The organism is Faecalibacterium sp. An121 (assembly GCF_002160915.1).
GTDB classification, from domain to species: domain Bacteria; phylum Bacillota; class Clostridia; order Oscillospirales; family Ruminococcaceae; genus Faecalibacterium; species Faecalibacterium avium.
The window spans coordinates 53,906-111,267 of record NZ_NFLM01000007.1 but is presented as its reverse complement, the minus strand read 5'-3'; the positions used below and the strand labels follow the sequence as shown (position 1 = coordinate 111,267).

Here is a 57,362-nt window from a genome sequence, read left to right as displayed (position 1 = left end):
ATGGGCCATGGCTCGGCCCACCGGGCCAATGTGGTCTACCCGGCCCTGCAGGGGATCTTTGAGCTGCAAAGCCGCCCCGATATCCGCGTGGGCACGGTGGAAGGCTGGCCCGGGCTGGCGGAGGTGTGCGCCGCGCTGGCCCGCAGCCGGGCCTCCAGGGTGCTGCTGGTCCCTCTGATGCTGGTGGCCGGCGACCACGCTCAAAACGACATGGCCGGCCCCGGCCCCCACAGCTGGCGCAGCGTGCTGGCCGGGCAGGGCTACCGGGTGGACTGGGTGCGGCATGGCCTGGGCAGCGAAAAGGCTGTCCAGGACCTGTACGCCGCCCATCTGCGCGGCGTGCTGCAGGAGGACGGGGCCCATGGCCTTTGAACACTATATCCGCAGCGGCCAGAAGATGCTGCGCTGCGGCTACACCACCGGCACCTGCGCGGCCCTGGCTGCCGCAGGGGCGGCGAGGCTGCTGCTCACCGGGCAGGCGCCGTCCTGCCTCTCGCTGCGCACCCCCAAGGGGTGGGTGGTGGAGGTGGCCCCGGTTTTCTGCCGTCTGCTGGAGGAGGGCGGCGCCCTGTGCGCCGTGCGCAAAGACGGCGGAGATGACGCCGACGTCACCCACGGGATGCTGGTGCAGGCCGCAGTGGTCCTCACGCCCGGGCCCGGCGTCTCCATCCAGGGGGGCGAAGGGGTGGGCCGGGTCACCCGGCCGGGGCTGGACCAGCCTGTGGGGGCTGCCGCCATCAACCGGGTGCCCCGGCAGATGATCGCCCGGGCGGTGGCCCAGGAACTGGAGACGGCCGCCTGGCCCGGCGGGGCCGGGGTGACCATCTCGATCCCGGGCGGGGCGGAAACGGCCCGCCGCACCTTCAACCCTCTGCTGGGGGTGGAAGGGGGCCTTTCGGTGCTGGGCACTTCGGGCATCGTGGAACCCATGAGCCAGCAGGCCATTGTGGACACCATCGAAGTGGAGGCCCGTCAGGCCCGCCAAAGCGGAGCCCGGCTCATCCTGACCCCCGGCAACTATGGCGCGGATTTCCTCGCGGCCCAGGGCCTGGACGGTCTGGGCGTGCCGGTGGTGCGCTGTTCCAACTTCATCGGGGACGCGCTGGACATCGCCGCAGCCCAGCGCTTTGAGCAGGTGCTGCTGGCGGGCCATATAGGCAAGCTGGTCAAGGTGGCCGGAGGGATCATGAACACCCACTCCCGCCAGGCCGACTGCCGCACCGAACTTTTCTGCGCTCACGCGGCGGCGGCCGGGGCGTCCACCGCCCTGTGCCGCCGGCTGCTGGACGCCGCCACCACCGACGCCTGCATCCCCCTGCTGGATGCCGAGGGTCTGCGGGACCCTGTGCTGTCCAGCCTGACCGCCGCGGTCCAGACGCATCTGGAACGCCGGGCGGCGGGCGCCTTTGCGGTGGGGGCGCTGCTTTTTTCCAACCAGTATGGCCTGCTGGGGCTCAGCCCCCAGGCCCGGACACTCATCGACCAATGGAGGCATACCCATGCATGAACCCAAAGGCGTCCTCTACGGGGTATCGGTGGGCCCGGGAGATCCCGAGCTGCTGACCCTCAAGGCCCTGCGCACCATCCAGGCCTGCCCGGTGGTGGCGGCCCCCCGCACCAAAAGAGGGGGGATGGTGGCGCTGGACATCGCCCGCCAGGCGGCGGACCTGTCCGGCAAAGAGATCCTGCCCCTGGATTTTTCCATGTCCCCCGACCCGGCGGTCCGGGCCGCCGCCCACGCTGCCGCCGTGCAGCTGGTGCGCGCCCGCCTGGATGCAGGTCAGGATGTGGCCATGCTCAACCTGGGGGATGTGTCCATCTACGCCACCTGTTCTTATCTGATCGGGCAGCTGCGGGCCCAGGGCTATGCCACCGCCCGGGTGGCGGGGGTGCCCAGTTTCTGCGCTGCCGCCGCCCTGCTGGACGAGAGCCTCACCGATATCGACACCCCTCTGCACATCATCCCCAGCTGCCAGCAGCAGGATCTGGAAGCGGCCCTGGCCCTGCCCGGCACCAAGGTGCTGATGAAGAGCGCCCGCCGTCTGCCCCAGGTGCTGCACGCTTTGCAGGACCGGGGCCTGGCGGGCTCCAGCGCCCTGGTGGCCAACTGCGGCCTGCCGGGCCAGCTGGCCCTGCCCTCGCTGGAAGGGCTGCCCCAGGCGGCTCTGGAGGCGGGCTATTTCGCCACCATCATCGTCAAAGACCCAAAGGAGGGGTGATATGGTACATTTTGTGGGTGCAGGCCCCGGCGCCGCCGACCTGCTGACCGTGCGTGGGATGCGGCTGCTGGCCCGGGCGGGCTGCGTCATCTATGCGGGCAGCCTGGTAAACCCGGCCCTGCTGGCCTATGCTCCGGCGGGCTGCACGGTCTACAACAGCGCCGAGATGACCCTGGAGCAGGTGCTGCAGGCCATCCGGGACGCCGAGGCCGCCGGGGTGGACACCGTCCGCCTGCACACCGGCGATCCCTGCCTCTATGGGGCCATCCAAGAGCAGATGGATGCGCTGGACGCCCTGGGCATCCCCTGGGACGATACCCCGGGAGTGTCCAGTTTCTGCGCCGCAGCGGCGGCTCTGGGGGCCGAGTACACCCTGCCGGGGGTCAGCCAGAGCCTGATCATCACCCGGATGGCGGGCCGCACCCCCGTGCCCGCGGGGGAGGACCTGACCGCATTGGCGTCCCATGGATGCTCCATGGTGCTGTTCCTCTCGGCGGGGCTGCTGGATGAGGTGCAGGCCCGGCTGCTGCAGGGCGCATACACCCCCGACACCCCTGCTGCCATCGTCTACAAGGCCAGCTGGCCTCAGCAGAAGCTGCTGCGGTGCACCCTGGGCACCCTGGCCCGGACCGCCGCCGAAGCGGGGGTGCGCAGCACCGCCCTGGTGCTGGTGGGGGATTTTCTGGCCCAGGGGGGCTACCAGCGCAGCAAGCTGTATGACCCTGCCTTCACCACCGGCTTCCGGGAGGGCAAAGCGTGAAACTGTACTACCTGGCCTTCAGCAGCCGGGGCCTGGCACTGGCCCAAAAACTGGCGTCGGCTTTGGGAGGCCGGGCGGAGCGCTGCGGCGGCCCCGTCACCCTGGCCGGGTGGACGGCAGACCACTTTACCCAGGGGACGGGGCTTGTATATGTGGGGGCCTGCGGCATCGCGGTGCGGGCGGTGGCGCCCCATCTGCGCAGCAAGGAGACGGACCCTGCCGTGGTGGCTGTGGACGAGCAGGGGCATTTTGCAGTGCCTCTGGTGGCGGGACACCTGGGCGGGGCCAACGCTCTGGCCCGGGCCATCGCCGCGGCCTGCGGGGCCGTCCCTGTGCTCACCACCGCCACCGATGCGGCGGGACGGTTCCCCATCGACGACTGGGCCAGGGCCCAGGGCTGTGCCGTGGCGGATCCCCACAAGATCAAGGCCGTGTCGGCCCGGCTGCTGGACGGGCAGGGCATCCGCCTTTACAGCGACTGGCCCATCCGGGGCCAGCCCCCGCCGGAAGTTTGTCTTACCGGCCGGAAAGAGGACTGCGATGCGGCCCTGACCCTCACGGACCCGGGCAGCCCCCTGTGGCTGGTCCCCCGTGTGCTGGCGCTGGGGGTGGGCTGCCGCCGCGGCACCCCGGCCCGGACCATCGAGGCGGCCTGGCAGGCCCTTGCGGCCGGCCAGGGCCTGTGCCCCAAAAGCGTGTGCGTGGTGTGCAGCATCGACCGCAAGGCCGATGAGCCGGGGCTGTTGGAATTCTGCCGCAGCCATGGCTGGCCCCTGGCCACCTATACCGCCGCCCAGCTGCGGGACGCGCCGGGCAGCTTTACCCCCTCGGCTTTTGTAGCCCAAACGGTGGGGGTGGATAACGTATGCGAGCGGGCCGCCGTGCTGGGCGCACAGGGCGGGGACCTGCTTGTCCCAAAACAGGCCGGGGCGGGCGTCACGCTGGCTGTGGCCGCAAGGGCCTTTGGGCCGGATTGGAAGTGGACCGAATGAACAAAGTGTATGTGGTGGGTCTGGGGCCCGGCGGGGTCTATGGCATGACCCAGGCCGCCCGGGCCGCTCTGGAACAAGCCGATGTGATCTGCGGCTACGGGGTGTACCTGGATCTGATCGCCCCTCTGGCGGCGGGCAAGGAACTGCTGTCCACCCCCATGACCCAGGAGCTGGAGCGGTGCACCCTGGCCCTGGAAAAGGCTGCCGGGGGCTGTACTGCCGCCCTGGTGTGCAGCGGAGATGCGGGGGTATACGGCATGGCCTCCCCGCTGCTGGAGCTTGCCCCCCGCTACCCCGAGGTGGAAGTGGAGGTGGTGCCCGGGGTCACCGCCGCCCTGGCGGGGGCCGCCGTGCTGGGCGCGCCTCTGGGCCATGATTTCTGCATCCTGTCCCTGTCCGACCTGCTGACCCCCTGGCCGGTGATCGAAAAGCGGCTGCGGGCCGCGGCGGCCGGGGATTTTGTGCTGTGCCTGTACAATCCGGCCTCCCGCCGCCGTAAAGACCATTTGCGCCGGGCCTGCGCCATTTTGCAGGAGGCGGGCCTTGCGCCCGGCACCCTCTGCGGCTGGGTGCGCAACATCGGCCGCGGCGGCCAGACCCACCGCATCCTCACGCTGGCCCAGCTGCAGGAGGAACCGGTGGATATGTTCACCACCGTCTTCATCGGCAATTCCACCACCCGGCTGGCCGGGGACAGGCTCGTCACCCCCAGGGGGTATCAGGCATGAAAAAGCTGGTGATCTTTGGGGGCACCACCGAGGGCAGGGAACTGTCCTGCGCCCTGGCGGCCGAGGGCATCCGGGCCACGGTCTGGGTGGCCACCCCTTATGGCAGCGCCCAGCAGGGCCGGACAGAGGGGCTGACCGTCTGCACCGGCCGGCTGGACCGGCCCCGGATGGAAGAAGTTCTGACAGGGGCGGCCCTGTGTGTGGACGCCACCCACCCCTATGCGGTGGAGGCCAGCGCCAACATCCGGGCGGCCTGTGCCGGCGCCGGGGTGGAATACCTGCGGCTGCTGCGCCCGGCCAGCCCTCTGCCGCCGGACGCGCTTGACGCGCCCGATGCCTCCGGGGCGGTCCGGCTGCTGGAGCAGACCCAGGGCCCGGTGCTGGTGGCCACCGGCGCCAAGGAACTGGCCGCTTTTGCCCCGCTGGGGGGCGAGCGGCTGTATGCCCGGGTGCTGCCCACCCATGCATCCCTGGACGCCTGCGCCGCCGCGGGCATCCCTGCGGGGCACATCATCGCCATGCAGGGGCCTTTCAGCGCCGCCCTCAACCGGGCCATGCTGGAACAGTACGGCATCCGCTGGCTGGTCACCAAGGACGGCGGAGCCCCCGGCGGCTTTGCGGAGAAGGCCGATGCGGCCCGGGCTGCCGGGGCCCGTCTGGTGGTGATCCGCCGCCCCCGGGAGGCCGGCGCGTCTTATCAGGCGGTGCTGACCCGCTGCCGGGAGGTGATGGCTCCATGACAGAAGTGACGTTGATCGGCATGGGGGCCTCGGCCGCCACCCTCACGCAAGAGGGATATGAGGCCCTGCGGGCGGCCCGGCGGGTGGCGGGAGCACGCCGCCTGCTGGACGCTTTGCCCCCCGCTGTGACGGCGGACCGGGTGCCCGCTGTCCGCTGCGCCGATGTGCTGGCCGCCCTGCAGGGAGCGGAAGGCCCGGTGGCCGCCCTGTACAGCGGGGACACCGGCTTTTATTCGGGGGCGGACGGCCTGGTGGAGCTGCTGCGCCGGCAGGGGATCCCGTTCCGGGTGCTGCCGGGACTTTCCAGCGTGCAGCTGCTGGCCGCCCGCCTGGGCCGGCCCTGGCAGGATTGGCGGCTGGTGTCTGCCCATGGGGTCCCGTGTGACCCGGTGCAGGCGGTGTGCGGGGGACGCCCGGTGCTGTTCCTCACCGGCACAGGGGAGGGAAGCTCCCGGGCCCTGTGCGCCCGGCTGGCAGCTGCCGGCCTGGCCTCCCTGCCGGTGACGGTGGGGGAAAACCTGGCCTGTCCCGGCGAAAAAATCACCCAGGGCACGGCGGGGCAGCTGGCGGAAACCGCCTTCGGCCCGCTGGCCGTGCTGCTGGCCGAATCTGCCCCCCGGGCTCCCCGGCGTGCGCCCGGCTGGCCGGACAAAGCCTTTGCCCGGGCCGACGGCATCCCCATGACCAAGCAGGCCGTCCGGGCCCAGATCCTGGCCGGCCTGGCGGTGACGCCCGGGGATACGGCATGGGATGTGGGGGCGGGCACGGGCAGCGTCAGCATCGAACTGGCCTTTGCCAATGGAGGCGCGCCGGTGTATGCGGTGGAGTGCCTGCCCGAGGCCTGCGCCCTCATCCGGGACAACTGCCGGCGCCATGGAGCCTGGAACGTCCGGGTGGTGGAGGGCACGGCCCCCGAAGCGCTGGAACAGCTGCCCGCCCCGGACCTGGTCTTTGTGGGGGGCAGCCGGGGCCGTCTTGCGCCCATCCTGGACAGGGCCCTCGCGGCAAACCCTGCGGTCCGGCTGTGCATCTCGGCCATCGCCCTGGAGACCCTGGCCGCCGCCACAGCGGCCCTCACCAGCCGGGGACTGCAGGCCCATGTGACCCAGATCGCCGCAGCCCATGCCCCCGGTACGGGGCGGCTGCACCTGCTGCGGGGGGAAAACCCGGTGTTCCTCATCACCGCAGGGAAATAAAGGAGAAACCATGGAATGTTTTCAGCTGATGGCGGCGGCCCCGGCCTCAGGCAGCGGCAAGACGGTGACGGTCTGCGCCCTGCTGGCCGCCCTTAAAAAGCGGGGTCTGGACCCCTGCGCCTTCAAGTGCGGGCCCGACTACATCGACCCCATGTTCCACAGGGCGGCGCTGGGGGTGCCCAGCTGCAACCTGGACCTGTTTTTGACCGCGCCCGCCCGGCTGCGGCAGCTGTATGCCGGGCATCTGGCCGGACATGGAGCCGCCGTGGTGGAGGCTGCCATGGGCTATTACGACGGGGCGGGCCTGACCGATGCCGCCAGCGCCTGGCAGGTGGCCGACACGCTGGATCTGCCGGTGCTGCTGGTGGTGCGCCCCGGCGGGTCCAGCCTGACCCTGGCGGCCCAGATCCGGGGCCTGCGCCAGTTTCGCACCCGCAGCCATCTGGCGGCCATCCTGCTCAACGGGTGTTCGGCGTCCTATGCCGGCCGCCTGGCCCCCGTCCTGGAGCGGGAGACCGGCCTGCCGGTGGTGGGCTGCCTGCCCCGGCTGGAGGCCGCGCAGCTGCCCAGCCGCCATCTGGGCCTGTACACGGCAGGGGAGATCGCCGGCCTGGACGGCCGGCTGGAGGTTTTGGCCCAGGCCCTGGAAGCCAACACAGATCTGGACAGGCTGCTGGAGCTGTGCCGCCGTCCGGCGCCCGAGGCCCCGACAGATCCTGCCGTCCCGCGGCGGGCGGTGGTGGCGGTGGCCAGGGATGAAGCCTTCTGCTTTTGCTATCCCGAGACCCTCGACGCCCTGGAGCAGGCGGGGGCGCGCTGCGCCTTTTTCAGCCCGCTGCGGGATACGGCCCTGCCGGCCGGAGCCTCGGGGCTGTACCTGCCGGGGGGCTACCCTGAGCTGCACGCACAGGAGCTGGGCCGGAATGCCGCCATGCGGCAGGCGATAGCCCGGGCCGTGGAGGGCGGTATGCCCACCGTGGCCGAATGTGGGGGCTTCCTCTATCTGGGGCAGTCCCTGGCGGATGAGGCGGGCCGGAGCTGGCCCATGGCGGGGGTACTGCCGGGACAGGGCCGCCGGGCAGAGGGGCTGGTGCGGTTCGGCTACGCCACCCTCACCGCACGGCAGGACAGCCTGCTGTTCCGCCAAGGGGAGCAGGTGCCGGTGCATGAGTTCCACCATTGGGACAGCACCGCCTGCGGCGATGCCTTTGCGGCCCATAAGCCGGATGGGCGCAGCTGGGACTGCGGCTTTGCCTCCGCGAGCCTTTATGCGGCTTTTCCCCATCTCTATTTTGCGGGCAGTCCCGCACTGGCCGGGCGGTTTGCAGCCGCTGCGGCCGCATACAGAAAGGAACCGCGCTATGAAGCGTTTTGATACCATCGAACAGCTCTGCCGGGCAGCCGGCGCCCCCGCAGACGATACGGCCCGGGCGCAGGCGCACAGCCGCTGGCAGAGCCTGGCCCATCCGCTGGGCAGCCTGGGCCTGCTGGAGACCATGCTGGAGGACGCCGCCGCCCTCACCGGCAGCCCCCGGCTGGATTTCAGCCGGCGCGCGGTGCTGGTGTTCTGCGCCGACAACGGGGTGGTGGCCCAGGGGGTCACCCAGACCGGTCCCGAAGCCACCGCCGCTGTAGCCCGGGGCCTGGGCGCAGGGCAGAGCCCTGTCTGCCGGATGGCCGCCGCAGCCCGCTGCGAGGTGGTGCCGGTGGACATGGGCATTTTGGATTTTGCCGGCGCGCCGGGGGTGCTCAGCCGCCGGGTGGGCAACGGCACCGGCGACATCACCCGGGGCCCCGCCATGACCGCCGCGCAGGTGCGTCAGGCGATCCTGACAGGGGCGGAGCTGGCGGCCGGGCAGGCCGCCGCAGGAGTCCGGCTGCTGGCCACCGGGGAAATGGGGATCGGCAATACCACCACATCGGCGGCGGTGGCCTGCGCCCTGCTGGGCCGTCCGGCCCGGGATTTCACCGGCCGGGGGGCGGGGCTGTCCGATGCGGGCCTGGCCCGGAAGGTGGCCGCGGTGACCCGCGCTCTGGAAGTCAACCGCCCTGACCCCGCCGACCCTCTGGACGTGCTGGCCAAGGTGGGCGGCTTTGACATCGCGGGGATGTGCGGAGCCTTTTTGGGCGGTGCAGCCTGCGGAGTGCCGGTGCTGGCCGACGGCCTCATCAGCACAGTGGCGGCGCTGTGCGCCGTGCGCCTGTGCCCCGGAGCGGCCAAAGCGGTGTTTGCCAGCCATGTGTCGGCCGAGCCGGCGGCCCGCGCGGTGCTGCAGGCGCTGGGCAAGACCCCGCTGCTGACGGCGGGGCTGCGGCTGGGGGAGGGCACCGGCGCGGTGGCCTGCATCCCGCTGTGGGATATGGCCCGGGCCGTCTACGCCGAGAGCTACAGCTTTGAGACCTGCGGGGTGAAAGCGTATCAGCCCCAGGAAGGGGGTCTGTGAGATGTTCACCCTGGTGATCGGCGGGGCGGGCTCGGGCAAGAGCGCCTGGGCCGAGGATTTGGTCCGGGGGTTGGGGATCCGGCCCTGTTACTACCTGGCCACCATGCAGCCCATGGATGCGGAGTGCGGCGCGCGGATCGCCCGGCACAGGGCCCAGCGGGCCGGCAAGGGCTTTGTGACGGTGGAGCGTCCGGTGGACCTGGCGGGCCTGCGTCTGCCCCGGCGGGGGGCGGTGCTGCTGGAGGATCTGGGCAACCTGGCCGCCAACGAATGGTACAGCCCCGGAGGCGCCGGACCGGAGGGCGCCCTGGACGCCATCCTGGACGGCATCGACAGCCTGCGGGCGCAGTGCCGCGCGCTGGTGGTGGTCTCCAACGAGATCTTTGCCGGCGGGCGGGACTATGCCCCGGGCACCGAGGCGTACCTGGAACTGCTGGCCCGGGCCCATCTGGCTCTGGCCGCCCGGGCCGACCAGGTGTGCGAGGTGGCCTTTGGGCTGCCGGTCTTTTACAAAAAAAGGGGGAAGGAACGATGAAATGGAACCGCAGACAAGACCTTGACACCCCGCTGGAGGGCTGGCAGGAGCCGCAGCAGGAATCCCAGCCTGCGCCGCCGCCAAAGCTGTCCGCCCTGGCCGGCCGTCTGAAAGGGCTGGCGGGACGCTGGGCGCCCCGGCTGCGCACGGCAGGGGAGACGGCGGCGGTGGCCTTTGGGATGTTTTCGGCCATCCCGGTGCCGCAGCCCCAGTGGAACGAGCGGAATATGCGCTATGCCCTCTGCGCTTTTCCTCTGGTGGGGGTGGTGTGCGCCCTGGCGTTCGGAGTCTGGGGCTGGGCGGCCGCGGCCCTGGATCTGCCGGTGCTGCTGCGGGCGGCAGGCTTCTGCCTGCTGCCGGTGTGGCTGACCGGCGGCATCCATCTGGACGGCTACGCCGACACCTGCGACGCCCTGGCCAGCTACGGCGACCGGGACAAGCGTCTGGCCATCCTCAAGGACCCCCACTGCGGGGCCTTTGCGGTGATCCGGCTGTGCAGCTGGTTTGTGGCCGACCTGGCCCTGTGCGCCGCTCTGCCCCTGACCACCGAGGCGGTGGGCTGTATGCAGCTGGCCTTTGTGCTGGAGCGGGCCCTTTCGGGCTGGGCGGTGGCCGCCCTGCCCCTGGCCAAACACACCGGCCTGGCCCACACCTTTGCCCAGGCGGCGCCCCGGCGCAGGGCCAGACTGGTCCTGACCGGGGAGATCCTGCTTACCCTGATGGTGCTGGTGCCGCTGGGGGGCGTGTCGGGCTGGGCCATGCTGGCGGCGGCCCTGGCGGCCCTGTGGCGGTATGCCGCGGTGGCCCGCCGGGATTTTGGCGGGATCACCGGGGACCTGGCCGGATGGTTTTTGCAGCGGTGTGAGCTGTGGATGCTGGGGGCCCTGGTGGCGGCCCAGCTGCTGGAGAGGTATTTGGCATGATCTTGATCACAGGCCCGCTGTGGAGCGGGAAACGGGACTTCGCCTGCCGCCTTTTGGGCTGCGGGCGGGAAGAACTGGCGGCCCGGGCCGTCTGGGACGCACAGGAGCTGGCCGCCGGCTGCGATGACCTGGAGGCCCTGGCCGAACGGCTGGCCAGGAAGGAAGTTGTGATCCTCACCGAGGTGGGCGGGGGCGTGGTGCCCACGGACCCTCAGGTGCGGCGGGACCGGGAAGCGGCCGGGCGGCTGGGCTGCCTGCTGGCGGCCCGGGCCAGCTGCGTGGTGCGGGTGTTCTGCGGCCTGCCGCTTGTATTGAAAGGGGAACTTTGAACGATGACCATTTATCTTCTCCGCCACGGAGAGACGATCTATAATACCGAGAAGCGCTACCAGGGCCAGCGGGATATCCCGCTTTCCACCAAAGGGCGGGCGGCTCTGTGCCCGGCGGACATCCGGCCCGCCCGGGTCTATGTCAGCCCCATGACCCGGGCCCGCCAGACGGCGGCGGTGCTGTTCCCTCAGGCGCAGCAGATCATCGTGCCCGGTTTGCGGGAGATGGACTTCGGCACCTTTGAGGGCCGCAACTATGTGGAGATGGAAAACGACCCCGACTACCTGGCATGGGTGGCTTCCAACTGTGAGAGCCCCTGCCCCGACGGGGAGCGCAAGGCGGATTTTTCCCGCCGCAGCTGCCAGGTGTTTGCCCGGCTGGCCGACCAGGCCTTTGCCCGGGGGGACGAGATGCTGGTGATCATGGCCCATGGGGGCACCCAGATGGCGGTGATGGAGCGGTACGCCCTGCCCCGCAAGAGCTACCACGAGTGGTGCGGCCCCAATGCCGGAGGCTTTGTGCTGGAAGGGGACGCCGGCGTCTGGGCGGAAGAACATACCCTGCGCTATCTGCGGACGGTCCGGTACACCAGGGCCGCCGGGGAGGCCGGATGCTGACCGCCCTGGCGGTGCTGGGCGGCTTCGGGCTGGACCTGCTGCTGGCAGACCCGGCCTGGATGCCGCACCCGGTGGTCTGGATGGGCAGGGCCATCACCTGGCTGGAAAAGGTGCTGCGCCGTCTCTTTCCCGACAGCCCCGCAGGGCAGCGGGCCGCAGGCCGGGTCCTGGCGGCCGTGCTGCCTCTGGGGACCTTTGCGCTGGCGGCAGGGGTATGCGCGGTGGCCCGGCGGGTGCATCCCGCCCTGGGTTTTGGGGTGCAGCTTGTGTGGTGCTGGCAGGCGCTGGCCCTGCGGGGCCTGGCCGACGAGAGCGGCAAGGTCTACGACCAGCTGGCCAGGGAAGATCTGCCCGCCGCCCGCAGAGCGGTCAGCCGGATCGTGGGGCGGGACACCCAGCGGCTCTCGGCCGAAGGGGTGGCCAAGGCTGCCGTCGAGACGGTGGCCGAAAACTTTTCGGACGGGGTGGCGGCCCCCTTGTTCTATCTGCTGATCGGCGGTGCGCCTCTGGGTCTGGCCTATAAGGCGATCAACACCATGGACAGCATGGTGGGCTACAAGAACGAGCGCTATCTGCATTTTGGCCGGGCGGCCGCCCGGCTGGACGATGCGGCCAACTACATCCCCGCCCGGCTGGCGGCCCTGCTGTGGATCGCTGCGGCGGCTCTGGGGGGCTTTGACGCGAAAAACGCCTGGCGGATCTGGCGGCGGGACCGCCGCTGCCATGCCAGCCCCAACTCTGCCCAGACTGAGTCGGCCTGCGCCGGGGCGCTGGGGGTGCAGCTGGCAGGGCCCGCCTGGTATTTTGGAGAATATTACGACAAACCTACCATCGGGGACCCGGACCGTCCGGTGACCCCCGGGGACATCCTGCGGGCGGACCGGATGCTGTATCTGGCCGGCCTGCTGGCCCTGGGGCTGGGGCTGGCCGCCCGGATGGGGGGCTTGCTTTTATGGGAGCTGCTATGAGCGAGATCACATTGACCCACGGCGGGGACTGGGCGGGTTTTGCCGCCCGGTATGGGGCCGAGGCCCCGCTGCTGGATTTTTCGGCCAACGTCAGCCCGCTGGGCCTGGCTCCCGCTGCGGCGAGGGCGATGGCGGAATGTGCAGGGCTGTGCGACCGCTACCCCGACCCCTTGTGCCGGCAGCTGTCCGCTGCCATCGCCGGGGCCGAGGGCACGCCCCCGGAGTGGGTGCTGTGCGGCAACGGTGCGGCGGACCTGATCTGGCGGGCGGCCCTGGCCCTGCGCCCCGCCCGGGCTTTGGTGACTGCCCCCACCTTTGCGGAATACGAGTGCGCCCTGGCGGCCGTGGGCTGCCGGACCGAGCGGTTTTCTTTACGGCAGGAGGAGGATTTCCGGCTGGGGGAAGGTTTCCTGGAGGCCATCCGGCCCGGGGTGGATCTGGTGTTCCTCTGCGAACCCAATAACCCCACCGGCCTGACCACCCCCCGCCCTCTGCTGGAACGGATCCTGGCCCGGTGCCGGGCGGCAGGGGCCCTGCTGGTGGTGGATGAATGCTTCGGCGGCTTTCTGGACCGGCCCGAGGCCCATACCCTCAAGGGCCTTCTGGCCCCCGGCGGCCTGCTGATCCTCAAGGCTTTTACCAAGCTGTACGGCATGGCGGGGCTGCGGCTGGGGTATGCCCTGTGCGCCGACGGCGCGCTGCTGGACCGTCTGCGGCAGGCGGGTCAGCCCTGGCCGGTCTCGACACCGGCCCAGGCGGCGGGCCTGGCCGCCCTGGGCGAACGGGACTATGTGGCCGCCGTCCGGGCGCTGATCGGGCGGCAGCGGCCTTGGCTGGCCCGGGGGCTGCGGCGGCTGGGCTGCCGCGTGGTGCCGGGGGAGGCCAATTACCTGTTGTTCCACTGCCCGGCCGAACTCTGCGGGCCTCTGCGGGAGCGGGGGATCCTGCTGCGCGGCTGCGGCAATTACCCGGGGCTGGACGATGACTGGTACCGCACCGCCGTCCGCACCGAAGAAGAAAACAGCCGCCTGCTGGCGGCTCTGGAGGAGGTGCTGGGATGAGGCGGGCGCGCTGCATCATGGTGCAGGGCACCATGTCCGGGGCGGGCAAAAGCCTGCTGTGCACCGCCCTGTGCCGCATTTTCAGGCAGGACGGGCTGCGCTGTGCCCCGTTCAAGAGCCAGAATATGGCCCTGAACAGCTATGTCACCCGGCAGGGCCTGGAGATGGGCCGGGCCCAGGTGGTACAGGCCCAGGCCGCCGGGGCTGAGCCGGATGTGCGGATGAACCCCATCCTGCTCAAGCCGTGCAGCGATGTGGGCAGCCAGGTGATCGTCCATGGGGAGGTGCGGGGGCAGATGCCCGCCGCCCAGTATTTCCGGTACAAAAAACAGCTGGTGCCCGAGATTCTGGCGGCCTACAACAGCCTGGCGGCGGAATACGACATCATCGTCATCGAGGGGGCGGGCAGCCCGGCTGAGATCAATCTCAAGGCGGATGACATCGTCAACATGGGCCTGGCCCGGATGGTGGATGCGCCGGTGCTGCTGGCAGGGGATATCGACCGGGGCGGGGTGTTTGCCCAGCTGTACGGCACGGTGGCCCTGCTGGACCCCGACGAGCGGGCCCGCATCAAGGGCCTGGTGATCAACAAATTCCGGGGCGACCCTGCGATCCTGCGTCCCGGCCTGGCCCCCCTGGAAGAAAAGACCGGGGTGCCGGTGCTGGGGGTGGTGCCCTATGTCCGGGTGCAGATCGACGACGAGGATTCCCTGGCGCCCCGGCTGGACCAGACCGAAGCTTGCCGCCCCATCGATGCGGCGGTGGTACGTCTGCCCCGTATCTCCAATTTCACCGATTTTGCCCCTTTGGAGCAGCATCCGCTGGTGGGAGTGCGGTATGTGGACCGGACGGAGGCTTTGGGCCTGCCGGATCTGGTGATTTTGCCCGGCACCAAGAGCACCCTGGACGACCTGCGCTGGCTGCGCGGGAGCGGCCTCGAAGCCGCCATCCTCAAGCTGGCCGCCGCCGGGGTACCGGTGCTGGGCATCTGCGGGGGATACCAGATGCTGGGGCGTTCCCTCTCGGACCCCGACGGGGTGGAGGGCGGAAAGCCGGGGGCAGTCTGCCGGGGGCTGGGCCTTCTGCCCGCCGAGACGGTATTCTGCGCCCAAAAGACCCGCACCCGGGTGCAGGGCACGGCCCTGGCCGGACCCTTTGCGGGGGCCGCGCTGGACGGCTATGAGATCCATATGGGCGCCACCCGGGTGGAGGGCGCGGCCTTCTGCCGCCTGTCGGACGGACGGGCCGAGGGCTGTGCCGCGGGCAATGTCTTTGGCACCTACCTGCACGGCCTGTTCGACACCGGGGAGGCCACCGCCCGTCTGGCGGACGCACTGTGCCGCCAAAAGGGGCTGGACCCTGCCGGGACGGCCCCTCTCAGCCATGAGGCGTTCCAGCAGCAGGAGTTTGACAAGCTGGCCGCCGCCGTGCGCGGCGCGTTGGATATGGATGCGGTCTACCGCATGATGGAGGGCTGAACCGGAGCCCATCCGGAGGCAGGGACTGCGGTGAGAAGCTGTGGACCGTCGGGCCGCCGGCAGCGGCGCGCCGGACAGAAAGGCAGAACCAATGATGGAACAGACAAACGGCCTCGGCCTGGTGCATCTGTACTGGGGCGAGGGCAAAGGCAAGACCACCGCCGCCATGGGCCTGGCCCTGCGGGCGCTGGGCAGCGGCTGCAAAGTGACCGTCGTGCAGTTTTTGAAGGGGGCGGACACCGGCGAAGTGCCCCTGCTGCGCCGGCTGGGCGCCGAGGTCTACCGGGGCAAGGCGGGGCAGAAGTTCGTCTTTCAGATGGACGAGGAAGAAAAGGCGGCCACCCGGGCCTTGCAGACCCGGAACCTGCAGGCGGCCCTGGCCCGCCCGGCCGACCTGTTGGTGCTGGACGAAGCCTGTGCCGCCTGGGAGCTGGACATGGTGGACCGCGCTCTGCTGGAACAGGCGGTGCGCAGCCGTCCGCAGAGCCTGGAGGTGGTGCTGACCGGCCGCCATCCCGCCCCGTGGATGGAGGAGCTGGCCGACTATTCCACCGAGATGCGCTGCCACAGGCATCCTTATGCCCGGGGCATCGCCGCACGCAGGGGGGTGGAATATTGAGCGGAACCAAACACAGCCTGCCCGGGGACATCGAGCGCACCAGCCTAGCCATCATCGCCGCCGAGCTGGAGGAGCGGGGCATCGCCATTCCCCCTGAAAATCAGGCGGTGGTGCGCCGGGTGATCCATGCCACCGCCGACTTTGACTATGCGGAACAGCTGCGCTTCACCCCCGGGGCGGCAGAGCGGGGCGTGCAGGCCCTCCGGGCGGGGGGCGTCATCGTCACCGATACCAATATGGCCCTGGCGGGGGTCAGCAAGCCCGCCCTGGCCAAGCTCAAAGGCGCGGCCTTCTGCTATATGGCGGACCCCGCCGTGGCCGCTGCGGCCAAAGCGGCCGGCACCACCCGTGCGGTGGCTGCCATGGGCCATGCGGCCGCCCTGCATCCCGGCGCGGTATTTGCGGTGGGCAACGCCCCCACCGCCCTCTTTGCCCTGTGCGACGCCATGGAGGCAGGGCAGTTCCGTCCGGCCCTCGTCATCGGGGTGCCGGTGGGCTTTGTGAACGTGGTGGAGAGCAAGGAGCGGCTGATGGCCGTGTGCGGGCGCCTGGGGGTGCCTGCCATTGCCGCCATGGGCCGCAAGGGGGGCAGCAGCGTGGCCGCCGCCATCTGCAACGCCCTGCTGTATACAGCCGCCGGCCAGCTGGACCCCGCCGCCCGGGGCTGGTAACGGCCGACAGGGCGTGGCGGTTCTGTATCTGTACAACGGCCGGCGGGCCGCCCATGGGCGCCGGTTCGCCCAGTGGTTTTTCTACTGGTTTTATCCGCTCCACCTGCTGGCGCTGGGGCTGCTGCGCGTGGCCCTGCTGTGAACCGGCAAGACAGAAAAACACCCCCGGTTACGATCCGGGGGTGTTTTCTCAGAGGGAAGCGGGGCTGTCGTCGGAGGCTGCGGGGGCGGAAAGGTCCTCTCCTGCGGCCAGCCGGGTCAGCTGGCTGTATTTTTCGGCCTGGTAGCGGCACAATTCCTCGCCCATGCACCCGAGACAGGGCTCGAACGCTTTCTGGAAGGCTTCCGCCGCCGCCAGACGGTCCTTGGGCTTGGCCAGCAGGGCCAGCTTGTCCTGGGCCCTGGCAAAGCAGCGGTCGATCATGGCCTTGCCCACGTGGTTGCGGTAGCTCTGGCGGTAGAGCCGGGCCAGGGTGACGGTGGGCTGTTCGCCCCCGAAGCGGGTGTATTTGGTGCACTCGGCCAGGATTACGAACCGGCCCAGAAGGTAATCGTATTTGCGGAAAAAGGTGTCGGGGTCGGTGGTCTTGTTCAGCACGTCGGCGGCTTGCTTGGCCTCCTCCAGACATTTGGGCGCCAGGATGGATGCGTTGTGGCGGCTTTGCACCGAGACGTTCACCCGGGTCCACTCCGGATTGGGGCGGTAGACGTCCGCCTCCAGCGCCTCGGGGGCGGGGGAAGGCTGCTGGGCCTGCGCCTCCTGCCGGGGCTGCTGCCCTGCCTTGTGGGGAACAAACGATCCGGCCACCGACCGGATCAGCTCTGAAAATGTCATGCCGGGACCTCCCTTCCCATTTCCAGACCATGATAGCACGAAATCCGCCCCCGCGCAAGCGGGATGCGGGGTACGGCAAACGAAAGCGGCCCGGAGACGTTAGTCCCCGGGCCGCTTTTCTGGAGCGGGTAATCGGAATCGAACCGACCTCCACAGCTTGGAAGGCTGTTATACTAGCCGATGTACTATACCCGCACTTGTGGAGGATAGTATACCACGGTTTGGAGCAAAAGTCCAGAGTCAAAATCAAAAAACATGGACTTTACAGCGGGCGGCCTTTTCGGTAAGATAGAGAAAAGAGAGGAGGGCACAGGATGACCGATGCCATCGAGAGGATCCGGGAACGGCTGTTCGCCATGCAGGATACCGATTATCAGGCTTTTCAGGCAAAGCTGCTCCCCACCGTCCCGCCCGGGAAGGTGATCGGGGTGCGGCTGCCCGATCTGCGCCGCTGTGCAAAGGAGCTGGCGGGCACAGCGGACGCGGCGGTCTTTTTGGAGACGCTGCCCCACACATACTATGAGGAGAACAACCTGCACGGCTTTTTGCTGGAGCGGATCCGGGATTTTGACGCCGCCCTGGCGGGGGTGGAAACTTTTTTGCCCTACATCGACAACTGGGCCACCTGCGACACCACCAGCCCCAAGGTATTCGCAAAACACACCGATGCTTTGCTGGAGCCGGTGCGCCGGTGGATCGGCTCGCAGCAGACCTACACCGTCCGCTATGGGCTGGGGATGCTGATGCGCTACTATCTGGACGAGGCGTTCCGGCCCGAATACCTGGACTGGGCGGGAAAAGTGCAGTCGGAGGAATACTATGTGCGGATGATGGCGGCCTGGTTTTTCGCTACGGCCCTGGCCAAACAGCCCCAGGCCGCCTGGCCCTGGCTGGCCCAGCCCCGTCTGGACCCCTGGGTGCGGGCCAAGGCGGTGCAGAAGGCCCTGGAGAGCCGCCGCATCACCCCGGAGCAGAAACAGGCCCTGCGGGCTCTGCGAAAGACCTTTTGAGGCGGCGGGCCCTCTGTGAAAGCTTTCTGGCCCGGAAAGCGGTTTTCCTGTTTACTTTGCGGGCATTTTATTGTAAAATAGGCACAATGAGAATCTAAACTGCGCGGAGTGAATTGCAATGGGACTGAAATACAACCGTATCCTTTTAAAGATCAGCGGCGAGGCTTTGGGCGGCGAAAAAGGCTCCGGCTTTGACGAGGCCGCCATGGACTCGATCTGCGGCGGCGTCAAAAAGGCCTATGACCTGGGCGTCCAGATCGGCATCGTGGTGGGCGGCGGCAACTTCTGGCGCGGCCGTACCAGCGGCAGGATGGAGCGCACCCTGGCCGACAAGATCGGTATGCTGGCCACCGTCATGAATGCCCTGGCCGTGTCGGACAAGCTGGCCCAGCTGGGTGTGCCCAGCGAGGTGTTCACCTCCATTGAGATGCCCAAGGTGGCCCCTGTGTTTGACCGCAAGGCTGCCCTGGCCGCCATGGAAGAGGGCAAGGTAGCCGTCTTTGGGGGCGGCACCGGCAACCCCTTCTTCTCCACCGATACGGCCACGGCCCTGCGGGCGGTGGAAGTGTCCGCCGACGTGATGTTCAAGGCCACCATGGTGGACGGCGTCTACGACAAGGACCCGCACAAATACCCGGATGCAAAGAAATACGACACCCTCACCTTCAGCAAGGTGCTGGAAGACCAGCTGGCCGTCATGGACGGCACGGCAGCCACCCTCTGCCGGGACAACAAGCTGCCCATCCTGGTGTTCGACCTGGCAGACCCCGACAACATCGCCCGGGCCGTCCAGGGCGAGACGGTGGGCACCCTGGTCTATGAAGGCTGAGCCGCCCCTATACTATATGGATCGGGTCTGGGCACGCAGCCCGGCAGGATAAGACAAGAACAGGAGAGAACGACTATGAGCAGCAATACCAAGGTGTTTGAGGAAAAGATGAAGAACTCGGTGGAGCATCTGGAGCGGGAACTGGCCGCCGTCCGCGCAGGCCGGGCCAACCCCGCCGTGCTGGATAAGGTGACGGTGGACTATTACGGCTCGCCCACCCCCATCCAGCAGGTGGCGTCTGTGGCGGTCAGCGAGGCCCGCACCCTGACCATCACCCCGTGGGACCGCTCGCTGCTGCGCCCCATCAGCAAGGCCATCCAGGCCAGCGACGTGGGCATCAACCCCATCGACGACGGCCAGACCATCCGGCTGAACTTCCCCGCCCCCAACGAGGAGCGCCGCCGCCAGCTGGCCAAAGAGGTGGCCAAGATGGGCGAGGACGCCAAGGTGGCCATCCGCAATGTCCGCCGTGAAGCCATGGATAAGGCCAAGGCCATGAAGAAGGCCGGCGAGCTGACCGAGGACAGCCAGAAGACCATGGAGGAGGATGTCCAGAAGATCACCGACAAGTACAGCAAGCTTGTGGATAAGGCCGTGGAGGAAAAGCAGAAGGAGATCATGTCGGTCTGACCGATCCTGCTGCAAACGAACGGGAGGTGCCGTGCGCTGGGAATGGTGCGCGGCACTTTTTGCGATGAGATGAACAGGAGGGATGGTATGCCGCAGCATCCGGAAGAGTTTGCCAAAGGGCTTTCGGTGGGCATCATCATGGACGGCAACGGCCGCTGGGCCAAACAGCGGGGCCTGCCCCGCACCGCCGGCCACAAGAAGGGGGCGGAGGTATTCCAGCAGATCGCCGATTACTGCGACCAGCTGGGCCTGGCCTCGGTGTATTTCTATGCTTTTTCCACCGAAAACTGGAAGCGCCCCGCCGAGGAGGTGGGCGCGATCATGAAGCTGCTGGGGGAGTACCTGCTGAAGGCCTTTGATTACAAGAGCCGCAACAACAAGATCGTCTTTTTGGGGGACCGCACCGCCCTGGAACCCCGCTACCAGCAGCTGATGGACGAGATCGAGCAGGGCACCGCCGACCGCACCGGCATGGTGCTGAATGTGGCGGTGAACTACGGCGGCCGCCAGGAGATCGTGCGGGCCGCCCGGGACCTGGCCCGCCAGGCTGCGGCAGGCACGCTGGACCCGGACGCCATCACCGAGGAGATGCTGGCGTCCCGGCTGTACACCGCCGGCCAGAAGGACCCCGACCTGATCCTGCGCCCCAGCGGAGAAAAGCGGCTGTCCAACTTCATGCTGTGGCAGGCGGCCTATTCCGAGCTGGTGGAGATGGACGTCTTGTGGCCGGATTTTACCCCCGCAGACCTGGATGCAGCCATCCGGGAGTTCAACCGCCGCAGCCGCCGCTTTGGCGGCATCTGACGGGCAGCCGGGCCCGTCCCAGATAAGGAGAAACGATGAAAACAAGAGTGATTACAGCCGTTGTAGGCATCGCAGTGCTGGTGCTGGTCATGCTCACCTTCAACACCCTGGTGTTCAACCTGGTGGTGGCGGCGGTGGCCCTGATCGGGATGCACGAGGTGTATGCCGCCCTGGGCTTTGACAAAAAGGACTGGCTGCTGTATGCGGTGCAGGTGCCCTACACCCTGCTGGTGATGCTGTCCAGTTATGAGATGGTGCGCGGGCTGATTTTGGCGGTGTCTTTTGTGCTGCTGATGTTCTACTGCATCTACCTGGTGGTGCGCAACGGCAGCGTCAGCTTCCAAAAAGTCAGCGGGCTGGTCTTTTTTTCGGGGATCATCCTGTTCTGCTTCTATTCGCTGGTGCACCTGAAGATCCTGCTGCCGGTGGACCGGTACAGCTACGACGCCATTTTCTTCATCCTGCTGGTGCTGTGCTTCGCCTGGGGCGGGGATACCTGCGCCTACTTTGCAGGCCGGGCCTTCGGCAAGCACAAGCTGTGCCCCAAGGTCAGCCCCAAAAAGACGGTGGAGGGCGCCATCGGCGGGGTGCTGGGCACCATGCTGTTCGGGGTCATCATCACGGTGGCCTATTCGGTCATCGCCGACCGCACCGAAGCTTTCACCCAGAGCAACATCGGCGTGTCGATGTATGCCATCATCGCCCTGCTGGGGGTGGTGGCCGCCGTGCTGGGCATCTACGGCGACCTGTTTGCCAGCGTGGTCAAACGCCAGTGCGGCATCAAGGACTATGGCACCATCTTCCCGGGGCATGGCGGCATCCTGGACCGGTTCGACAGCGTGATGTTCATCGCACCCTTTGTTTCGATGGTGATCACGGCGGTATTCTACCGGTAAAAGGAGGGGACAGCTATGCCAAAAAAGATCACCCTGCTGGGTTCCACCGGTTCCATCGGCACCCAGAGCCTGGATGTGATCCGGGCCCAGGGGTATGAAGTGTTCGGCCTGTCGGCCCACAGCCGCACCGATCTGCTGCTGCGGCAGATCGAGACGTTCCATCCCAAGGTGGTGTGCGTCACCGACCCCGACGCTGCCGGCCGTCTGGAGGGCGCCCTGGCTGGCCGTGCCGGCGCGCCGGTGCTGCTGCGCGGGGCCGAAGGGCTGCGGCAGCTGGCCGCCATGGACGGCCCCGACGTGGTATTGAACAGTGTGGTGGGCATCGCCGGGCTGGGCGCATCCCTGGCGGCCATCGAGAACGGCCATGACCTGGCCCTGGCCAACAAGGAGAGCCTGGTCACCGGCGGGCACCTGGTCACCCAGGCGGTGGCCCGGCATGGGGTCAAGCTGCTGCCGGTAGACAGCGAGCACTCGGCCATCTTCCAGTGTTTGCAGGACGCCCACAGCGCCAGATCCCTCACCAAGATCCTGCTCACCGCCTCGGGCGGGCCCTTCTTTGGGATGAAAGCGGACCAGCTGCGGGGCAAAACGAAAGAGGATGCCCTGCGCCACCCCAACTGGAACATGGGGGCCAAGATCACCATTGACAGCGCCACCCTGATGAACAAGGGCCTGGAGCTGATCGAGGCGGTGTGGCTGTTTGGCCTTCCCCCCGAAAAGATCCAGATCGTGGTCCAGCGCCAGAGCATCATCCACTCGGCGGTGCAGTTCAGCGACCATTCGATCATCGCCCAGCTGGGGGTGCCGGATATGCGTATCCCCATCCAGTATGCCCTCACCTGGCCCGAGCGGGGAGGCCCTGTGGCCCCCGAGCTGGACTTTGCGGCCCTCAAGGTGCTGACCTTCGACGTGGCCGATGAGGAGACGTTCCGCTGCCTGGCCGCCTGCAAAAAGGCCATCGCCAAGGGGGGCCTTGGGCCCTGCGCCGCCAACGGCGCCAACGAGGAGGCCGTCAAGCTGTTCCTGGAGGACAAGATCGGCTTTCTGGACATTGGCCGTCTGGTGGAGGCCGTGGTGGACAGCGACGCTTTTGGAGGCAGCTACGACCTGGCCGACGTGTACCAGTGCGACCGGATGGCCCGGGCTTTCGTGCACAGCCACCTGTGAGGGCCAACGCGTGATCAAAGGAGCATTATGACGATACTGATAACCTTTCTGGCGTCCCTGCTGGTGTTCGGCGCGGTCATCGCCATCCATGAGTTCGGGCATTTTGCGGCGGCGAAACTTTCGGGGATCCAGGTCAATGAGTTTTCCATCGGGATGGGCCCGGCCCTGCTGAAAAAGATCGCCGGGGGCACCCAGTACACCCTGCGGCTGCTGCCCATCGGGGGCTATGTGGCCATGGAAGGGGAGGGCAGCCCCGAGTCGGAGCAGGCTCAGCGGGAGCGGGACGCCTGCGAGGACGACGGGGACCAGGAGGACGCCTGCCTGAATCCCATCCCGCCCGAGCAGCGCACCGGCATCCCGTTCCCTGAGGCGGCGGTCTGGAAGCGGGCCATCGTCATGGCGGCAGGCCCGCTGATGAACTTTGTGCTGGGGTTTGCGGTGCTGCTGGGGCTGATCGCCTTCCGCTCCGACCCCATCGCCAGCCGGGTCATCTACCGCATCGAGGAGGGCGCCCTGTGCGGCCAGACCGGCCTGCAGCCCGGGGACGAGATCCTGGCGGTCAACGGCCGGCGCTGCTTCATAGCCAACGACATCGTCTATGAGCTGGTGCGCACCCGGAACACCCAGGCTGATTTCACCGTGCTGCGGGACGGCCGGCGGGTGGAGCTGCCCGGCGTCCGGTTCGATACCTACCAGGATGAGGCGGGCGGCACCCACATGGACATCGGTTTTGTGGTATACGCTCTGGAGAAAACGCCTGCAAACGTATGGAAAGAGAGCCTGAACAGCGAACTGTACTATGGGCGGATCATCTTTACCACCCTGGTGGACCTGCTGCGGGGGCGGGAGAGCATCAACAACCTCTCGGGGCCGGTGGGCATCGTGTCGGCCATCAGCCAGGCGGCCAGCTACGGCCTGACCGACCTGCTGGAGATGCTGGTCCTGATCACCGTCAACGTGGGCGTGTTCAACCTGCTGCCCATCCCGGCGCTGGACGGAGGCAGGCTGGTGTTCCTGGCGGCGGAAGCCGTCATCCGGCGGCCCGTATCCCAGCGGCTGCAGGAGGGGCTGACGGTGGCCACCTTCATCCTGCTGTTCGGGCTGATGATCTTTGCCACTTACAACGACGTGATCCGCCTGTTCACGGGCGGCTTTTGAACAAGGGAGGTGCGCCCATGCGTGTGCGCAAGCGTGAAGTCAAGATCGGCGGCATGGCCATCGGCGGGTCCAATCCCATTGCGGTGCAGACCATGCTCAACGTCCCCATCGACGATATCCCGGGCAATGTGGCCCAGGCCAGGCGCTGCGCGGCGGCGGGCTGCCAGATCCTGCGGGTGACCTGCCCCACCCCCGCCGATGCCCGGTGCATCGAGGCGGTCAAAAAGGCAGTGGATATACCCATTGTAGCGGACATCCATTTTGATTACCGTGCAGCATTGGCCTGCGCGGCGGTGGGCGTGGACAAGATCCGGATCAACCCCGGCAACATCGGCAGCGATGACCGGGTCAAGGAAGTGGTGACGGCCTGCCGGGCCGGGCACATCCCCATCCGCATCGGGGTCAACGGGGGCAGCCTGGAAAAGCACATCCTGGCCAAATACGGCGCTCCGGTGCCCGAGGCCATGGTGGAGAGCGCCCTGTACCATGTGCGGCTGCTGGAAAAATTTGACTTTGAGGATATCGTCATCTCGATCAAAAGCTCGAATGTGCCCCGGATGATGGAGGCCTACCGCCAGTTGTCGGCGGTCACGGATTACCCTTTGCATGTGGGGGTCACCGAGGCGGGCACCTACCAGATGGGCCTGCTCAAGTCGGGTATGGGCATCGGCGGGCTGCTGCTGGAGGGGATCGGGGACACCATCCGGGTCTCTCTGGCCGCCGACCCCGAAAAGGAAGTGGAGGCCGGCTTCAACATCCTGCGGGCGGTGGGCTACGCGGTGGCAGGGCCTGAGGTGATCACCTGCCCCACCTGCGGCCGCACCCAATACCCCTGCATCGAGATCGCCAACGAGGTGGAGCGCCGGCTGCAGGGCTACAAAAAGCCCATCAAGGTGGCGGTGATGGGATGTGTGGTCAACGGTCCCGGCGAGGCCCGGGAGGCGGACATAGGCATTGCCGGCGGCAAAAACGAGGCGGTGCTGTTCGTCCATGGCCAGCCGGTGCGCAAGCTGACGGGGGACAACATCCTGGACCAGTTCATGGAGGAGATCTACAAGCTATGAGAGAGAACGCAACGCCCTGCACCTTCGCCCCGGCTTCGCCGGCCGACCTGGAGGCCCTGCTGCCCTACTACCGCCAGGCTGCAGCCCGGCCCGACTGCCCCTGGAGCCAGGATTACCCTGATCAGGCCACCCTGGAGGCCGACCAGGCCGAAGGGCGGCTGTTCTGCGCCAAAGACCCGGAGGGCCAGGTGATGGGGGCCTACGTCCTCACCTTTGGGGACGAGGGCACCGAGGCCCAGACCTTCTGGACCAAGGGGCTGGAACCCGCCGGCGAGGTGGTGCGCCTGCTGACCGCGGCCCCCTACGAAAACCAGGGCCTGGGCGGGCGGCTGCTGGCCGACGCCGTGGCGCGGCTGGCCCGCATGGGCTGCCGCAGCTGCCGCATCCTGGTGGCGAAGGACAACCGCCGGGCCCTGCGGGCCTATGAGGGGCAGGGCTTTGTCTATGTGGGGCTGGCCCGCCTCTACGGCACCGATTTTGCCTGCTTTGAAAAGCCGCTGGAAGGAGAAACGATTTGAAACCACTGGTATCCCAGCTGTGGCCCCAGTTCATGGCCGACCCTGACTTTGCCGCCTGCTTTGGCAAAGTCCTGGTGGAGCACGCCCTGATGCTGCGGGTCGAGCAGAAGGTGATCTTTACACTGAAAAGTGCCGCGCCGCTGGACAAGGGCCTGTGTGCGCGGCTTTTGGCGTCTTTGCAGCCCGACTACGAGGGGTATGAGCTGATGATCTTCAACCAGTACCCCTATGACACTTTGGATGAAGAGGAACTGCGCGCCATTTTTGAAGAAATGAAAAAGGACGGGGTGCCCATCAACGGCTTTCTGGACCGGTGCACCCTGCAGCTGGAGGGCAGCTGCATCACGGTGGGGGTGCGGGGCGGCACAGGCTTTCTGCACGATCTGAAGTTCGACGAGATGCTGGCCGCCCGCATCGAGGCCCACACCGGCGAAAAGCCCCAGGTGACCCTGCGTTCCGCCGCGGGCGCAGAGGAGCGTCTGGCCCTGGAAAAGAAGCTGGAGGAAAAGGCTGCCCCGCCGGTGATCCAGTTCGAGGCCAAGCGCACGGCGCCTCCCATCCAGGTGGAAGGGCTGGACCTGACCGACAAGCCGGTGCAGATCTTCCACGGCAAGACCTTCAAGCCCAAAGACCTGGTCCCCCTCAAAGACCTGGGAGGCGAGGGCGGCAAGTGCATGATCTGGGGCGACGTGTTCGCCACCGAGGTCAAGGGCAGCTTCCGCAAGATCTATTCGGTGTCCATCACCGATTATACCGGCTCCATCTGCCTCAAGGTGCGCGCCCAGGAGGGGGAGGACTGCTCCAAGTGGGAGGGCCTGAAAAACGGCACCACCCTGCTGGTGCGGGGGGATTGCAGCTACGACAAATATGAGCACGACTACATCGTCTATCCCTACGATGTGATGATCGTAGAGCGCCGCCGCCGGGAGGACCACGCCCCCGAAAAACGGGTGGAGCTGCACCTGCACACCAAGCTGTCGGCCCTGGACGGCTTCTGTGACCCGGGCGGGATCGTCCGGCTGGCCCACAAGATGGGACACCGCGCCATCGCCATCACCGACCACGGGGTGTGCCAGGGCTACCCGGAGGCCATGCTGGCCGCCGATGATATCCACAAGGCCGACCCGGACTTCAAGCTGATCTACGGCTGTGAGGCCTATTTTGTGGATGACATGGTGCCCTGTGTCTACGGCGCCCAGGACCAGCCCCTCAGCGGGGAGTTCTGCGTCTTTGACACCGAGACCACCGGCCTTGACCCCGGCTGCGAATACCTGACCGAGATCGGCGCGGTGCTGGTGCGGGACGGGCGTGTGGTGGAGGAGTTCGATACCTTTGTCAAGCCGCCCAAGGCCATCACCCCCAAGATCACCGAGCTGACCGGCATCACCAACGAGATGGTGGCGGACGCCCCCGAGGAAGGGGAGGCCCTGCGGGCTTTTCTGGACTTTGCCGGGGGCCGGGTGCTGGTGGCCCACAACGCCAACGGCTTTGATATCCGGTTTCTGCGGGCGGCGGCGGGCCGCAGCGGCATCGCCTTTGCCCCTACCTACATCGACACGCTGACCATGGCCCAGACCATGTACCCCGGCCTCCACAATTACAGGCAGGGCACCATCAACAAGCACCTGGAGCTGCCTCCCTACGAGGCCCACCGGGCCTGCGAGGACGCGGGGGCCTTGGGCCGCATCTTCTGCGTCATGCTGCGGGATTTGGAAGAAAAGCAGATCGCTTCCATCGGTGAGATCAACACCGGGCTGGGGGGCAACCGGGAGGTCCTGCGCAAAAAATACTACCACATCATCATCCTGGTCAAAAACCAGGCCGGCCTGAAGAACCTGTACAAGATCGTCAGCAAGGCCCATCTGGACTACTTCTTCAAAAAGCCGCGGGTGCCCCGCAGCCTGCTGAACCAGTACCGGGAGGGGCTGCTGCTCACCTCGGCCTGCGAGGCGGGAGAGCTGTACCGTGCGGTGGTGGAGGAGCGTCCCTATGAGGAGCTGAAAAAGATCGCCGCCTACTACGATATCCTGGAAGTGCAGCCTCTGGGCAACAACGAATATATGGTCCGGGAGGGCCGGGTGGACAGTGTGGAGAAGATCAAGGACTTCAACCGCACCATCATCCGTCTGGGGGAGGATCTGCACAAGCCGGTGATCGCCACCGGCGACGTCCACTTCCAGGAACCGGAGGACGCCGTCTACCGCACCGTCATGCAGGCGGCCGGCGGCTACAAGGACGCCGACCACCAGCCTCCCCTCTATTACCGCACCACCGAGGATATGCTGGCCCAGTTTGACTACCTGCCCCCGGAAAAGGCCCGGGAGATCGTGATTACCAACCCCAACAAGATCGCGGCTGTCATCGACAACAACGTCCGTGCCATTCCGCGGGGCACTTATCCGCCCAGCATCGAAGGGGCGGAACAGCAGCTGCGGGACGCCACCTGGAAACGGGCCAAGGAAGACTACGGCGACCCCCTGCCCGCTCTGGTGCAGGAGCGGCTGCAAAAGGAGCTGGACTCCATCTGCGGCCACGGCTATGCGGTGCTGTATGTGATCGCGGTCAAACTGGTGGCCTTCTCCAACGCGGGCGGCTACCAGGTGGGCAGCCGTGGCTCGGTGGGATCTTCCGCCGTGGCCCACTTCTCGGGTATCTCGGAGGTGAACAGCCTGCCGCCCCACTACCGCTGCCCCAAGTGCAAGCACAGCGAGTTCATCACCGACGGCAGCGTGGAGGACGGATTTGACCTGCCCGACAAGGACTGCCCGGTCTGCGGCACCCCCATGCTGGTAGACGGCCACGACATCCCCTTCGAGACCTTCCTGGGCTTTTACGGCGACAAGGAGCCGGATATCGACCTGAACTTTTCGGGCGAATACCAGAGCAACGTCCACCGCTACACGGAAGAGCTGTTCGGCAAGGAGAACGTCTTTAAGGCGGGCACCGTCTCGGGCATCCAGGACAAGACCGCCTATGGCTATGTCAAGCGGTACTTGGAGGAGCGGGGCAAGACGGTCAACCACGCCGAGGAAAACCGTCTGACCCTGGGCTGCACCGGCGTCAAGCGGACCACCGGCCAGCACCCCGGCGGTATGGTGGTGGTGCCCGCCACCAGCGAGATCTACGATTTCTGCCCCATCCAGCACCCGGCGGACGACGTGGCCGGCGGCCTGCTGACCACCCACTTCGAATTCAAATACCTCCACGATACCCTTCTCAAGCTGGACGAGCTGGGCCACGATATGCCCACCTTCTACAAATATTTTGAGGAGTATACCGGGGTGCCGGTGGACAGCATCCCCATGAACGATCCCAAGGTATACAGCCTGCTGACCAGCCCCGAGGCGCTGGGGGTCACCCCCGAGCAGATCGACAGCCAGACCGGCACCTTCGGCATCCCCGAGATGGGCACCAACTTTGTGCGCCAGATGCTGGTGGAGGCAAAGCCCAAGAACTTTTCCGAGCTGATCCAGATTTCGGGGCTGTCCCACGGCACCGACGTGTGGACCAACAACGCCGACGAGCTGATCCGCAGCGGTACCTGTACCATTGCCGAAGTGATCGGCTGCCGTGACAGCATCATGCTGTACCTGATCCGCAAGGGCCTGGAGCCCAAGATGGCCTTTGACATCATGGAGGACGTCCGCAAGGGCAAAGTGGCCAAGGGCGGCTTCAAACCCGGCTGGGAGGAGGCCATGCGGGAGCACGACGTGCCCGACTGGTACATCGAATCCTGCCGCAAGATCAAGTATATGTTCCCCAAGGCCCACGCGGTGGCCTACCTGATGAGCGCCATCCGGCTGATGTGGTACAAGATCTACTATCCCCAGGCGTTCTACGCGGTCTATTTCACCGTGCGCGGGGATGACATCGATTACGAAGCCGCCGTGGGCGGCACCGATGTGGCCCGCGCCCACATGAACGAGGTCAACCGCCGCCTGAAAGAGGAGAAGAACGCCAAGGACGAGGATCTGCTGGTGTCGCTGCAGCTGGTCAATGAGATGCTGATGCGGGGCTATCAGTTCCTGCCCATCCAGATCGGCAAGAGCCGCGGCACCCGCTATGTCATCGAGGACGGCAAGGTGCGTCTGCCTTTTGCGGCCATCAAGGGCCTGGGCGCCACCGCCGCCCTGGCCCTCGAGAATGTCACCATCCACGGCGAGGACTACCTCTCGGTGGAGGAGCTGCAGCAGGCGGCCGGGGTCTCCAGCGCCGTCATCGACAAGCTGCGCCAGGTGGGCGCTCTGGGGGACCTGCCCGAGAGCAGCCAGGTGAGCTTCTTCTGAAAACCATGCAAAAAGAGCCGGCTCCCAGCCAAAACGGCAGGGGGCCGGCTTTGTTTATGCCTCGTCGATGGCCCCGCCGCAGTAGGGGCAGTGGGTGATCATGTGGCTGCGGGCGTATAGCCCGAAATCGGGCAGCCGCTTGCCGCAGTGGGGGCAGCGCCACCAGCGGAAGAGCACGATGCTGTAAGCAGCTCCGACCCCGATGGACAGCGCGAGCGGCGCCCCGTAGATCCGGACATCCTCGGTTTGGAGGGCCAGCAGCAGGACCACAAGAAGGCCAAGCAGAACGTACAAAAGGGTCCTGGACAGGCTGCGCGCCCGGTTCGGTTTCATACGGATCCCTCCTTTTCCAAACTTCTTTTTCCCCATACGTCCCGGAATGGGAAAAGATTGCAGACGGATGCAAAAATCCCCTGTCTTTCAGGCAGAAAGGCAGGGAATCGCAGTTACTGGTTGTTCAGCCAGTCCAGCAGGCGGTTGGCGCCGTTCTTATCGCCGGACACAAAGAGGATATCCCCCTCCTTGAAGGCGGTGTCGGGGCCGACCGACTCGTTGACCTTGCCGCCATTCTCAATGGCGATGATGTTCAGGCCGAAGCGGCCGCGCAGATTGACGTCCACAACGGTGCGGCCGATCATCTTGGAGGGGACCTCCAGCTTGGAGATGCTGACCTGCTCGCTGAGCTGGACAAAGTCCAGCATACCGGTAGTCTCCAGGCGATGGGCCAGGCGGATGGCCATGTCGTGTTCGGGATATACCACCTGGGCGCCCAGCTTGCGCAGGACCTGGCCCTGCTCCTCGCTGGCAGCCTTGGCGATGACGGTGGGGATGCCCATGCTGACCAGATGGAGGGTGGTCAGGATCGAGACGTCCATCTTCTCGCCAATGCACACCACGGCCACGTCGCAGTTCTGGATACCGGTCTCCTCCAGGGTCTTTTTGTCCAGGTTTTTGACCACATAGGCGCTCTCAGTGTAATCCCGCAGCATCCGCACCTTTTCTTCGTCCTGGTCCAGGACCACCAGGTCCTCGCCGGCCTCGGCCAGCTCGATGGCCAGGGCGCTGCCAAAGCGGCCCAGGCCCACGATGCCGTAAGAAGATTTCGATTTCTTGGGTTTGCCAAACATACTATTTCCTCCTGTCAGCCGATGGCGATGTTGCCTTCGGGGTAACTGATCCGCTCGCCCTTGTCAAAATACCAGACAGAAGCGATGGTCAGAGGGCCAAGGCGGCCAATGTACATGGTAAGGATCGAGATCAGCTTTGCGGGGATGCCCAGCCCGGTGGTGATGCCGGTGGACAGACCCACGGTGCCGAAGGCGCTGGTCATCTCGAACAGGGCGTCCACCAGCCGCAGCTGGGGCTCGAACACCATCATCAGCCAGGTGCCGGTGAGCACCACCGACAGAGCCAGCAGGGTGATGACCGCTGCCTTGCGGAAGGCGCCCGAGGGCACCGCGTAGTGGAAGGCTTTTTCGCCCCGGTTGGTGGCGGCCGACTTGATGCCCTGCAGCAGCACGAAGAAGGTGCTTGTCTTGATACCGCCGCCGGTGGATCCGGGGGAAGCGCCGATGAACATCAGCACGATCAGCACAAGCAGGCCGGCGCTGTTGAACTCGGCCAGGGGATAGGTGGAGAAGCCTGCGGTACGGGCCGACACGCTGTGGAAGAAAGCAGCCAGCCAGGTGATGTTCTCGGTCAGTTTGAGCAGTACGGCGCCTACCACGATGAGGATGGCGCTGACCGTAATGACCACTTTGGTGTGCATCGAGAATTTCTTCCAGTGGAAGCGGTTGTGCAGCACATCCTGGATGACCAGGAAACCGATGCCGCCAAAGATGATCAGCCCGCAGGTGATCAGATTGAGCATCACGTTGTCCCGGTAGGGGATGAGGTTCTGATAATTGCCCAGGATATCAAAACCCGAGTTGTTGAAGGCTGCCACCGAGTGGAAAATGCTGATCCACAGGGCCCGCAGGGGCGGATAGTCCTGCACAAAGACAATGAAGCTGAGGGCTGCGCCCACCCCTTCAAAGCAGAGGGTCATCAGGAAGATCCGCTTGAGGAAGCGCAGGATGCCCTGGGCGGAGTCCAGGTTGAGGGCTTCCTGCAGGACGCTGCGCTCCTTCAGATTGATCTTGCGGCCCATGACCAGGATGATGCCCGCGCCCACCGAAGTGACGCCCAGGCCGCCGATCTGGATCAGCGCCGCCAGGATGAACTGCCCGATGAAGGTGAAATTGTCTCCCGCATCGATGGCGATCAGACCGGTGACGCAGACCGCGCTGGTGGAGGTGTAGAGGGTGTCGATGTAGTGGACTACAGCCCCTTCCTGTACGCTGAAGGGCATGATCAGCAGCACCGACCCCAGCAGGATCACCAGTGCAAAGCCAAGGGCAATGACCCGCACCGGCGACTGCTTTTTGATAAAGTCGAACATAAGATCTCCTTGCTTGTGGTGCGGCAGCCCGGGATGGGCTGCTGCCAGTAAGACCAGAGGTGGGACTGGATGCCCTGTGCGGCGCCCCCGGCAAGGATGTGCCGCCAGCCATCCAGATGTCCTGTATCTGACCGCCGCGATGCCGTTCCATCCTGACCGGGACGCTCCCTGCCGTGCTGCTGTCCGCAGCTGGCGCCTCCGGGGCGGATATCTCAACATTTTTGACTTCTCAGATACACATTAGTATAACAGGAAATAGGAAAAAGAAAAGGGGGTATTTCGCATTTTTTACACAAAATGGACTTGAAATATTTTCCTTTTCCACACAAATTGCGCAAAAAATGCGCAGGAGCAAAAAAGAGGCCCGTGCCCCTCTGCGCGGGCAGGGGAACACGGGCCGGATCGCTGAAAAAACAGGGATGGAAAACAGCGTTACTCCGCCTTGGCGGTGCTGCGCTGGATGAGCTTGACGATCTCCACCACGGGGATGACCAGGAACGCCAGGGCCAGGGCCACCAGGTACTCGCCCAGGTCAACGGGGGTGAAGCCGAACAGGTTGGCCACAAAGGGCACTTCCAGCACGACGGTGGTCAGCACCAGGCTGCCCAGCATGGCGCCCCACAGGACCTTGTTGTGGGTGTGCAGGGTGAACACGCTCTTGCGCTGGCTGCGCATATTGAAGCTGTGGAAGATCTCGCACATGCTCATGGTCAGGAAGGCCATGGTCATGCCGTCGTCGCTGACGCCCACCGGCATCTCAAAGTAGCCCACTTCCATGCAGTGGCCGATGATATAGGAGGCCAGAGTGATGACCGAGATCAGCAGGCCCTGGTAGCCGATATCAAAGCCCAGGCCGCCGGCAAAGATGCCGTCCTTGGAGTTGCGGGGCTTGCGCTTCATGATATCGCTCTCGCTCTGCTCCATGCCCAGAGCCAGGGCGGGGAAGCAGTCGGTGATCAGGTTGATGAACAGCAGGTGGACGGGGTTGAGCAGGGTGAAGCCCAGCAGGGTGGCGCAGAACACGCCCAGCACCTCGCTCATGTTGGAAGCCAGCAGGAACTGGATGGCCTTGCGGATGTTGGCGTAGATGCGGCGGCCTTCCTCCACAGCGCCCACGATGGTGGCAAAGTTGTCGTCGGACAGCACCATGTCGGCCACGTTCTTGGTGACGTCGGTGCCGGTGATGCCCATGCCGATGCCGATATCGGCAGCCTTGATGGAGGGCGCGTCGTTGACGCCGTCGCCGGTCATGGCGGTGATGGCGCCGTTGCCCTTCCAGGCGGTGACGATGCGCACCTTGTGCTCAGGCTGGACGCGGGCGTAGACGCCGTACTTCTTGACGGCCTCGCCGATCTCGCTGTCAGGCACCTTGTCCAGCTCTGCGCCGGTGATGGCCTGGCTGGCGTCGGTGATGATGCCCAGCTCCTTGGCGATGGCCACGGCGGTGTCCTTGTGGTCGCCGGTGATCATGACGGGACGGATGCCGGCCTCACGGCATTCCACAATGGCGGGCTTGACCTCGGGACGGACCGGGTCGATCATGCCGGTCAGGCCCAGGAAGCACAGATCCTGCTCCAGGAAGGCAGGCTCGTTCTTGGCGGGCTTTTCGGCCCAGTCGCGCTTGGCGGCGGCCAGCACACGCAGAGCCTGGTCGGCCATATCCTTGTTGGCCTTCAGGATCTCGGCGCGCTTGGCGTCGGTCATAGGCAGGACCTTGCCGTTCTCCAGGTAGGAGGTGCAGCGCTTGAGGATCTCGTCGGGAGCGCCCTTGGTGTACTGGACAAAGGCGCTGCCGGCGGTGTGGATGGTGCTCATCATCTTGCGGGAAGAATCAAAGGGAGCCTCGTCCACACGGGGCTGGGCGGCGGCCAGCTGGCCCTTGGGCAGGCCCTCTTTGGCCGCAAAGTTGACCAGGGCGGCCTCGGTGGGCTCGCCCTCGGCCTGGCCGGCGTCGTTCAGGATGGCGTCGTTGCACAGGGCCATGGCGGTGGCCAGGGGAGCAGTCTCGCCCAGATGCTGCACCACGGTCATCTTGTTCTGGGTCAGGGTGCCGGTCTTATCCGAGCAGATCACCTGGGTGCAGCCCAGGGTCTCCACGGCGGTCAGACGGCGGATGACGGCGTTGCGCTTGCTCATGTTGGTAACGCCGATGGAAAGCACCACCGTCACCACGGTGGCAAGGCCCTCGGGGATGGCGGCCACAGCCAGGGACACCGCCACCATGAAGGTGGACAGGATGGAATCCAGGGTGAAGGAGCCGGCCACGATCAGGTCAAAGACAAAGATAAACAGGCAGATGCCCAGCACCAGCTTGGACAGCACGCGGCTGAGCTGGTCCAGCTGACGCTGCAGGGGAGTCTGCTCCTGCTCGGTGTTGGCCAGGGCGCCTGCGATCTTGCCCATCTCGGTGTCCATACCGGTGCGGGTGATCAGGGCCTTGCCGCGGCCATACACCACGGTGGAGCCCATATAGCACATATTCTTGCGGTCGCCCAGGGGGATCTCGGTCTGGTTTTTGCCCAGGCCCAGCGCATCGATGATCTTGTTGACGGGGACGCTCTCGCCGGTCAGGGCGGCCTCCTCGATCTTCAGGCTGGCGCTCTCCAGCAGACGGCCGTCAGCGGGGACGGCGTCGCCGGCCTCCAGCAGGACGATGTCGCCGGGCACCAGCTGATCGCTGTGCAGGGAGATCTGCTTGCCGTCCCGCAGCACCTTGCAGGTGGCGGCGGTCATGGTCTGCAGCGCCTCGATGGCGGCCTCCGCCTTGCTCTCCTGGAAGACGCCCAGCACCGCGTTCAGCAGCACCACGATCAGGATGATAAAGACCTCGGCAAAGCTCTCGCCCGAGATGAAGTTGGTCACCGCAGAGACGGCGGCCGCGATCATCAGGATGATCAGCATGGGGTCCTTCAGCTGCTCGATGAAGCGCTGCAGAAGGGTGGGCTTCTCAGCGTCCTTCAGCTTGTTGGGGCCGTATTTCTCGAGCCGTGCAGCGGCCTCCTCGCTGCTTAGACCGCTGGGGCTGGTGTCCAGCTCCGCAATCAGCTCTTGCGGGGTTTGTACATACTCCTGTTGTTTCATTCTAGGTTTTCTCCTCCTAACGGTATAGGGCGTCTTCCAAACCACCGGCGTCGTATGGAACCTGTGGTTTTTCGGATACACCCCGGTGCATGGTGAGGGCGAACACAAAAGCGAAGAGTGCCCGACAAAACAAAAGACCCATGCACTGGATGGGCTTCCGGTGCATGAGTCTCATTCTTTATCAAAGCTGCCCGAACTCATAAAGAGTTGTCCTGACGGGCCGGCCTCGCGCTCTCACGCGGAATTACTCCCTCATGTGTTTCTCATTATATAGGATGGGACTGCATTTGTCAATGGACAAACGCGTACAGGAGTGAAACATTCTGCAAAGAACGGGGGCCTGCGGGGCTTATTCAACGCTGATCATATAATAGTAGACCGGCTGGCCGCCCCGGATATGGCTGACTTCCACATGGCTGGGGCACTTGGCCTTGATCATCTCGGTGGTGCGCTCGGCGTCCTCGTCGCTGACATCGCAGCCCGAAATGACGGTGACAAAGCTGGAGTCCTTCTTGCACATGCTGCGGGCCAGACGGTAGGCGGCCTTGGTCAGGTCGTTGGAGGTGGCCACGATCTTGCCGTTCTCCAGCGACATGATCTCGCCCTTGCGGATGCGGCGGCCGTCGTACTCGCTGTCCCGGGCGGCGTAGGTGATCAGGCCGGTGGATACGTTGTCGGCCGCCTTCATCATGTTGATGGTGTTGGCCTCCACCGAAGCGGTGGGGTCAAAATTGAGCATGGCGGTGATGCCCATGGGGATGGTGCGGGTGGGCAGCACCACCACCTGGCGGTCGGCCAGCTTTTCAGCCTGCTCGGCGGCCATGATGATGTTCTTGTTGTTGGGCAGCACAAAGACGGTCTTGGCGGGCACGCTCTGGACGGCGGCCAGGATGTCTTCGGTGGCGGGGTTCATGGTCTGCCCGCCCGACACCACGGCGTCCACAGCCAGGTCGGCAAAGACGGCTTTCAGGCCCTCGCCGGCAGCCACGGCCACAAAGCCGTAGTCGCGGCTGGGATCCACGGCGGCGTAGATGAACTCGCTGGCGATGGAGTCCGAGCTGCGCTGCTTTTCGGCCTCGGCCTGCTTTTCCAGGCTCTTGCCCTGTTTCTGACGGGCCAGGAACTGCTCGTGCATATTCTCGATCTTGAAATTGGTCAGGTAGCCGTACTTGATGGCCTCCGAGAGGATCTTGCCGGGGTCGGCGGTGTGGACATGGAGGTTGATGACGTCGTCGTCCTCGATGCAGACCACGCTGTCGCCGTTGGACTCAGCAAAGGCGCGCATCTTGGCGGCGCTGGCGCCATCCTCCTTGTGGATCAGGAACTGGGTGCAGTAGCCGTTCTTGATGTCCTCCACCTTCATCAGGTCGTCGGTAAAGACGCCGCGGCCCGCGTTCTCGGTGGAGAGCTTGGCCTTGTTCTGGGGCTGGCCGGCAGAGGGGACGATGCCCTCGCCGCGGAACACCTGGCCCATCCCCTCGAAGATGATCAGGATGCCCTGGCCCCCGGCGTCCACCACGCCGGCCTTTTTCAGCACGGGCAGCAGGTTGGGGGTGTCGTCCAGGGCGCGCTGCCCGGCGTTCAGCACCAGCTCCCACAGGTCGTTCACGTCGGCGATGCCGCTGGCCCGGGCTTCCTCCGAGGCGATGCGGGCCACCGTCAGGATGGTGCCCTCGGTGGGTTTCATGACAGCCTTATAAGCGGCCTGCACGCCTTTTTCCAGGGCGCAGACCAGATCCTCGGCCCCGGCCTCCTTTTTGCCCTCCAGAGCCTTGGAAAAGCCCCGGAACAGCAGGCTGGTGATGACGCCCGAATTGCCGCGGGCGCCCCGCAGCATGGCGGAAGCGGCGGTCTTGGCCGCCTCGCCCACGGTGCAGTCGTCGCCCAGAGCCTGCAGCTCGGGCACGGCGGCGCCGATGGTCATGCCCATGTTGGTGCCGGTATCGCCGTCGGGCACGGGGAACACGTTCAGCTCGTCCACACGGGAGCGCTGGTTGTTGATGTTGTTTGCGCCGGAGATGATGGCGTCACGCAGAATTTTACCACTAATCATTGCTTTCTACTCCTTGTCTGCCCACGGGCGCGCCCGGGGATTTGTGTTTCGTCTTTTCAGGCGATCACGTCGTCCACCGACACGATCACACGGGCCACGCGCAGGCCGGTCGAGCGCTCGACTTCGTCCTGCACCCGATGGGTGATGCTCTGGGCCGCTGTGGCGATGTTCAGCCCATAGCCGACAGCGATGTGGATCTCGATGATGAGGCGGCCGTTTTCCGAAGTGACACGGACGCCTTTTTCGGCAAAGTCCTCGCCGCGCACCAGGCTTTTGACCGTGTCGGCCACCCCCCGGGGGGCCATGGCGGCCACACCGTAGCAGTTCTTGGCGGCTTCGCCTACCAGCGTCGAAAAATACTCGGCGGAAAAGCGGACATCGCCCAAGGGTAAATGCGTAGTGATCATAATCGCTCTGCTCCTTTTATAAAAATTTTAAAGCGTTACGCTTATTCTGCATCCTGGCTGCCGCCTGTGACAGACAGCCCTGCGAGGGAATAGTAAATATCGCTGACGCTGGACAGCACTCCGCTGGTGCGGCGGTTGGACACCGTGACGCCGCCCCGCCACAGCAGGGGGATATAGGGCATCTGCTGGGCAAACACCTCCTCAAAGGCGGGGGCCGCGCTGCTGTCGGCCCGCATCTGGGTGTAAGCGTCCAGCAGCTGCTGGGTGACGGACAGGCCGTACCGGGCGCTGCCGCTCCAGAACGGCGAGAGGTCAATATTATTATACAACTTCATTTCGCCGATGTACAGCTCAAATTGCCGGTCCTGCACCATCTGCAGGTAGGCGCCGAAATCATCGGCCTGGGTGACCGTGGCCTGAATGCCTGCTTCGGCCCACTGCTGCTGCAAAAGCCGGGCCGCATACACCCGGTCCGCCGAGCTGCCGCACACCAAAATACTGACGCTGGCAGGCTGGCCCTGCTGGTCCCGGTAGAGGGAGGAGGCCTCGTCCCAGGTATAGCCCAGGGCGGCCATGGCCTGGGGCAGATCTTCGGTTTCGGCTTCGGCGGAGATGACCTGCTTGCCCTGGACGCAGGAGTACAGGCTGTTGATGGCGCCGGTGGCAGGGCTGGCGCTGGCAAACCGGCCGGAAAGCTCCGTCCGGGAGAGGGCGGCACTGAGGGAGGCCCGGCCCTGGCTGGTGGCGCACAGGGGGTTGTCGGATGCGCCGTTCACCCCCAGGAACAGCAGGGTATTGGTGCGGAAATAATTCTCGGAGGTGGCCACCGCCGAGGAGGCGCTCTCCTCGGCCAGGTAAAAGCTGATCTGTCCCATGGCCAGCTGGCTGACCAATTCGGCGTAGTCGCTGACGGCGGTCAGCCAGATGGTGTCGGGACCTTCCTGGGGGAAGGGGGCCCGGTCGTTGCGGACCAGGGTGGTATCCTGGCGGCCATAGGTGTACCGGCCGCTGGGGGTGGGCCGCTGGGAAGCCGTCTCGGCAGCCTTCAGGATGGGCAGGTCCAGCAGGTAGCCGAACAGGCTGTCGGGCTGGACCAGGGTGAGCACCACCGTATCGCTGCCCACCGCCTGGGCGTCGGCCATGTTGGCCAGCCGCCCGCTGTAAAAGGTGCTGGCCTTGGCCGCCAGCAGGCTGGCCGCCACATCCTGGGCGGTGATGGGCGTGCCGTCGGCAAAGGTGCATCCCTGCCGCAGCTGGATGGTGACCGTGAGCCCACTGGAGGTGATGGAATCGGCCAGCCGCATCTCCAGCTGCATCCGGGGGGAGATGACCGCCAGCTTTTCAAACAGCAGCCCGGCCACCTGTTCGGTGAGGGTGTTGGTGTCCAGATAGGGATTGTAGCTGCCCTCGCTGACCGCAATGGCGAAGCGGGCGGGCAGGCTCTCGCCGGCGCCGTCCTGGGAGGAGGCGGGGTTTTCCTGTTCGGAGGAGGGCTGGAGGACCGCCGGACGTGTGCAGCCGGCCAGCACAAGGCAGGCCAGCGCCGCCGCCGCGGCTCGCAGGCGCAGGGGGGTGGGATGTGTCAGGTGCATGGGGATCACCAGCCTCCTTTGGCAAAAATTCGACACCGCTGCCTGCTATACTGGAACAGGCGGGGCGCGTCCCTGAGACACTTGATGAAACTAGTATAGCACAAAAACGCAGCTTGTGCATGGATTTGGCGCGGATTTTAAAATGGGGCAGTTCCAGTTGTGAATAAAATCTAAAAAATCTGTGCGGAACTTTATTTCGATGTGTAAAAGTGCTAAAATTATAACAGAAAGGGGGCGGGCATCATGGACGCGGACCCCTGCGGCATCTTTATGCCGCGGCCCAAAGAATGAACCATGCGGCAAATAACATAAGCAGGAGCTCTTTTTATGAATATTTTGTTTTTCCTCTCTCCCAAGCAGGATCTGATGTATGTGTATGAGGACTTCACCCTCCGTCAGACCCTGGAAAAATGGGAGAACAACCGCTATGCATCCATCCCCATCCTGAACCGGAAGGGCGGCTATGTGGGCACCCTGACCGAAGGGGACATCCTGTGGGGGCTCAAGCGGTATCACGGGCTGGACATCGAAGGGGCGGAAGATATCCCCATCAGCAGCTTTGAACGCAAGCGGGATTACCTGCCCGTCACGGTGAACACCAGCATGGACCAGCTGGTGGAGGCCGCCATGAACCAGAACTTTGTGCCGGTGGTGGACGACCGCGGCGTCTTTATCGGCATCGTCCGCCGGCAGGCTATCATCAAATACTGCTACGACAAGTCCCGCCAGGCCGAACAGGCCGGCCGCCGCGTGCAGGCCCCCGCCGGCGCCGCTCTGCAAATCTGACTGAAAGAATACCGCGCCCCCGCAGGTGCAGCCCGCCGGGGGCGTTTTTCTGCGTAAAAAAGCCCAAAAAAGATTTGAAAGTGTAAATTATAGGACTTTTGTTCTGCTATTCTGTACACAACAGGAGGGGGAAAGGCCCCCTGCCAGCACCGTACAGAGAGGAGAGACAAAAGATGAGCGACATCGAGATCCGGTATGTGGGCGGCCATGTGGAAGTATACAGCAGGAATGGAGCGTTCCTCTTTTCTGCGGATACCATGCGGGAAGCCATGGAGGAACTGGAAAGCTGAAACCGCTTTTCTATACTATTTATATAAATAAATACAACTTTCTCTTAAAAAGGACAAAAGCCCTGTTGGAAAGACAGGGCTTTTGCAGTTTCAGCGCAGGGCAGTCCCGCCGCCGATGGGCAGGGTCACGCCGTTGATCCGGGCGGCATCTTCGCTCAGCAGGAACAGCATGGCAGGCACCACCTCCTCCGGACGGACCGCAGCGGGGTCGCCGGCGGTGTCCTCGGTCAGCAGGGGACCGGGGGCGATGCAGTTGACGGTGACGCCGCTGGAGGCATACTCTGCCGCCAGGGAGCGGGCCAGCCCCTCCAGAGAGCTCTTGACGATGACGGTGCTGGCCATCTGGGCCGCGGGGACGCCTCCGGTCAGGAACAGGACCCGGCCGCTCCCGGCCTGGGCCATCCGGGGCAGGAAGGTCTTGCACAGCAGCAGGGCGCTGTCCAGCTGGACGGCCCGGTCATCGGCAAAGCGCTCCTCGTCAAAATAGGCGTAAGCGGTCTGGATGGGGCGCAGGCCGGGCAGGTGGATGATGTGGGTGGGGGCGGGGTAGGTGTCCACCAGGTCGCTGAGGAAAGCGCGCACCGCCAGCGGCTGGGTGAAGTCCGCGTCATACGGGCGGATGAAGCCGGGCCGGGCCTGGCACAGACTGGCCAGCCGGGCCAGGTCGCCGCAGCCCTGAGCCAGGATCAGGTCCCCCTCGGCCAGAGTGGGCAGCAGCCGTTCCATCAGGGCCAGGCCCAGAGGGGAGGTGGCGCCGGTGATCAGATAGGTCTTGGACATGAAAAGTCCCTCCTGTAACATTTTACATGGTGCTTACAAGTCAGTATAACCTAACAGGAGGGGCTGTGTCAACCGGCAGGGGCCGTTCAGGCGCCCAGATCCTCCAGAAGGGTCTCCAGTTCCTGCCGGTCCCAGACCAGATAGCCGGCTTTGAACTGCAAAGCGTCCTGTTCGGGCAGCAGGTTGATATAGATATCGGTCAGCTCCAGACGCTGGCGGGGCACCCCGTCGGCGGTGCAGCTGTATACCGCCAGCCGGCCCCCCTCGTCGCAGAGGTAATAGCCGGCGGGCTCTTCCCGGACGCCGGACAGGGAGTTGCCTGCCCGCAGGGCCGGGCTGTCCGCGTCCCTGCTGCCCGGGGCGCTCGAACTGCCCTGGCTGTTCCGGGGCGGCATGGCGGCGATCCAATACAGGCTGAACACGATGGTGAAGGCACACAGGCCATAAAAGATACAATACCAGAGTTTGCGCATAAAGCCGGGCTCCTTTCGGGGTAGAAGATCCCAAAGCACTGTTCCGTCCCGCCCTGTATCCGCATCCTTTGGCGGACATCGCAGTATGTTTGGACTTCTCAGATACACCCTAGTATGGGCAAAAGAGGCGCATTTCACACAATAGACGCCAATTTTCACAGCGGAGAGCTGTACTTTCACCCGCGAACTGTGTTATAATACTTCCATCCGACCATTTGACTGCGTTTGGCCGCGCCTGCTTGGAGAGGCGCGGCGCGCGGCCGTACAGAGAGGGCCGCAGATGTTCGTCCGTCCCATGGCGGCGGGCGGGAAAAGGATCGAGAAGGATAAGGAGGCGGTTTAGATCGCTATGAATGAGATAAGGCGTATTCACCGCAGCGACAGCGAGGGGGCCGGCCGCAGCGCCGGCACGGGCTCGGGCCGCAGGGTGAACACCACCCGCAGCAGGAAAGAAGCCCTGCCGCCCTCCTCGGGGGGCGGGCGGCGCCCTGCAGAACCCCCTGCCGGGGGCAAAGGGTCCGGCGGCAAGGGGCCCAAAAAGGAAAAGAAGGGCCACCCCATCCTGCGGGGGATCTTCCGACTGTTCGCCACCCTGTTCTGCCTGGGCGTGATGGCGGGCTGTGCTCTGGTGGTCTGCGCGGTGTTCTATGTGGTGCAGGCCACCGCCAACGACGGCGATCTGCTGAACCTGGACAGCATCGAGCTGAGCCAGTCCAGCGTCGTGGTGGCCACCGACCCGGATACGGGCCAGCAGGTGGAGTATGCCACCCTCCGTTCCAGCAACAGCCACCGGATGTGGGTGGACCTGGAGCAGATCCCCACCTATTTGCAGTATGCCTTCATCTGCACCGAGGACAAGGACTTCTACAACGAGCCGGGCTTCAACCTGAAGCGGACCGTGGGCGCCATGATCAACGAGTATATCGTGCCCATTTACAGCGGCAGGCAGGGCGCGTCCACCATCGAGCAGCAGCTGATCAAAAACCTGACCGGCGATGACAGCGCCAGCGGCATCGAAGGCGCGCTGCGCAAGCTGCGGGAGATCTACCGGGCGTACACCCTGTACCGCAACTATTCCAAAGAGACCATCCTGGAGGCCTACCTGAACACCATCAGTTTCACCGGCACCATCCAGGGCGTGCAGACGGCGGCGCTGGAGTATTTCAACAAGGACGTCAGCCAGCTGACCCTGTGGGAATGCGCCGCCATCGCCTCCATCACCAACAACCCCACCAACTACAATCCCCGCACCAACCCCGAAAACCTCATCAACCGGCGCAACTATGTGCTGTACAATATGTGGAACCAGGGGATCATCAGCGAGGAAGTCTACCGGGACGCCATCGCCCAGCCGCTGGTGCTGGCAGAGGAGGATGTCTCCCGCACCACCGCCACCAACAACTCCTATTTCACCGATGCCCTGTTTGAAGAAGTGGTGCAGGACATCATGGAGAAGGAGGGCATCACCGAGGCTGCGGCCCAGCAGATGCTGTACACCGGCGGCTTTACCATCGAAGCCACCGTCAACCCCAAGATCCAGACCCAGATGGAAGAGCTGATGCTCAACACCGACGACGCCTATTTCCCGGCCGGCTGGCATGAGGAGGAGGTATCCGCCCTGTCGGAGGACGATATCCCGGTCTACAACGACGACGGTACCCTCAAGACCACCACCGCCGAGGACGGCACGGTGACCTATTACCGCAATGTGCGCACCCAGGCTGCCATGGTCATGCTGGACTACGACGGCAATGTGGTGGCCATGGTGGGCGGCCTGGGCGAAAAGACCCAGGACCTGACCCTCAACCGGGCTTACAGCGTTACCCGGCAGACCGGTTCGGCCATCAAGCCCATCGGCGCCTATGCGCTGGGCATCGAGTATGGGCTGGTCAACTGGTCCACCATGCTGAACAATTCCCCCCTCTACCTCAAGAGCGACATGGTCATCCGCAACGATGACTATTGCCGCCAGCACGGGCTGTCGGGCCTGTCGGACGAGGCGCTGCGGGCCTATCCCAACGCCTGGCGCAACTGGCCCCAAAACTACGGCGGCAACTACGGCGACAACCGGGACGTGCCTTTGTGGAACGGCCTGGCCCGTTCGCTGAACACCATTGCGGCCCGGGTGGGAGACCTGGTGGGCGCCAGCACCATCTTCAATTTTGCCTACAACACCCTCCAGCTGGATACCCTGGACCCGGTGAACGATGTCGGTCTGGCCCCCATGGTGATGGGCAGCCAGACCCACGGCGTCACCCCCATGGCCCTGGCGGCCGCCTTCCAGATCTTCTACGACGGGCAGTACACCACACCCCATCTGTACACCCGCATCCTGGACCGGGACGGCAACATCTATCTGGAGAACAACGCCACCAGCTACCAGGCCCTGACCCCTCAGACCGCCACCATCATGAACCAGCTGCTGCAGAACGTGCTGTACAGCAGTGTGGGCACCGCCGCCGGACGCTATCCCACCACCGGGAATATGCGTTCCTTCGGCAAGACGGGCACCACCACCGATGAGCGCGACCTGTGGTTCGTGGGCGGTACGCCATACTATGTGACCGCTGTGTGGTGGGGTTACGACTCCCCCTACGACATGACCCGCACCCTGGGCAGCCAGGCCCGGACCCGCACCTGCGTGGAGGCCTGGAAGGCCCTGATGAACGTGGTGCAGGAAGGCTATGAGTACAAGGAGTTCCCCATGGCGGACGGCGTGGTCCAGCGCAGCTACTGCACCGAGAGCGGCCTGCTGGCCACCTCCGGCTGCCCCGGCACAGCGGTGGGCTACTACAACGCCAACGATCTGCCTGCCACCTGCAATTATGACCACTCGGGCGGTGTGGTGCCCACCCAGCTGGACACGACCGGCATCGACACCGACTGAGCATTTCGGCAACGGGAGCGGCGCTTCACAACAGAAAACTGGCCAATCTGCCAAAATCGCATCCGTCCTCTTGCAATGCAGGGGGGCGGATGCTATTATATTTCCTGCGAGAACAGTTGTGCTTGAGAGGTGAACAGATTGGAGCGCCGATTTTATCTGGTGGACGCCCAGGTGCTGCCCGAGGTCTTTTTGAAAGTCATCCGTGCCAAGGAACTGCTGGCCAGCGGCCAGGCGCGGAACATCTCGGCTGCGACCCGCAGTGTGGGGTTGTCCCGCAGTGCATTTTATAAGTATAAGGACTGCATATTCGATTCGGAGAACGGGCGGGAGCTGATCACCGTCATGGCGACTTTGCGGGATGAGACCGGCGCACTGCAAAGCTTGCTGGCCGGCATCAGCAGCGCAGGGGCCAGCATCGTCACCATCAACCAGGCCACCCCCGAGAACGGCACGGCCCAGGTGGCGGTGACCATCCGCACCGACACCATGCAGATGACCCCCGACGAGCTGGCCGCCATGCTCTCCCGCCAGAGCACGGTGGTGGGGGTGCGTTTGGGGTATGATTTGTAAGACGCTGTCAATCACGCAAGGATAGGAGCGAGGGCAAGACTTATGGCTAAGATCGCAATTTTAGGGTTTGGCACCGTGGGCAGCGGCGTGTACGAGGTATTGCAGCACAACGCCGCAAGCGTTGCACGCCGCGCCGGCGAACCGGTGGAAGTCAAATACATTCTGGATGTGCGGGATTTCTCGTCCCGGCCCGACGGCCATCTGTTCGTCAAGAACATCGATGTGATCCTGGCCGACCCTGAGGTCAAGGTGGTGGTGGAGACCATCGGCGGCACCCGCTTTGCCTATCCCTATGTCAAGCAGGTGCTGGCCAGCGGCCGCAGCGTATGCACCTCCAACAAGGAGATGGTGGCCACCTATGGCGCCGAGCTGCTGGCCTTGGCCAAAAGCCATGGCTGCGCCTTTTTGTTTGAAGCTTCGGTGGGGGGCGGCACCCCTATCATCACCCCCATGCACCAGTGCCTGGCGGCCAATGTCATCACCGAGGTGGAGGGCATCGTCAACGGCACCACCAACTTTATGCTGACCAAGATGGCCCGGGAGAACATGAGCTTTGACCAGGCCCTCAAGATCGCCCAGCAGCTGGGCTATGCCGAGACCAAAGACCCCGGCGACGATGTGGACGGCCGGGACGCCTGCCGCAAGATCGCCATTCTGGCCTCTCTGGTGTGCGGCCATCACATTTACCCCCAGAACATCCCCACCCGGGGCATCCGGGACATCACGGTGGCTGACGTGCAGGCCGCGGGCAAGCTGAACTGCGTCATCAAGCTGATCGCCTGGATGAAGCTGCTGCCCGGCGGCGAGGTGGCCGCCGGCGTGGAGCCCTGCCTGGTGCCTCGCTCCAACCAGCTGGCCGGCGTGGATGATGTGTTCAACGCGGTCAAGGTGCGGGGCGATATGCTGGGCGACGTGGTCTTTTACGGCAAGGGCGCAGGCAAACTGCCCACCGCCAGCGCAGTGGTGGCCGACGTGGTGGACGCCCTCAAACGCGGGGCCCGCGTCCACGATACCCTGTTCTGGCAGCCCGCCGCCCCGGCGGAAGGGATGCTCACCGACCCGGCCCCCGCGGCATACTATGTGCGTGTGGAGGGGGCCGCCCCGGCGGTGGTGCAGGCCATTTACGGGGAAGGCCAGCTGGTGGCGGAGCAGTATGACGGCTGCGCTTACCGGGTGGCCCGGGCCGACGGTCCCGCCTTGGAGGCGGCGGCCGGCAAGATCCAGGCGGTGGGAGGCAGCGTCCGGCTGGTGCTGCGCCTGCTGCCCGAGGAAGAATAAAGAGGGGAGGGCCCGCAGATGAAGATCAAAGTATCCGTCCCGGCCACCAGCGCCAACGTCGGCGCCGGCTTTGACGCTTTGGGCCTGGCCGTGACCCTGTACAATACGGCTGTATTCGAGGAGAGCGACCGGCTGGACATCTCGGCGGCCGACGGCACCCGCATCCCCCGCAACGAGACGAACCTCATCTACCGCTCGGCCAGGATGCTGTTCGACCGGGTGGGCAAAAAGATGCCCCCCCTCAGGATCGTGCAGACCAACCCCATCCCCATGGCCAGGGGCCTTGGCTCCTCCTCCGCCTGCATCATCGCAGGGCTGCTGGGGGCCAACCGGATGCTGGGGGATGTGCTGAACACCCAGGAACTGCTGACCCTGGCCACCGCCATCGAGGGCCATCCCGACAACGTGGCCCCGGCTCTGCTGGGCGGCCTGACGTCCAGCGTGTTTGAGGGGGGACAGGTCTACTCGGTCAAGCGGGACGTGGACCCCAGCCTGTGCTTTGCGGCGGTGGTGCCCGACTATAAATTGCTCACCGAGGCGGCCCGGGCGGCCCTGCCCGCCCAGGTGCCCCACAAGGACGCGGTGTACAATTTGTCCCGGGCGGCCCTGCTGCCCGCGGCTTTCTGCGACGGACGGCATGACCTGCTGCCCATCGCCACCGAAGACCGCCTGCACCAGCCCTACCGCATCCCCCTGATGCCCGGCTCCAAAGAGGTGTTCGCCCTGGCAAAACAGTGCGGGGCCCTGGCCGTGTATGTGTCGGGGGCGGGCAGCACTGTCATGGCGGTGGCCGAGCGCAGCGGCGCAGAGGCCTTCTATGCAGGGATGGAACAGGGACTGGAAGCCCTGGAGGGCCTGGACGGATGTGAAGGGTTCACACTGCTGCGCCTGGATGCCGACAACACCGGCGCCACAGTGGAATGACCAAAGTAGAGGGAAGCTGGAAGCAAGACCCCCTGCCTTTGGACAGAGGATGAGAAAGAGGAGAGTGACAAGTATATGGCGTTGATCGTACAGAAGTTCGGCGGGTCGTCCGTGCGGGACCGCGAGCGCATTTTCAACGTGGCGCGCATCGTGGCCAATACCCACAACGCGGGCAACGACGTAGTGGTGGTGGTGTCTGCCCAGGGCGATACCACCGATGACCTGATCGCGAAGGCGGCGGAGATCACCCACAACCCCTCCGCCCGGGAAATGGATATGCTGCTGGCCACCGGCGAGCAGATCAGCATCGCGCTGCTGGCCATGGCCCTGAACGAGATCGGCTGCCACGCCACCAGCCTGACCGGCTGGCAGGCGGGTTTCCGCACCAACCGGGCCTACACCAAAGCCCGCATCACCCGGATGGAGACCGAGCGGATCACCTCGGAGCTGGCCCGCAACCGCGTGGTGGTGGTGGCCGGCTTCCAGGGCATCAACAAGCTGGACGATATCACCACCCTGGGCCGGGGCGGCTCGGACACCAGCGCGGTGGCCATTGCCGCAGCCCTGCACGCCGACCGCTGCCAGATCTACACCGATGTGGAGGGCGTGTACACCGCCGACCCGCGCAAGGTCCGCAATGCCCGCAAGCTGCCCGAGATCACCTTTGACGAGATGCTCGAGCTGGCCTCACTGGGCGCGCAGGTGCTGAACAACCGCAGCGTGGAACTGGCCAAAAAGTACAATGTGGAGCTGGAGGTGCTCTCCAGCCTGAATCCGATGCCCGGCACACTGGTTAAGGAGGTTGCAAAGGATATGGAAGGTATGCTGATCAAGGGTGTTGCAAAGGACACCGACGTCGCCGTCATCACCATCATGAATGTGCCCGACGAGCCCGGCATGAGCTTTAAGATCTTCGGGATGCTGGCACAGAAGAACATCAATGTGGACATCATCCTGCAGTCCACCGGCCGCGACGGCAAGAAGGACGTCATCTTCACCTGCTCCCAGGGGGATGCGCCCGTTGCCATGCGCGCCCTGAAGGAGAGCGCCAAATTCAACCAGGTCAGCTGTGACAACAGCTACGCCAAGGTATCCATCGTGGGCGCCGGTATGCAGAGCCACAGCGGCGTGGCCGCCAGTATGTTCGAGGCCCTGGCCAACAACAACATCAATATCCACATGATCTCCACCAGTGAGATCAAGATCTCCTGCATCATCGACAGGGAAGAAGCGGACCGCGCCGTCAGCGCCATCCACGACAGCCTGTTCGACTGAACCTGAAAAAGCCCCCGGCCGCCCGCTGTTGGCGGCCTTTTTTGTGCCCGGCGGGGTTTGTCCATGGTTTTTTCACCCTTTCCGCCGTTTACACGGGCCGGGAAAAGCGGTATACTAAGACGTATCTGAGAGCTCCGTGCGGCGTTACCGGGGGCTGTCGGAAATGCAGAGGGGCCGCCCGGCCCGCCAGCGGCGCAGGGGCAAACCTCAATACCAAGTGATGGAGCGAACATGGAACAAAAACAGCAACCTACGGCGCAGCCCTCCCGGCCACGCCTGACACGCCAGCAGTGGCTGGCCCGCCGGCGGCGGCGCAGGCTGCGCCTGATCCGCAACTGGATCCTCTTTCTGTCGGTCTGTGGGCTGGCGGTGGGCCTGATGACCGGGCTGATCTTGTGGGTGCTGCCCCGCGTCAGCCGCCTGCTGGCCGGACGGCAGGAGTTCACTGCCCCCAGCTATGATCTGAGCGGCTATGTCTTTGACGGGAGCGACCCCTATCTGGCGCTGGTCAACAACAACCTGCCGCTGGAGCAGGCGCAGGAGCCCGCCCTGGCGGTGGCCGACGACGCCACCGGCCAGCAGCTGGAGACTGCCGCCGCCGCGGCCTACCGGCAGATGGCCCAGGCCGCCGGAGAGGTGGGGGTCCATCTGGTTCTGGTGGAGGGATACCAGGACCAGCAGCGCCGGCAGGAACAGTTCGACGCCCGCAAACAGGCTTATCTGGACCAGGGGATGACGGAGGAGGAGGCCCAGGCCCGGGCCTCGGCCATCGTGCCCCAGCCCGGCTGCAATGAGAGCGGCACCGGCCTTGCCGCCGATATCCTGTCGGAGGAGTACGATTCGCTGGACACCGGCTTTGAAAACACCGACGCTTTCCAGTGGCTGCGGGCCTACGCCGCCGACTACGGCTTTATTCTGCGGTGGCCGCAGGATTGCCAGGCTGCCACCGGCATGGTGTACCAGCCCTGGCACTGGCGGTATGTGGGGGTGGAGAACGCCCGGGGCATCGCCGCCAGCGGCCTTTCGCTGGAAGAATTCCTGGCGGTCAACCAGCTGAGTTGACCCACTTTGCGGCCCGGAACCCCCGGGCCAGGAGGACACAGATTGGAACGTAAACAGCTTGCACCTGGGGTGCATCTCTCGTATGACCCGGCCGAAAAGCTCAACCGCTGCCGGATCAGCATCCATTTTACCTTTCCCGCCCGGCGGGATACCGCCACGGCCCACGCCCTGCTGCCCCTTGTGATGGAGCGGGGCTACGCGGGCTGCCCCGACATGACCGACCTGACCAAGCGCCTGGCCCGGCTGTATGGGGCTGACCTGACGGTGGACGGCCGCCCCATGGGGGCCAACCGCAACCTGTGCATCAGTGTCAGCGGCATCAAGGACCGGTTTGCCCTGGCCGGGGAGGACCTGTGCGGGGCCTATTTGGAGCTGGCGCTGGGGGTGGCCTTTCACCCCTGCATCCGGCAGGGCGCCTTTGACCCGGAGGCGGTGGCCATCGAAAAGCAGATGCTGCGCCAGTCTCTGGAGGACGAACTGAACGACAAACGCCTGTACTGTATGCGCCAGGCGGCCCGGGTATTTTATGGGGACAGCCCCATGGGCATCCGCCAGGAAGGCTATCTGGAGGAAGTGGAGGGACTGGACGGCCTGGCCCTGGCTCAGGCATACCGGGAAATGGTGGACAGCGCCGCCATCGAGGTGATGGTCCTGGGCTGCACCCCCGGCCAGGCGCAGCGGGTGGAGCAGGCTTTTCTGGCCGAGCTGGCCGCCGTCTGCCGCCGGCCCCGGGCCGTGGCCCCCTTTATGGCCATGCCCCGCCAGCAGACGGTACATAAGACTGAGTATTTTGACATGGTGCAGGCCAAGCTCTGTATGGCGTTCACCCTGGGCCGGCCCATGGATCTCAAGGAAATGGCCGCTTACAGGCTGGCCATGGCCTTGTATGGGGGGAGCGTCACCAGCCGGCTGTTCCTCCATGTGCGGGAACGGGATAACCTGTGCTACTACTGCTCCTCCTCGTTCCAGAGCTTTACGGGCAGCATGACCGTCAACAGCGGGGTGGAGCCGGGCAACGCCGCCCGGGCGGAGGAGGCCATCCAGGAAGAACTGGCCGACCTGTGCACCGGGCCCATCACCCCCCAGGAGCTGGAGGACTGCCGCCGGGGCCTGATCGCCGGACTGGAAGGGGTAGAGGATTCCCTGGGCGGCCTGGAGAGCTGGTATGCCATGGAGATCATCCGGGGCGGCCCCATCACCACGCCGGCCCAGGCCCGGGCCGACCTGGCCGCCGTCACGGAGGACCAGGTGCGGGCGGTGCTGCGCCGGTTCAGCCTGTCGGTGAGCTATCTGCTGACACGGAAGGAGGGGCCCTATGTCTGACCATCTGCGCGCTGTGCTGGACTGTGCCGGCAACCAGCGCTATCTGCTGCCCTCGGGACTGACGGTGCTGGTGCGGCCCATGCCGGGCTACGCCGCCGCTCATGCCATCGTGGCGGCCCGCTTCGGCTCCATCGACGTCCATTTCCGGCTGGGGGATCAGGAGCTGACCCTGCCGGCCGGTGTGGCCCACTACCTGGAGCACAAGATGTTTGAAGACCAGGAGGGGGACGCCTTTGCCAAGTTCGCCCGCACCGGGGCCAACGCCAATGCGTTCACCAGCTTTGACCGCACCTGCTACTATTTCACCGCTACCAGCCAGGTGGAGGAAAGCCTGGACGTGCTGCTGGAGATGGTGACCCATCCCTATTTCACCCCCGAGACGGTGGCCAAGGAGCAGGGCATCATTGCCCAGGAGATCAAAATGTACGAGGACAGCCCCGACTGGAGGCTGATCACCGAGCTGTGTCAGTGCCTGTACCACAGCCATCCCATCCGCAGCGACATCGCGGGCACCTGCGAGAGCATCGCCCGCATCACCCCCGGGATGCTGTACGACTGCTGCCGGGCCTTTTACGCTCCTTCCAATCTGGTGCTGGCGGCCGCGGGCAATATCACCGCCGAACAGGTGCTGGAAGCCTGCGCCCGGGCCGGGCTGGATCAGCCCGCCGCAGCGCCGGCGGCCCAGCGGATCTGGGCGGATGAACCCATGACCCTGGTGCAGACGGAAAAGACCCTGCATATGGCGGTGGCAAAGCCCTGCTTTGGGGTGGGATTCAAGGAGGAACCCCTGGCCCCCGGGGACGGGCGCACCGAGGCGCTGTACGACCTGGTGCTGTGCTGCCTGTGCGGAGGAATGTCGGGACTGTACCGCCGCCTCTACGACCAGGGACTGGTCAATCCGGGCTTTGGGGGAGAAGTGCTGCGGGTGGACGGGTGCTGCTGCATCCTGTTCACCGGGGAGAGCGACCAGCCCGACACCGTCCGGCAGCTGCTGCTCGAGGAGATCGAGCGGATCCGCAGCCAGGGGGTGGGCCGGGAGATCTTTACCCTGTGCAAAAACGAAAAATACGGCCAGCTGGTGGAAAATCTGGAGAACGTGGAGGACGCCGCCAGCCAGATGGCGGACTTCGCCCTGCTGGGGCAGACGGTGGCCCAGCAGATCGAGATGCTGGCCGGCTTGACCGCTGAGGACGCCGACCGGGCCATGCAGGGGATCCTGCGGCCCGAGCGCATGGCCTATGTCAAGATCCTGCCTGGCGATGCCGGGGCGGGAACAGAGGAGGAATGAGACAATGTCGAACCTTGTTACTTTCCCGGGGCTGGGATTGAGCTTTGAGGTCAACCGGGTGGCCTTTACCATTGGCGGCATCAATATCTACTGGTATGGCGTGCTGATCGCCTTGGGCATCGTGCTGGCGATCCTGTTCGCCTTCCGCCACTGCACCGAGTTTGGGATCGATGGGGACGGTCTGACCGACGTCGTCGTTGTCGGCGTGATCATGGGCATCCTGTCGGCCCGGGCCTATTATGTGGCCATGGCGCCCTTTTCGTACGACAGCATCTGGGATATGCTCTCCATCCGGGACGGCGGCCTTGCCATCTACGGCGGCATCATCGGCGCGGTGGTCTTTGGTTCCCTGGGCTGCAAATGGCGCAGGCTGCCGGTGCTGCCGGTGCTGGACCTCACGGGCATATGCTTCCTGATCGGCCAGTGCATTGGCCGCTGGGGCAACTTTGTCAACCAGGAGGCATTTGGCTGCAACACCACCCTGCCCTGGGGGATGTACAGCGCCGCCACCGAGGCATACCTCAGGGGCAGCACCGTCACCGCCCCCGCCGGGGTGACCATCGACCCCACCATGCCGGTGCACCCCACCTTTTTGTATGAGAGCCTGTGGTGCCTGGTGGGCTTTGTGCTGCTGCGGCTGTATATGAAGTACCGCCGCTTCAACGGGGATATGGCCCTGCTGTACGCCATCTGGTATGGCGCCGGCCGCTTCTGGATCGAGGGACTGCGCACCGACAGCCTGCTGCTGGTGCCCTCTCTGGGGCTGCGCGCCTCCCAGCTGCTGGCGGCCGTGGCCGTGGTGGGCGGCCTGATTGCCGAGGTGATCCTCAGCCGCAGGTACCGCAACCAGGCTTTGATGGTCCATCTGGCCGTCACCGCCGACAACCGCAAGCTGCAGCGTCAGGTGGCCAAAAAAGAGGGGATCGCAATGGACGCCGTGGTCCTGCCGGTGGAGGAAGCCTACGCCGCTTTGCCCCGCAAGGAGTTCCTGACCCGCACCGCGGCCTACAATGTCCGCATCAAGGAGATGCTGGAGGCCCGGCTGCAGGATGGCGCTCCCGGACAGGAAGAAGCTGAAAACTGATCCCGCAGGCCGCCTGTCCTGGCTGGCCAGAACTGGGTCCCGACCGTGCGCATCTGCCGCCCGGCCGGGACCTTTTTGTCTGTCTGTGCTGTCTTACAAAAATACGGCGGCTTTTTTGTGCTCTCTGCGAATGGACGCCGGGCGGCAAATGTGGTATCCTTCTTGCAGAAATCGAGGCGTTACTCCCCGGAGGCGCTACTTGCACACTTCTTTTCCCTTACATCCAGGGGCGGAGTGTTGTGGTAGGCTGCTTCAGGGGCTTTTTCTTTGTCTGCAAAAGGCTGCTGGGTTGGTTGGGGGGAAAAGTGCAAAGTGCAAATCATCAAAAAGATCAACAACAACGCGGCCCTTGGTCTGGACGGCAGCGGAACCGAAGTGGTGGTGCTGGGCAAGGGGATCGGATTTCCCGATATGCCCTATGAGCTGACCGATTACAATGCCATCCAGCGGACCTTTTACGATATGGACCCCCGCTATGTACAGATGGCGGCGGGGATCCCGTCGGCGGTGCTGGAGGCCAGCGCCGATATTGCCGAGCAGGCGGAACTGGAGCTGGAGTGCGAACTGAGCCCCAACCTGCCGTTTACCCTGGCAGACCATCTGAACTTTGCCGTCGAGCGGGTGAAAAAGGGGATTGCCCTGGCCACCCCTTTGTCCTATGACGTGCGCCACCTCTATCCCAAAGAAACAGCTCTGGGGGAAAAGGCGCTGGATATCCTGGAACAGTATACCGGCACCCGCCTGCCCGCCTATGAGGCCATCAATGTGGCGCTGCACCTGATCAACGCGGGCAGCGAGTCGGGGGATATCCACTCCATGATGATGGCCCTGAAGATCACATCCGATGTGGATAACATCATTGAAAAGGAACTGCACATCACCCTGGATAAGGACAGCTTTCAGTATTCCCGCTTTGCCATGCATCTGCGGTATCTGATCCAGCGCCTTTCCACCGGCAAACAGGTGGAGGACCAGGGGGTGGGCCTGCTGGGCCAGATGCGCAGGGAGTACCCCGAGGTGTACGCCTGCGCCAAAAAAGTGGTGGAGTACTTTGCTTCCACCTGGGACTGGCAGTGCAACGATGAGGAGCTTTTGTACCTGATCCTGCACATTTACCGGGTCCAGCAGAAAAACGACTGACAGGGCCGCTTGGCCTTGTCCCCAATTTTGAATGGATCGGGACGGCAGCGCGCGCCGGCCTGATGCAGATACAAAGGAGAGATTCGCCTTGGATCAACAGCAGTTTTTGCAGCAGCTCTATCCCCACTTGGGCGGGTATGCCAATGTCGGCCGGTGGCAGGCCCGGGGCGGCGAGCTGTACATCACCGTAAAAGACCGCAGCATGGTGGATCTCGAATCCATACGCAGTGTGCCGGGGGTCGCCGGGGCCCAGCTGGGCCGCAGCCGCCTGTGCATCACTGTCAGCACCCTGTATCAGGAGGAGTTACACATGGCTAAAAAAGAAAACTACGATGAGCTTGCCAAAAAGATCATCGGTCTGGTGGGCGGAGAGGGCAACATCTCCAATGTGACCCACTGCGCCACCCGTCTGCGCTTCAACCTGAAGGACGAGAGCAAGGCCGACACCGATGCCATCAAGGGCACCCCGGGCGTTTTGGGCGTGGCCTCGGCCAACGGGCAGTATCAGGTCATCATCGGACCGGAGGTCACCCAGGTGTATGAGAAGCTGACCGCCAAACTGGGGGACATGGGTGCGCCCGCAGCCCCCGCCGAGGAGAAGAAGGGATCGGTGGTCAGCCGTCTGATCGACACCATCACCGGTATCTTTACCCCCATCCTGCCGCCTCTGACCGCCGCCGGTATGCTGAAAGCGGTCCTGGCGGTCCTGGTGGCCTTCAAGCTGGTCAGCAGTGATTCCAGCACCTACCAGGTGGTCAACTTCATGGCGGATGCCACCTTCTACTTCCTGCCCATCCTGCTGGCCAATTCCGCAGCCAAAAAGCTGGGCTGCAACCCCTACCTGGCCATGATGCTGGGCGGCATCCTGATCCACCCCAACTTTGTCAGTATGGTATCGGCCTCCCAGGAGAGCGGCGTGGCCATCACCATTTTCGGGCTGCCCATCTACAATGCCACCTATTCCTCGTCGGTCATCCCCATCCTGCTGGGCGTGCTGCTGATGTCCAAGGTAGAGCCTGTGGCCACCCGCATCTCCCCCAAGGCCATCCGCTTCTTCACCGCGCCCCTCCTCACCATGTTCGTGGTGGGCATCGCCACCCTGTGCGTGCTGGGCCCCATCGGCTACATCATCTCCAACATCCTGGCTTCTGCCATCAACGGCCTGAGCACCATCGCCCCCTGGCTGGCTCCCACCATCATCGGCGCGCTGCTGCCGTTCCTGGTCATGACCGGTACCCACCACGCCCTGACCCCCATCGGCATCAACAACCGTATGACCATCGGCTTCGACACCATCATCTATCCGGGCCAGCTGGCTTCCAACATTGCCCAGGGCGCCGCTGCGCTGGCTGTCTCCTTTAAGACCAAGAACACCGAGCTGAAAGAACTGACTTCGTCCACCGGCATCACCGCGGTCTGCGGCATCACCGAGCCTGTGCTGTACGGCGTCACCATGAAGATCCGCACCAACATGATCGCAGCCATGGCCGGCGGCGGCGTGGGCGGCTTCTTTATGGGCCTGGTGAACACCAAGAACTATTCCGGCGGCTCCCCGGGCCTGCTGACCCTGCCCAGCTACATCGGCCTGGATGCCCCCATGAGCAACTTCTATTTCGCCTGCGCCGGCGCGGCGATCGCCTTCGTGGTGGGCTTTGCAGTGTCCTACATCCTCTACAAGGACCCCGAGAAGGAAAACTCCTGACAGAAAGGGCGTGAGACCAGGTATGTATTTCCCGAAAAACTTTTTGTGGGGCGGCGCCACGGCCGCCAACCAGTGCGAGGGCGCCTACGATGAGGACGGCAAGGGCCTGTCCATCCAGGACGTTCTGCCCAAGGGTTTCAAGGTGATCACCGACGGCCCCACCCCCGACAATCTCAAGCTGCGCGGCATCGACTACTATCACCGCTATAAAGAGGACATCGCCCTGTTTGCCGAGATGGGCTTCAAGGTGTACCGGTTCTCCATCGCCTGGAGCCGTATCTTCCCCACCGGGGAGGAGGACCGGCCCAACGAGGCGGGCCTGCAGTTCTACGACCGGGTGATCGACGAGTGCCTGAAATACGGCATCGAGCCGCTGGTCACCATCAGCCACTACGAGACTCCTCTGGCCCTGGCCAAAAAATACAACGGCTGGAGCAGCCGCATCCTGATCGATTTGTACCTCAAATACTGCCGGGTGCTGTTTGAGCGGTACAAGGGCAAGGTGAAGTACTGGATCACCTTCAACGAGATCAACTCGATCCTGCACCAGCCCTTCATGAGCGGGGCCATCCTGACCCCCAAGGACCAGCTGAGCAGCCAGGACCTGTACCAGGCCATCCACCACGAGCTGGTGGCCAGCGCCCGGGCGGTGGAGATGGCCCATCGCATCGACCCGGCCTGCAAGGTGGGCTGCATGATCCTGGCGGTGACCATCTATCCGCTGACCTCCAATCCCGACGACATCATCGAGGTGATGCGCCTGGACGACGAGAACTACCTCTTTGCGGACGTACAGGCCCGGGGCGCCTACCCCTATTTTGCCGCCCGTCTGTTTGAGGAGAAGGGGGTCAGGCTGGAGATCACCCCTGAGGACCGGGAGGCGCTGACCCACACGGTGGACTTTGTCAGCTTCAGCTATTATTCCAGCAACTGCGCCTCGGCCGACCCCACCAAGGGAGAGCCCACCGGCAGTAATATGACCACCAATCTCAAACGCAACCCGTATTCCAAGGTCAGCGAATGGGGCTGGCAGATCGATCCCCAGGGCCTGCGCTACACCCTGAACCGCCTGTATGCCCGGTATCAGAAACCCCTGTTCATTGCCGAGAACGGCCTGGGAGCCAACGACACCCTCATCCCCGACGGCCGCGGCAGCTTTACGGTGGAGGACGACTACCGCATCCGGTACATGAACGACCATCTGGTGCAGGTCAGCGAGGCGCTGCACGATGGGGTGGATGTGATGGGCTACACCGCCTGGGGCTGCATCGACCTGATCTCCTGTTCCACGGCCGAGATCAAAAAACGCTACGGCATGATCTATGTGGACCTGAACAGCGACGGCAGCGGCACCCTGGCGCGCTACCGCAAAAAGAGCTTCGGCTGGTATAAAGAGGTCATCGCCTCCAACGGCGAGAGCCTCCAGAAATAAACAAAATGCAAAAAGGC

The 57,362-nt window shown here is 65.0% G+C and carries 53 protein-coding genes and 1 tRNA gene (1 of these 54 cut by a window edge); 43 read left to right on the top strand and 11 right to left on the bottom strand.

Annotated elements, in window-relative coordinates; genetic code table 11:
- The 20 genes from B5E66_RS05800 to B5E66_RS13360 form a co-directional block, all read left to right on the top strand.
- Positions 1-372: the 3' portion of a sirohydrochlorin cobaltochelatase gene (locus B5E66_RS05800; protein WP_087229918.1), read on the top strand. The gene continues 426 nt to the left of window position 1, outside the view; only the last 372 of its 798 coding nucleotides appear in the window; the start codon falls outside the window, past its left edge; it ends in the stop codon at positions 370-372.
- Positions 362-1,507, top strand: coding sequence for a cobalt-precorrin-5B (C(1))-methyltransferase CbiD (gene cbiD, locus B5E66_RS05795; protein WP_087229915.1), 1,146 nt, complete (start codon positions 362-364; stop codon positions 1,505-1,507). The genes B5E66_RS05800 and cbiD overlap by 11 nt, the downstream gene beginning before the upstream one ends.
- Positions 1,500-2,219, top strand: a complete 720-nt coding sequence (gene cobI / locus B5E66_RS05790) for a precorrin-2 C(20)-methyltransferase (protein ID WP_087229912.1) — start codon at positions 1,500-1,502, stop codon at positions 2,217-2,219. Before cbiD ends, cobI begins: the two co-directional genes overlap by 8 nt.
- 1 nt (position 2,220) lies before the next feature.
- Complete coding sequence (gene cobM, locus B5E66_RS05785) at positions 2,221-2,979, top strand: precorrin-4 C(11)-methyltransferase (protein WP_087229909.1); 759 nt, start codon at positions 2,221-2,223, stop codon at positions 2,977-2,979.
- Positions 2,976-3,971: a cobalt-precorrin 5A hydrolase gene (locus B5E66_RS05780; RefSeq protein WP_087229906.1), complete on the top strand. Its 996-nt coding sequence runs from the start codon at positions 2,976-2,978 to the stop codon at positions 3,969-3,971. The genes cobM and B5E66_RS05780 overlap by 4 nt, the downstream gene beginning before the upstream one ends.
- Positions 3,968-4,699, top strand: a complete 732-nt coding sequence (cobJ, locus tag B5E66_RS05775; RefSeq protein WP_087229903.1) for a precorrin-3B C(17)-methyltransferase — start codon at positions 3,968-3,970, stop codon at positions 4,697-4,699. The genes B5E66_RS05780 and cobJ overlap by 4 nt, the downstream gene beginning before the upstream one ends.
- Positions 4,696-5,439, top strand: coding sequence for a precorrin-6A reductase (gene cobK / locus B5E66_RS05770; protein WP_087229900.1), 744 nt, complete (start codon positions 4,696-4,698; stop codon positions 5,437-5,439). The genes cobJ and cobK overlap by 4 nt, the downstream gene beginning before the upstream one ends.
- Positions 5,436-6,635 (top strand): precorrin-6y C5,15-methyltransferase (decarboxylating) subunit CbiE, encoded by a 1,200-nt coding sequence (gene cbiE, locus B5E66_RS05765; protein WP_087229897.1) that lies wholly within the window; start codon positions 5,436-5,438, stop codon positions 6,633-6,635. Before cobK ends, cbiE begins: the two co-directional genes overlap by 4 nt.
- A gap of 10 nt (positions 6,636-6,645) precedes the next feature.
- Positions 6,646-8,010, top strand: coding sequence for a cobyrinate a,c-diamide synthase (locus B5E66_RS05760; protein WP_242958107.1), 1,365 nt, complete (start codon positions 6,646-6,648; stop codon positions 8,008-8,010).
- Positions 7,997-9,079, top strand: a complete 1,083-nt coding sequence (gene cobT / locus B5E66_RS05755; protein ID WP_087229894.1) for a nicotinate-nucleotide--dimethylbenzimidazole phosphoribosyltransferase — start codon at positions 7,997-7,999, stop codon at positions 9,077-9,079. The genes B5E66_RS05760 and cobT overlap by 14 nt, the downstream gene beginning before the upstream one ends.
- A 1-nt stretch (position 9,080) precedes the next feature.
- Positions 9,081-9,614, top strand: a complete 534-nt coding sequence (locus B5E66_RS05750) for a bifunctional adenosylcobinamide kinase/adenosylcobinamide-phosphate guanylyltransferase (protein ID WP_087229891.1) — start codon at positions 9,081-9,083, stop codon at positions 9,612-9,614.
- On the top strand, positions 9,611-10,537 hold the full coding sequence (locus B5E66_RS05745; protein ID WP_342394996.1) for an adenosylcobinamide-GDP ribazoletransferase: 927 nt from the start codon (positions 9,611-9,613) through the stop codon (positions 10,535-10,537). Before B5E66_RS05750 ends, B5E66_RS05745 begins: the two co-directional genes overlap by 4 nt.
- Complete coding sequence (locus tag B5E66_RS05740; RefSeq protein WP_087229888.1) at positions 10,534-10,866, top strand: bifunctional adenosylcobinamide kinase/adenosylcobinamide-phosphate guanylyltransferase; 333 nt, start codon at positions 10,534-10,536, stop codon at positions 10,864-10,866. The genes B5E66_RS05745 and B5E66_RS05740 overlap by 4 nt, the downstream gene beginning before the upstream one ends.
- A 3-nt stretch (positions 10,867-10,869) precedes the next feature.
- Positions 10,870-11,484 carry a histidine phosphatase family protein gene (locus tag B5E66_RS05735; protein ID WP_087229885.1) on the top strand — a complete coding sequence of 205 codons (615 nt, stop codon included), beginning with the start codon at positions 10,870-10,872 and terminating at the stop codon, positions 11,482-11,484.
- Positions 11,478-12,452, top strand: coding sequence for an adenosylcobinamide-phosphate synthase CbiB (gene cbiB, locus B5E66_RS05730; RefSeq protein ID WP_164474863.1), 975 nt, complete (start codon positions 11,478-11,480; stop codon positions 12,450-12,452). The genes B5E66_RS05735 and cbiB overlap by 7 nt, the downstream gene beginning before the upstream one ends.
- Entirely contained in the window at positions 12,449-13,513 is a 1,065-nt protein-coding gene (locus tag B5E66_RS05725) for a pyridoxal phosphate-dependent aminotransferase (protein ID WP_087229882.1), read from the top strand. Before cbiB ends, B5E66_RS05725 begins: the two co-directional genes overlap by 4 nt.
- A complete protein-coding gene (locus B5E66_RS05720) occupies positions 13,510-14,991 on the top strand; it encodes a cobyric acid synthase (protein ID WP_087229880.1) in 1,482 nt (493 codons plus the stop codon). Before B5E66_RS05725 ends, B5E66_RS05720 begins: the two co-directional genes overlap by 4 nt.
- Before the next feature lie 91 nt (positions 14,992-15,082).
- Positions 15,083-15,610, top strand: coding sequence for a cob(I)yrinic acid a,c-diamide adenosyltransferase (locus B5E66_RS05715; RefSeq protein ID WP_242955927.1), 528 nt, complete (start codon positions 15,083-15,085; stop codon positions 15,608-15,610).
- Positions 15,607-16,281 carry a precorrin-8X methylmutase gene (locus B5E66_RS05710; RefSeq protein ID WP_087229875.1) on the top strand — a complete coding sequence of 225 codons (675 nt, stop codon included), beginning with the start codon at positions 15,607-15,609 and terminating at the stop codon, positions 16,279-16,281. Before B5E66_RS05715 ends, B5E66_RS05710 begins: the two co-directional genes overlap by 4 nt.
- A 13-nt stretch (positions 16,282-16,294) precedes the next feature.
- Positions 16,295-16,423, top strand: a complete 129-nt coding sequence (locus tag B5E66_RS13360) for a TraX family protein (RefSeq protein ID WP_242958106.1) — start codon at positions 16,295-16,297, stop codon at positions 16,421-16,423.
- A 48-nt stretch (positions 16,424-16,471) separates the two neighbouring features.
- On the opposite strand, the gene B5E66_RS05705 is transcribed toward B5E66_RS13360, so the two are convergent.
- Together B5E66_RS05705 and B5E66_RS05700 are read right to left on the bottom strand one after the other, a co-directional pair.
- Entirely contained in the window at positions 16,472-17,116 is a 645-nt protein-coding gene (locus tag B5E66_RS05705; protein ID WP_087229872.1) for a hypothetical protein, read from the bottom strand.
- Positions 17,117-17,236: 120 nt separating this feature from the next.
- Positions 17,237-17,311: transfer RNA gene (locus B5E66_RS05700), tRNA-Gly, on the bottom strand.
- Positions 17,312-17,430: 119 nt separating this feature from the next.
- On the opposite strand from B5E66_RS05700, the gene B5E66_RS05695 reads away from it, so the two are divergent.
- From B5E66_RS05695 to B5E66_RS05650, 10 genes are all read left to right on the top strand, one after another.
- Complete coding sequence (locus tag B5E66_RS05695; protein WP_087229869.1) at positions 17,431-18,126, top strand: DNA alkylation repair protein; 696 nt, start codon at positions 17,431-17,433, stop codon at positions 18,124-18,126.
- 118 nt (positions 18,127-18,244) lie between these two features.
- Complete coding sequence (gene pyrH / locus B5E66_RS05690; protein WP_087229866.1) at positions 18,245-18,955, top strand: UMP kinase; 711 nt, start codon at positions 18,245-18,247, stop codon at positions 18,953-18,955.
- A 75-nt stretch (positions 18,956-19,030) separates the two neighbouring features.
- Positions 19,031-19,585, top strand: a complete 555-nt coding sequence (gene frr / locus B5E66_RS05685) for a ribosome recycling factor (protein ID WP_087229863.1) — start codon at positions 19,031-19,033, stop codon at positions 19,583-19,585.
- 87 nt (positions 19,586-19,672) lie between these two features.
- Positions 19,673-20,389 carry a polyprenyl diphosphate synthase gene (gene uppS / locus B5E66_RS05680; protein WP_087229860.1) on the top strand — a complete coding sequence of 239 codons (717 nt, stop codon included), beginning with the start codon at positions 19,673-19,675 and terminating at the stop codon, positions 20,387-20,389.
- 35 nt (positions 20,390-20,424) lie between these two features.
- A complete protein-coding gene (locus B5E66_RS05675) occupies positions 20,425-21,285 on the top strand; it encodes a phosphatidate cytidylyltransferase (protein ID WP_087229857.1) in 861 nt (286 codons plus the stop codon).
- A 15-nt stretch (positions 21,286-21,300) separates the two neighbouring features.
- The gene (dxr, locus tag B5E66_RS05670) at positions 21,301-22,452 is read left to right on the top strand and encodes a 1-deoxy-D-xylulose-5-phosphate reductoisomerase (protein WP_087229854.1); all 1,152 of its coding nucleotides are present in this window, start codon (positions 21,301-21,303) and stop codon (positions 22,450-22,452) included.
- Between the two features lie 27 nt (positions 22,453-22,479).
- Positions 22,480-23,610 carry a M50 family metallopeptidase gene (locus B5E66_RS05665; protein WP_087229851.1) on the top strand — a complete coding sequence of 377 codons (1,131 nt, stop codon included), beginning with the start codon at positions 22,480-22,482 and terminating at the stop codon, positions 23,608-23,610.
- A 17-nt stretch (positions 23,611-23,627) separates the two neighbouring features.
- Positions 23,628-24,674, top strand: a complete 1,047-nt coding sequence (gene ispG, locus B5E66_RS05660; protein ID WP_087229848.1) for a flavodoxin-dependent (E)-4-hydroxy-3-methylbut-2-enyl-diphosphate synthase — start codon at positions 23,628-23,630, stop codon at positions 24,672-24,674.
- Entirely contained in the window at positions 24,671-25,192 is a 522-nt protein-coding gene (locus tag B5E66_RS05655) for a GNAT family N-acetyltransferase (RefSeq protein WP_087229845.1), read from the top strand. The genes ispG and B5E66_RS05655 overlap by 4 nt, the downstream gene beginning before the upstream one ends.
- Before the next feature lie 32 nt (positions 25,193-25,224).
- Complete coding sequence (locus B5E66_RS05650) at positions 25,225-29,478, top strand: PolC-type DNA polymerase III (RefSeq protein ID WP_087229971.1); 4,254 nt, start codon at positions 25,225-25,227, stop codon at positions 29,476-29,478.
- 54 nt (positions 29,479-29,532) lie between these two features.
- Here B5E66_RS05650 and B5E66_RS05645 read toward each other — a convergent pair whose 3' ends face one another.
- From B5E66_RS05645 to B5E66_RS05615, 7 genes are all read right to left on the bottom strand, one after another.
- On the bottom strand, positions 29,533-29,811 hold the full coding sequence (locus tag B5E66_RS05645) for a hypothetical protein (RefSeq protein ID WP_087229842.1): 279 nt from the start codon (positions 29,809-29,811) through the stop codon (positions 29,533-29,535).
- Positions 29,812-29,924: 113 nt separating this feature from the next.
- On the bottom strand, positions 29,925-30,605 hold the full coding sequence (locus tag B5E66_RS05640; protein ID WP_087229839.1) for a potassium channel family protein: 681 nt from the start codon (positions 30,603-30,605) through the stop codon (positions 29,925-29,927).
- 14 nt (positions 30,606-30,619) lie between these two features.
- Entirely contained in the window at positions 30,620-31,918 is a 1,299-nt protein-coding gene (locus B5E66_RS05635; protein ID WP_087229836.1) for a TrkH family potassium uptake protein, read from the bottom strand.
- A gap of 432 nt (positions 31,919-32,350) precedes the next feature.
- Entirely contained in the window at positions 32,351-34,999 is a 2,649-nt protein-coding gene (locus B5E66_RS05630; RefSeq protein WP_087229833.1) for a cation-translocating P-type ATPase, read from the bottom strand.
- A 349-nt stretch (positions 35,000-35,348) separates the two neighbouring features.
- Entirely contained in the window at positions 35,349-37,052 is a 1,704-nt protein-coding gene (locus tag B5E66_RS05625; protein WP_087229830.1) for a DAK2 domain-containing protein, read from the bottom strand.
- A 56-nt stretch (positions 37,053-37,108) separates the two neighbouring features.
- The gene (locus B5E66_RS05620; RefSeq protein ID WP_087229827.1) at positions 37,109-37,459 is read right to left on the bottom strand and encodes an Asp23/Gls24 family envelope stress response protein; all 351 of its coding nucleotides are present in this window, start codon (positions 37,457-37,459) and stop codon (positions 37,109-37,111) included.
- Between the two features lie 41 nt (positions 37,460-37,500).
- Positions 37,501-39,051: an ABC transporter substrate-binding protein gene (locus B5E66_RS05615; RefSeq protein WP_087229824.1), complete on the bottom strand. Its 1,551-nt coding sequence runs from the start codon at positions 39,049-39,051 to the stop codon at positions 37,501-37,503.
- 327 nt (positions 39,052-39,378) lie between these two features.
- Between B5E66_RS05615 and B5E66_RS05610 the strand changes: the two genes are divergently transcribed.
- On the top strand, positions 39,379-39,837 hold the full coding sequence (locus B5E66_RS05610; RefSeq protein ID WP_087229821.1) for a CBS domain-containing protein: 459 nt from the start codon (positions 39,379-39,381) through the stop codon (positions 39,835-39,837).
- A gap of 380 nt (positions 39,838-40,217) precedes the next feature.
- Here B5E66_RS05610 and B5E66_RS05605 read toward each other — a convergent pair whose 3' ends face one another.
- Together B5E66_RS05605 and B5E66_RS05600 are read right to left on the bottom strand one after the other, a co-directional pair.
- Positions 40,218-40,907, bottom strand: coding sequence for an SDR family NAD(P)-dependent oxidoreductase (locus tag B5E66_RS05605; protein WP_242958104.1), 690 nt, complete (start codon positions 40,905-40,907; stop codon positions 40,218-40,220).
- Between the two features lie 86 nt (positions 40,908-40,993).
- Positions 40,994-41,380, bottom strand: a complete 387-nt coding sequence (locus B5E66_RS05600) for a hypothetical protein (protein WP_087229815.1) — start codon at positions 41,378-41,380, stop codon at positions 40,994-40,996.
- Between the two features lie 349 nt (positions 41,381-41,729).
- Here B5E66_RS05600 and B5E66_RS05595 point away from each other — a divergent pair, with 349 nt between their 5' ends.
- From B5E66_RS05595 to B5E66_RS05540, 12 genes are all read left to right on the top strand, one after another.
- Complete coding sequence (locus B5E66_RS05595; protein ID WP_087229812.1) at positions 41,730-44,267, top strand: transglycosylase domain-containing protein; 2,538 nt, start codon at positions 41,730-41,732, stop codon at positions 44,265-44,267.
- A 129-nt stretch (positions 44,268-44,396) separates the two neighbouring features.
- Positions 44,397-44,837: an ACT domain-containing protein gene (locus tag B5E66_RS05590; protein WP_087229809.1), complete on the top strand. Its 441-nt coding sequence runs from the start codon at positions 44,397-44,399 to the stop codon at positions 44,835-44,837.
- A 42-nt stretch (positions 44,838-44,879) separates the two neighbouring features.
- Positions 44,880-46,115, top strand: a complete 1,236-nt coding sequence (locus B5E66_RS05585; RefSeq protein WP_087229806.1) for a homoserine dehydrogenase — start codon at positions 44,880-44,882, stop codon at positions 46,113-46,115.
- An 18-nt stretch (positions 46,116-46,133) separates the two neighbouring features.
- A complete protein-coding gene (gene thrB / locus B5E66_RS05580) occupies positions 46,134-47,039 on the top strand; it encodes a homoserine kinase (protein ID WP_087229803.1) in 906 nt (301 codons plus the stop codon).
- A 75-nt stretch (positions 47,040-47,114) separates the two neighbouring features.
- Entirely contained in the window at positions 47,115-48,314 is a 1,200-nt protein-coding gene (locus tag B5E66_RS05575; protein ID WP_087229800.1) for an aspartate kinase, read from the top strand.
- Positions 48,315-48,545: 231 nt separating this feature from the next.
- Positions 48,546-49,376 carry a M15 family metallopeptidase gene (locus B5E66_RS05570; RefSeq protein WP_087229797.1) on the top strand — a complete coding sequence of 277 codons (831 nt, stop codon included), beginning with the start codon at positions 48,546-48,548 and terminating at the stop codon, positions 49,374-49,376.
- A 42-nt stretch (positions 49,377-49,418) separates the two neighbouring features.
- Entirely contained in the window at positions 49,419-50,699 is a 1,281-nt protein-coding gene (locus B5E66_RS05565) for a M16 family metallopeptidase (RefSeq protein WP_087229794.1), read from the top strand.
- Positions 50,692-51,987, top strand: a complete 1,296-nt coding sequence (gene yfmH, locus B5E66_RS05560) for an EF-P 5-aminopentanol modification-associated protein YfmH (protein ID WP_087229790.1) — start codon at positions 50,692-50,694, stop codon at positions 51,985-51,987. Before B5E66_RS05565 ends, yfmH begins: the two co-directional genes overlap by 8 nt.
- Before the next feature lie 4 nt (positions 51,988-51,991).
- Positions 51,992-53,071, top strand: coding sequence for a prolipoprotein diacylglyceryl transferase (gene lgt / locus B5E66_RS05555; protein WP_087229787.1), 1,080 nt, complete (start codon positions 51,992-51,994; stop codon positions 53,069-53,071).
- 312 nt (positions 53,072-53,383) lie between these two features.
- Positions 53,384-54,211, top strand: a complete 828-nt coding sequence (locus tag B5E66_RS05550) for a PRD domain-containing protein (protein ID WP_087229784.1) — start codon at positions 53,384-53,386, stop codon at positions 54,209-54,211.
- A gap of 88 nt (positions 54,212-54,299) precedes the next feature.
- Entirely contained in the window at positions 54,300-55,913 is a 1,614-nt protein-coding gene (locus B5E66_RS05545) for a PTS transporter subunit EIIC (protein ID WP_446718505.1), read from the top strand.
- Between the two features lie 22 nt (positions 55,914-55,935).
- Complete coding sequence (locus B5E66_RS05540; RefSeq protein ID WP_087229781.1) at positions 55,936-57,345, top strand: glycoside hydrolase family 1 protein; 1,410 nt, start codon at positions 55,936-55,938, stop codon at positions 57,343-57,345.
- Positions 57,346-57,362 lie beyond the last annotated feature (17 nt).

Excerpts from the sequence above, each read along its gene's own strand:
- cbiD (WP_087229915.1), top strand. The coding sequence starts at position 362 with ATGGCCTTTGAACACTATATCCGCAGCGGCCAGAAGATGCTGCGCTGC.
- cobI (WP_087229912.1), top strand. The coding sequence starts at position 1,500 with ATGCATGAACCCAAAGGCGTCCTCTACGGGGTATCGGTGGGCCCGGGA.
- cobM (WP_087229909.1), top strand. The coding sequence starts at position 2,221 with ATGGTACATTTTGTGGGTGCAGGCCCCGGCGCCGCCGACCTGCTGACC.
- cobJ (WP_087229903.1), top strand. The coding sequence starts at position 3,968 with ATGAACAAAGTGTATGTGGTGGGTCTGGGGCCCGGCGGGGTCTATGGC.
- cobK (WP_087229900.1), top strand. The coding sequence starts at position 4,696 with ATGAAAAAGCTGGTGATCTTTGGGGGCACCACCGAGGGCAGGGAACTG.
- cbiE (WP_087229897.1), top strand. The coding sequence starts at position 5,436 with ATGACAGAAGTGACGTTGATCGGCATGGGGGCCTCGGCCGCCACCCTC.
- B5E66_RS05760 (WP_242958107.1), top strand. The coding sequence starts at position 6,646 with ATGGAATGTTTTCAGCTGATGGCGGCGGCCCCGGCCTCAGGCAGCGGC.
- cobT (WP_087229894.1), top strand. The coding sequence starts at position 7,997 with ATGAAGCGTTTTGATACCATCGAACAGCTCTGCCGGGCAGCCGGCGCC.
- B5E66_RS05750 (WP_087229891.1), top strand. The coding sequence starts at position 9,081 with ATGTTCACCCTGGTGATCGGCGGGGCGGGCTCGGGCAAGAGCGCCTGG.
- B5E66_RS05745 (WP_342394996.1), top strand. The coding sequence starts at position 9,611 with ATGAAATGGAACCGCAGACAAGACCTTGACACCCCGCTGGAGGGCTGG.
- B5E66_RS05740 (WP_087229888.1), top strand. The coding sequence starts at position 10,534 with ATGATCTTGATCACAGGCCCGCTGTGGAGCGGGAAACGGGACTTCGCC.
- B5E66_RS05735 (WP_087229885.1), top strand. The coding sequence starts at position 10,870 with ATGACCATTTATCTTCTCCGCCACGGAGAGACGATCTATAATACCGAG.
- cbiB (WP_164474863.1), top strand. The coding sequence starts at position 11,478 with ATGCTGACCGCCCTGGCGGTGCTGGGCGGCTTCGGGCTGGACCTGCTG.
- B5E66_RS05725 (WP_087229882.1), top strand. The coding sequence starts at position 12,449 with ATGAGCGAGATCACATTGACCCACGGCGGGGACTGGGCGGGTTTTGCC.
- B5E66_RS05720 (WP_087229880.1), top strand. The coding sequence starts at position 13,510 with ATGAGGCGGGCGCGCTGCATCATGGTGCAGGGCACCATGTCCGGGGCG.
- B5E66_RS05715 (WP_242955927.1), top strand. The coding sequence starts at position 15,083 with ATGATGGAACAGACAAACGGCCTCGGCCTGGTGCATCTGTACTGGGGC.
- B5E66_RS05705 (WP_087229872.1), bottom strand. The coding sequence starts at position 17,116 with ATGACATTTTCAGAGCTGATCCGGTCGGTGGCCGGATCGTTTGTTCCC.
- B5E66_RS05695 (WP_087229869.1), top strand. The coding sequence starts at position 17,431 with ATGACCGATGCCATCGAGAGGATCCGGGAACGGCTGTTCGCCATGCAG.
- pyrH (WP_087229866.1), top strand. The coding sequence starts at position 18,245 with ATGGGACTGAAATACAACCGTATCCTTTTAAAGATCAGCGGCGAGGCT.
- frr (WP_087229863.1), top strand. The coding sequence starts at position 19,031 with ATGAGCAGCAATACCAAGGTGTTTGAGGAAAAGATGAAGAACTCGGTG.
- uppS (WP_087229860.1), top strand. The coding sequence starts at position 19,673 with ATGCCGCAGCATCCGGAAGAGTTTGCCAAAGGGCTTTCGGTGGGCATC.
- B5E66_RS05675 (WP_087229857.1), top strand. The coding sequence starts at position 20,425 with ATGAAAACAAGAGTGATTACAGCCGTTGTAGGCATCGCAGTGCTGGTG.
- dxr (WP_087229854.1), top strand. The coding sequence starts at position 21,301 with ATGCCAAAAAAGATCACCCTGCTGGGTTCCACCGGTTCCATCGGCACC.
- B5E66_RS05665 (WP_087229851.1), top strand. The coding sequence starts at position 22,480 with ATGACGATACTGATAACCTTTCTGGCGTCCCTGCTGGTGTTCGGCGCG.
- ispG (WP_087229848.1), top strand. The coding sequence starts at position 23,628 with ATGCGTGTGCGCAAGCGTGAAGTCAAGATCGGCGGCATGGCCATCGGC.
- B5E66_RS05655 (WP_087229845.1), top strand. The coding sequence starts at position 24,671 with ATGAGAGAGAACGCAACGCCCTGCACCTTCGCCCCGGCTTCGCCGGCC.
- B5E66_RS05650 (WP_087229971.1), top strand. The coding sequence starts at position 25,225 with ATGGCCGACCCTGACTTTGCCGCCTGCTTTGGCAAAGTCCTGGTGGAG.
- B5E66_RS05645 (WP_087229842.1), bottom strand. The coding sequence starts at position 29,811 with ATGAAACCGAACCGGGCGCGCAGCCTGTCCAGGACCCTTTTGTACGTT.
- B5E66_RS05640 (WP_087229839.1), bottom strand. The coding sequence starts at position 30,605 with ATGTTTGGCAAACCCAAGAAATCGAAATCTTCTTACGGCATCGTGGGC.
- B5E66_RS05635 (WP_087229836.1), bottom strand. The coding sequence starts at position 31,918 with ATGTTCGACTTTATCAAAAAGCAGTCGCCGGTGCGGGTCATTGCCCTT.
- B5E66_RS05630 (WP_087229833.1), bottom strand. The coding sequence starts at position 34,999 with ATGAAACAACAGGAGTATGTACAAACCCCGCAAGAGCTGATTGCGGAG.
- B5E66_RS05625 (WP_087229830.1), bottom strand. The coding sequence starts at position 37,052 with ATGATTAGTGGTAAAATTCTGCGTGACGCCATCATCTCCGGCGCAAAC.
- B5E66_RS05620 (WP_087229827.1), bottom strand. The coding sequence starts at position 37,459 with ATGATCACTACGCATTTACCCTTGGGCGATGTCCGCTTTTCCGCCGAG.
- B5E66_RS05615 (WP_087229824.1), bottom strand. The coding sequence starts at position 39,051 with ATGCACCTGACACATCCCACCCCCCTGCGCCTGCGAGCCGCGGCGGCG.
- B5E66_RS05610 (WP_087229821.1), top strand. The coding sequence starts at position 39,379 with ATGAATATTTTGTTTTTCCTCTCTCCCAAGCAGGATCTGATGTATGTG.
- B5E66_RS05605 (WP_242958104.1), bottom strand. The coding sequence starts at position 40,907 with ATGTCCAAGACCTATCTGATCACCGGCGCCACCTCCCCTCTGGGCCTG.
- B5E66_RS05600 (WP_087229815.1), bottom strand. The coding sequence starts at position 41,380 with ATGCGCAAACTCTGGTATTGTATCTTTTATGGCCTGTGTGCCTTCACC.
- B5E66_RS05595 (WP_087229812.1), top strand. The coding sequence starts at position 41,730 with ATGAATGAGATAAGGCGTATTCACCGCAGCGACAGCGAGGGGGCCGGC.
- B5E66_RS05585 (WP_087229806.1), top strand. The coding sequence starts at position 44,880 with ATGGCTAAGATCGCAATTTTAGGGTTTGGCACCGTGGGCAGCGGCGTG.
- thrB (WP_087229803.1), top strand. The coding sequence starts at position 46,134 with ATGAAGATCAAAGTATCCGTCCCGGCCACCAGCGCCAACGTCGGCGCC.
- B5E66_RS05575 (WP_087229800.1), top strand. The coding sequence starts at position 47,115 with ATGGCGTTGATCGTACAGAAGTTCGGCGGGTCGTCCGTGCGGGACCGC.
- B5E66_RS05570 (WP_087229797.1), top strand. The coding sequence starts at position 48,546 with ATGGAACAAAAACAGCAACCTACGGCGCAGCCCTCCCGGCCACGCCTG.
- yfmH (WP_087229790.1), top strand. The coding sequence starts at position 50,692 with ATGTCTGACCATCTGCGCGCTGTGCTGGACTGTGCCGGCAACCAGCGC.
- lgt (WP_087229787.1), top strand. The coding sequence starts at position 51,992 with ATGTCGAACCTTGTTACTTTCCCGGGGCTGGGATTGAGCTTTGAGGTC.
- B5E66_RS05540 (WP_087229781.1), top strand. The coding sequence starts at position 55,936 with ATGTATTTCCCGAAAAACTTTTTGTGGGGCGGCGCCACGGCCGCCAAC.